The 46,898-nt window shown below is 68.6% G+C and carries 44 protein-coding genes and 2 tRNA genes; 8 read left to right on the top strand and 38 right to left on the bottom strand.

Annotation, left to right across the window (positions count from 1 at the left end):
- Positions 1-232 precede the first annotated feature (232 nt).
- The 17 genes from murA to ON31_RS07175 all read right to left on the bottom strand — a co-directional run bounded on the left by murA (position 233) and on the right by ON31_RS07175 (position 14,782).
- Positions 233-1,495: a UDP-N-acetylglucosamine 1-carboxyvinyltransferase gene (gene murA, locus ON31_RS07255; RefSeq protein ID WP_039810681.1), complete on the bottom strand. Its 1,263-nt coding sequence runs from the start codon at positions 1,493-1,495 to the stop codon at positions 233-235.
- A gap of 123 nt (positions 1,496-1,618) precedes the next feature.
- Positions 1,619-2,194, bottom strand: a complete 576-nt coding sequence (locus ON31_RS07250; RefSeq protein ID WP_039810679.1) for a cob(I)yrinic acid a,c-diamide adenosyltransferase — start codon at positions 2,192-2,194, stop codon at positions 1,619-1,621.
- Positions 2,195-2,229: 35 nt separating this feature from the next.
- Positions 2,230-2,655 carry a DUF2550 domain-containing protein gene (locus ON31_RS07245; protein ID WP_039810677.1) on the bottom strand — a complete coding sequence of 142 codons (426 nt, stop codon included), beginning with the start codon at positions 2,653-2,655 and terminating at the stop codon, positions 2,230-2,232.
- 149 nt (positions 2,656-2,804) lie between these two features.
- The gene (locus tag ON31_RS07240) at positions 2,805-3,488 is read right to left on the bottom strand and encodes an MspA family porin (protein WP_039810700.1); all 684 of its coding nucleotides are present in this window, start codon (positions 3,486-3,488) and stop codon (positions 2,805-2,807) included.
- Positions 3,489-3,526: 38 nt separating this feature from the next.
- On the bottom strand, positions 3,527-4,159 hold the full coding sequence (locus ON31_RS07235; RefSeq protein WP_039810675.1) for an MspA family porin: 633 nt from the start codon (positions 4,157-4,159) through the stop codon (positions 3,527-3,529).
- Between the two features lie 203 nt (positions 4,160-4,362).
- The gene (locus tag ON31_RS07230; RefSeq protein WP_039810673.1) at positions 4,363-4,737 is read right to left on the bottom strand and encodes a F0F1 ATP synthase subunit epsilon; all 375 of its coding nucleotides are present in this window, start codon (positions 4,735-4,737) and stop codon (positions 4,363-4,365) included.
- A gap of 6 nt (positions 4,738-4,743) precedes the next feature.
- Positions 4,744-6,186, bottom strand: coding sequence for a F0F1 ATP synthase subunit beta (gene atpD, locus ON31_RS07225; RefSeq protein WP_039810672.1), 1,443 nt, complete (start codon positions 6,184-6,186; stop codon positions 4,744-4,746).
- A gap of 18 nt (positions 6,187-6,204) precedes the next feature.
- A complete protein-coding gene (locus ON31_RS07220; protein ID WP_039810670.1) occupies positions 6,205-7,173 on the bottom strand; it encodes a F0F1 ATP synthase subunit gamma in 969 nt (322 codons plus the stop codon).
- A 51-nt stretch (positions 7,174-7,224) separates the two neighbouring features.
- Positions 7,225-8,865, bottom strand: coding sequence for a F0F1 ATP synthase subunit alpha (atpA, locus tag ON31_RS07215; RefSeq protein WP_039810666.1), 1,641 nt, complete (start codon positions 8,863-8,865; stop codon positions 7,225-7,227).
- A 58-nt stretch (positions 8,866-8,923) separates the two neighbouring features.
- On the bottom strand, positions 8,924-9,736 hold the full coding sequence (locus ON31_RS07210) for a F0F1 ATP synthase subunit delta (protein ID WP_039810665.1): 813 nt from the start codon (positions 9,734-9,736) through the stop codon (positions 8,924-8,926).
- Between the two features lie 19 nt (positions 9,737-9,755).
- Complete coding sequence (locus tag ON31_RS07205; protein ID WP_039810663.1) at positions 9,756-10,313, bottom strand: F0F1 ATP synthase subunit B; 558 nt, start codon at positions 10,311-10,313, stop codon at positions 9,756-9,758.
- A gap of 16 nt (positions 10,314-10,329) precedes the next feature.
- The gene (locus ON31_RS07200; RefSeq protein ID WP_029925821.1) at positions 10,330-10,572 is read right to left on the bottom strand and encodes an ATP synthase F0 subunit C; all 243 of its coding nucleotides are present in this window, start codon (positions 10,570-10,572) and stop codon (positions 10,330-10,332) included.
- A 71-nt stretch (positions 10,573-10,643) separates the two neighbouring features.
- A complete protein-coding gene (atpB, locus tag ON31_RS07195; protein WP_483406958.1) occupies positions 10,644-11,423 on the bottom strand; it encodes a F0F1 ATP synthase subunit A in 780 nt (259 codons plus the stop codon).
- Positions 11,424-11,772: 349 nt separating this feature from the next.
- Positions 11,773-12,198, bottom strand: coding sequence for a Cg1360 family ATP-synthase-associated protein (locus ON31_RS07190; RefSeq protein ID WP_039810661.1), 426 nt, complete (start codon positions 12,196-12,198; stop codon positions 11,773-11,775).
- Between the two features lie 11 nt (positions 12,199-12,209).
- Positions 12,210-13,418: an MraY family glycosyltransferase gene (locus tag ON31_RS07185; protein WP_051036956.1), complete on the bottom strand. Its 1,209-nt coding sequence runs from the start codon at positions 13,416-13,418 to the stop codon at positions 12,210-12,212.
- Positions 13,419-13,429: 11 nt separating this feature from the next.
- A complete protein-coding gene (locus ON31_RS07180) occupies positions 13,430-14,095 on the bottom strand; it encodes an L-threonylcarbamoyladenylate synthase (RefSeq protein ID WP_039810696.1) in 666 nt (221 codons plus the stop codon).
- 90 nt (positions 14,096-14,185) lie between these two features.
- A complete protein-coding gene (locus ON31_RS07175; RefSeq protein WP_039810694.1) occupies positions 14,186-14,782 on the bottom strand; it encodes a TetR/AcrR family transcriptional regulator in 597 nt (198 codons plus the stop codon).
- A gap of 92 nt (positions 14,783-14,874) precedes the next feature.
- Between ON31_RS07175 and ON31_RS07170 the strand changes: the two genes are divergently transcribed.
- Positions 14,875-15,843 carry an alpha/beta hydrolase gene (locus ON31_RS07170; RefSeq protein WP_039810659.1) on the top strand — a complete coding sequence of 323 codons (969 nt, stop codon included), beginning with the start codon at positions 14,875-14,877 and terminating at the stop codon, positions 15,841-15,843.
- 197 nt (positions 15,844-16,040) lie between these two features.
- Here ON31_RS07170 and prmC read toward each other — a convergent pair whose 3' ends face one another.
- From prmC to argS, 9 genes are all read right to left on the bottom strand, one after another.
- The gene (gene prmC, locus ON31_RS07165; protein ID WP_039810692.1) at positions 16,041-16,901 is read right to left on the bottom strand and encodes a peptide chain release factor N(5)-glutamine methyltransferase; all 861 of its coding nucleotides are present in this window, start codon (positions 16,899-16,901) and stop codon (positions 16,041-16,043) included.
- 181 nt (positions 16,902-17,082) lie between these two features.
- Positions 17,083-18,165 carry a peptide chain release factor 1 gene (gene prfA, locus ON31_RS07160; protein ID WP_039810657.1) on the bottom strand — a complete coding sequence of 361 codons (1,083 nt, stop codon included), beginning with the start codon at positions 18,163-18,165 and terminating at the stop codon, positions 17,083-17,085.
- A gap of 89 nt (positions 18,166-18,254) precedes the next feature.
- On the bottom strand, positions 18,255-18,476 hold the full coding sequence (gene rpmE / locus ON31_RS07155; protein WP_029925807.1) for a 50S ribosomal protein L31: 222 nt from the start codon (positions 18,474-18,476) through the stop codon (positions 18,255-18,257).
- A 770-nt stretch (positions 18,477-19,246) separates the two neighbouring features.
- Positions 19,247-21,319 carry a transcription termination factor Rho gene (gene rho, locus ON31_RS07150; RefSeq protein ID WP_039810656.1) on the bottom strand — a complete coding sequence of 691 codons (2,073 nt, stop codon included), beginning with the start codon at positions 21,317-21,319 and terminating at the stop codon, positions 19,247-19,249.
- 385 nt (positions 21,320-21,704) lie between these two features.
- Entirely contained in the window at positions 21,705-22,664 is a 960-nt protein-coding gene (gene thrB / locus ON31_RS07145) for a homoserine kinase (protein WP_039810653.1), read from the bottom strand.
- Between the two features lie 25 nt (positions 22,665-22,689).
- Positions 22,690-23,775, bottom strand: coding sequence for a threonine synthase (thrC, locus tag ON31_RS07140; protein WP_039810651.1), 1,086 nt, complete (start codon positions 23,773-23,775; stop codon positions 22,690-22,692).
- A complete protein-coding gene (locus ON31_RS07135; RefSeq protein ID WP_051036954.1) occupies positions 23,772-25,124 on the bottom strand; it encodes a homoserine dehydrogenase in 1,353 nt (450 codons plus the stop codon). The genes thrC and ON31_RS07135 overlap by 4 nt, the downstream gene beginning before the upstream one ends.
- A complete protein-coding gene (lysA, locus tag ON31_RS07130) occupies positions 25,121-26,542 on the bottom strand; it encodes a diaminopimelate decarboxylase (RefSeq protein WP_039810648.1) in 1,422 nt (473 codons plus the stop codon). The genes ON31_RS07135 and lysA overlap by 4 nt, the downstream gene beginning before the upstream one ends.
- The gene (gene argS / locus ON31_RS07125) at positions 26,543-28,201 is read right to left on the bottom strand and encodes an arginine--tRNA ligase (RefSeq protein ID WP_039810645.1); all 1,659 of its coding nucleotides are present in this window, start codon (positions 28,199-28,201) and stop codon (positions 26,543-26,545) included.
- Positions 28,202-28,333: 132 nt separating this feature from the next.
- On the opposite strand from argS, the gene ON31_RS07120 reads away from it, so the two are divergent.
- From ON31_RS07120 to ON31_RS07110, 3 genes are all read left to right on the top strand, one after another.
- Positions 28,334-29,284 carry a thioredoxin-like domain-containing protein gene (locus ON31_RS07120; RefSeq protein WP_051036953.1) on the top strand — a complete coding sequence of 317 codons (951 nt, stop codon included), beginning with the start codon at positions 28,334-28,336 and terminating at the stop codon, positions 29,282-29,284.
- Entirely contained in the window at positions 29,284-30,024 is a 741-nt protein-coding gene (locus ON31_RS07115) for a DUF305 domain-containing protein (protein ID WP_051036952.1), read from the top strand. Before ON31_RS07120 ends, ON31_RS07115 begins: the two co-directional genes overlap by 1 nt.
- Positions 30,025-30,143: 119 nt before the next feature.
- A tRNA-Arg gene (locus tag ON31_RS07110) sits at positions 30,144-30,216 on the top strand.
- A 192-nt stretch (positions 30,217-30,408) separates the two neighbouring features.
- Here the strand turns inward: ON31_RS07110 and ON31_RS07105 are convergent.
- Positions 30,409-30,801, bottom strand: a complete 393-nt coding sequence (locus tag ON31_RS07105; RefSeq protein WP_039810644.1) for a hypothetical protein — start codon at positions 30,799-30,801, stop codon at positions 30,409-30,411.
- A gap of 373 nt (positions 30,802-31,174) precedes the next feature.
- Here ON31_RS07105 and ON31_RS07100 point away from each other — a divergent pair, with 373 nt between their 5' ends.
- Positions 31,175-32,383: an alpha/beta hydrolase family protein gene (locus ON31_RS07100; RefSeq protein WP_039810642.1), complete on the top strand. Its 1,209-nt coding sequence runs from the start codon at positions 31,175-31,177 to the stop codon at positions 32,381-32,383.
- A gap of 20 nt (positions 32,384-32,403) precedes the next feature.
- Here ON31_RS07100 and ON31_RS07095 read toward each other — a convergent pair whose 3' ends face one another.
- The 6 genes from ON31_RS07095 to ON31_RS07070 form a co-directional block, all read right to left on the bottom strand.
- A complete protein-coding gene (locus tag ON31_RS07095; protein ID WP_039810640.1) occupies positions 32,404-33,717 on the bottom strand; it encodes a hypothetical protein in 1,314 nt (437 codons plus the stop codon).
- 528 nt (positions 33,718-34,245) lie between these two features.
- Positions 34,246-34,599, bottom strand: coding sequence for a prealbumin-like fold domain-containing protein (locus ON31_RS07090; protein ID WP_039810639.1), 354 nt, complete (start codon positions 34,597-34,599; stop codon positions 34,246-34,248).
- Positions 34,600-34,708: 109 nt separating this feature from the next.
- Complete coding sequence (locus ON31_RS07085; protein ID WP_051036951.1) at positions 34,709-35,800, bottom strand: ABC transporter ATP-binding protein; 1,092 nt, start codon at positions 35,798-35,800, stop codon at positions 34,709-34,711.
- On the bottom strand, positions 35,797-37,356 hold the full coding sequence (locus ON31_RS07080; RefSeq protein ID WP_039810637.1) for an ABC transporter permease: 1,560 nt from the start codon (positions 37,354-37,356) through the stop codon (positions 35,797-35,799). Before ON31_RS07080 ends, ON31_RS07085 begins: the two co-directional genes overlap by 4 nt.
- 2 nt (positions 37,357-37,358) lie before the next feature.
- Positions 37,359-38,378, bottom strand: a complete 1,020-nt coding sequence (locus tag ON31_RS07075; RefSeq protein ID WP_039810635.1) for an iron ABC transporter substrate-binding protein — start codon at positions 38,376-38,378, stop codon at positions 37,359-37,361.
- A gap of 143 nt (positions 38,379-38,521) precedes the next feature.
- A tRNA-Cys gene (locus tag ON31_RS07070) sits at positions 38,522-38,592 on the bottom strand.
- A gap of 139 nt (positions 38,593-38,731) precedes the next feature.
- Between ON31_RS07070 and ON31_RS07065 the strand changes: the two genes are divergently transcribed.
- The gene (locus ON31_RS07065; RefSeq protein WP_029925780.1) at positions 38,732-39,274 is read left to right on the top strand and encodes a MarR family winged helix-turn-helix transcriptional regulator; all 543 of its coding nucleotides are present in this window, start codon (positions 38,732-38,734) and stop codon (positions 39,272-39,274) included.
- Between the two features lie 75 nt (positions 39,275-39,349).
- Positions 39,350-40,399 carry an acetate and sugar kinases/Hsc70/actin family protein gene (locus ON31_RS07060; protein ID WP_039810632.1) on the top strand — a complete coding sequence of 350 codons (1,050 nt, stop codon included), beginning with the start codon at positions 39,350-39,352 and terminating at the stop codon, positions 40,397-40,399.
- A 160-nt stretch (positions 40,400-40,559) separates the two neighbouring features.
- Here the strand turns inward: ON31_RS07060 and ON31_RS07055 are convergent, their stop codons facing one another.
- The 5 genes from ON31_RS07055 to ON31_RS07035 are packed head-to-tail and all read right to left on the bottom strand — an operon-like array spanning position 40,560 to position 45,976.
- Positions 40,560-41,336, bottom strand: coding sequence for an enoyl-CoA hydratase (locus ON31_RS07055; RefSeq protein WP_039810630.1), 777 nt, complete (start codon positions 41,334-41,336; stop codon positions 40,560-40,562).
- Positions 41,329-42,231 (bottom strand): 3-hydroxyisobutyrate dehydrogenase, encoded by a 903-nt coding sequence (mmsB, locus tag ON31_RS07050; RefSeq protein ID WP_039810629.1) that lies wholly within the window; start codon positions 42,229-42,231, stop codon positions 41,329-41,331. Before mmsB ends, ON31_RS07055 begins: the two co-directional genes overlap by 8 nt.
- Positions 42,228-43,322: an enoyl-CoA hydratase/isomerase family protein gene (locus ON31_RS07045; protein WP_039810683.1), complete on the bottom strand. Its 1,095-nt coding sequence runs from the start codon at positions 43,320-43,322 to the stop codon at positions 42,228-42,230. The genes mmsB and ON31_RS07045 overlap by 4 nt, the downstream gene beginning before the upstream one ends.
- An 11-nt stretch (positions 43,323-43,333) precedes the next feature.
- Positions 43,334-44,473, bottom strand: a complete 1,140-nt coding sequence (locus tag ON31_RS07040; protein WP_039810627.1) for an acyl-CoA dehydrogenase family protein — start codon at positions 44,471-44,473, stop codon at positions 43,334-43,336.
- Between the two features lie 3 nt (positions 44,474-44,476).
- On the bottom strand, positions 44,477-45,976 hold the full coding sequence (locus tag ON31_RS07035) for a CoA-acylating methylmalonate-semialdehyde dehydrogenase (protein ID WP_039810624.1): 1,500 nt from the start codon (positions 45,974-45,976) through the stop codon (positions 44,477-44,479).
- A gap of 184 nt (positions 45,977-46,160) precedes the next feature.
- Here ON31_RS07035 and ON31_RS07030 point away from each other — a divergent pair.
- Positions 46,161-46,898: cobalamin-dependent protein (locus tag ON31_RS07030; RefSeq protein ID WP_039810622.1), on the top strand; the 738-nt coding region annotated here is incomplete at its 3' end.

The raw sequence follows: 46,898 nt of genomic DNA, 5'->3' as shown, positions 1-46,898 counted from the left end.
GGTGAGGCAACTTTTACAGCTTAGCTCAGCCAGCTCAACGGAACCAAATCCGCTGTTAGGTGGAGCTAGTGTGATCGTCAGGCGCTCCTCGTCCAACCTCGTTTCCCAGGCCCTCGGGGCTCCGGGTCGGTGTCCGTGTCGCTCTGACCTGGAATAAGTTACGTGGTGCTGATTCGCATGTCAAATCGCCTGGTAAACGGGTGTTTTCGCGATCATCGCAGCGACCGCCCCGTCACTCCGGAGCGCCGACCCGCTCGATCTCGGCACCCAGCGACCGCAGGTTCTCCACGAAATCCGGGTAACCGCGGTCGATGTGGAAGACGTCGTGCACCTCGGTCATGCCGTCCGCGACCAGACCGGCCAGCACCAGGCCCGCGCCCGCGCGAATGTCCGACGACCACACCGGCGCACTGGACAGGCGCGGAATCCCGCGCACCACAGCGTGATGACCGTCGGTGCGGGCGTCGGCGCCCAGGCGGATCATCTCCTCCACGAAACGGAAGCGCGCCTCGAAGATGTTCTCGGTGATCATCGAGGTGCCGTCGGCGATCGCGGCCAGACCGATGGCCATCGGCTGGAGGTCGGTCGGGAAACCCGGGAACGGCAGGGTCGAGAAGTTCACCGCGCGCGGACGTTCGGACTGCAGCACCCGGAACCCGTCCGGCTCGAACGAGATCCGCGCGCCCGCGGAGCGCAGCTTGTCCAGCACCAGGGACAGATGCTTGGGGTTGATCCCGGAGACGCGCACGTCGCCCTGGGTCATGGCGGCGGCGATACCCCAGGTGGCGGCGACGATGCGGTCGCCGATCACCCGATGGGTGACCGGTGACAGCTTGCGCACGCCGTCGATGGTGAGCACCGAGGTGCCCGCACCGTCCACCTTCGCGCCCATGCGGATGAGCATGTTGCACAGATCGACGATCTCCGGTTCCCGCGCGGCGTTGTCGATGATGGTCTGCCCCTCGGCGAGCACCGCCGCCATCAGGATGTTCTCGGTCGCGCCCACCGACGGGAAGTCCAGGCGAATGCGCGCGCCCTGCAGCTCGTCGGCGCGCGCCACCAGGCAGCCGTGCTCGATCTCGCTGGTCGCGCCGAGCAGCCGCAGTCCGGCCTGGTGCATGTCGAGCGGACGGGAACCGATTGCGTCACCGCCCGGCAGCGCCACCACGGCCCGCTTGCACCGCGCCATGAGCGGACCCAGGACGCATACCGAGGCGCGGAACTGGGTCACGGCGGGAAAGTCCGCGTGGTACTTGGGTTCCGGCGGCGTCGTGATGGACACCGTGCCGGCGTCGATCGTGACATCGCAGCCGAGACCGCGCAGCACCTCGGCCATGAGCGGCACATCGAGAATGTCCGGGCAGTTCGTGATCGTGGACGTCCCCTCGGCCAGGAGGGCAGCCGCCATCAGTTTGAGGACGCTGTTCTTGGCGCCCCCGACCGCAACCTCACCGACAAGACGCTTGCCCCCGGTCACCAGAAACCGTTCACTCACAGGGGTAGCTTATCCATCGCGAGCGGCGGGGCGCGCGTGTATGCGCCGCTGTGCCCCGGTGTGCCGCGATATCGGCCTGTCGGCGACGGATTTTCGTTTCGGCTCGGGAGTTCGGCGGGCGAATCAGTCGGTTCCGCCGCCCGGCTGCCACAGCACGTCGCCCTCGGGATTGGTGACGCGGCTGAGGATGAACAGCAGATCCGACAGGCGGTTGAGGTATTTCGCGGGCAGCACGCCGGTGTCGTCGGGATGCGCCGACACCGCCGCCCACGCCGAGCGCTCCGCCCGCCGCGCCACCGTGCGCGCGGTGTGCAGGAGTGCGGCCAAGGGGGTGCCGCCGGGGAGAATGAACGAATTCAGCGGGGCCAGGCCCTCGTTGAACTCGTCGCACCACCGCTCCAGGCGGTCGATATAGGTCTGGGTGATCCGCAGCGGCGGGTACTTCGGATCCTCGACCACGGGAGTGGACAGATCCGCGCCCGCGTCGAACAGGTCGTTCTGAATCTGGCGCAGGACCTTCAGGATTCGCTCGTCCGGCTGCCCCAGCGCGACGGCGACGCCGATGGCGGCGTTGGTCTCGTCACAGTCGGCGTAGGCGGTCAGCCGGGGGTCGTTCTTGGACACCCGCGAGAAGTCGCTGAGTCCGGTGGTCCCGTCGTCTCCGGTCCGCGTGTAGATCCGGGTCAGGTGCACACTCACACGACCACCGTAGCGCTGATCACAGCGCGACGACCCTAGAGACCGGGGCGGCGGCGGATGCGGTCGGAGGGTCGCGACTCCACCCAGGACAGGAAGGCGGCCCGCGCACCGCGGTCCAGGGCCAGTTCGTAGGTGCCCACGCCATCGGTGACCTCGACGATGCCGATCTCATCGGTCATGATGTCGAATTCGTCGCCGTCGGGATTGCGGCGGCCGCTCACCTCGATGCCGAGGCGGCGCATGGCGAAGTCCGGTCCCAGTTTCAGGCTGGAGAGCTTGTAGAAGACCAGGGTGTCCTCGTCGTAGCGGATCAGCCCGTGCCGCCACCCGCCGCCGTGGCCGCGGGCGGGCAGTGCGCGCACGATCGCGGCCGTCCCGCCGCGGCGCAGCATGACCAGCCGGTACGTGGAGGCCAGTGCCAGGCCGACGAGCAGCAGCACCAGAATGATCAGGAGAACCATCCCGGTCTGCAATGTCGCTCCGTCCCTTCACGTTCACGTCGCCGTCGAGCACGCGCCCGACCGTTGGCCGGACTCCGCTCGTGTGGTCGATAGTAGCGACCGCGCGAACGGTGAGCCCGGCCATCCGCCGAATGTGACGTATGCGCTGTTCAGCCCATGCTGAACGGTTGGCCCCAGAGCACCACGTTCCCGATGAAATTCGTGGTGTCGATCTCGGCGGCGACGAACGAGCGCGCCTGCGCGTAGCCGCCGCAGCCGTCCACCGAGAAGGTCTCGTCGATCCAGCTGACGCTGGCATGCGGACCCGGCACCTTGTTGTAGCGCTTGTGCGATTCCTGGCCGTAGTCGTCGGGCTTCTCGATATCGAGCAGCAGCCGGGACACCGCCTGGCCGGGCGCCACCGTGATGCCGCCGCCCACTGCCGCGCTCGGCGATATCGACCAGGCCCCCTGCGCGTCCTGCTCGGCGGTCGCGCCGCCGCTGTTGTTCCCGGTGACCGAGCCGATATCCACCTGGCAGGCCACCACGTAGCCGGGCGAGATCTTGATGGTGGCCGTCGCGGCGCTCGGCCCCGACAGGTCGACGATGCCGCGACCGGTCGCCCACACGTTCCGGTGGATCGGCGTGGCACCCATCGACGGGCTGATCTTCACCGATTCGCCGTCGATCCGGACGGTCACCGTGGTGCCGTCCGGCAGCTGCCGGGAGATCTCACCGCCCGGCAACGGAATGAAGGTGTCGGCCCGCGCCGTCCCGGCGGGCAGGAGCCCGAGCACCACCGCCGCCGCGACCGCCGTCCCGACCAACCTGCCGCCCCCGCGTACTGTCCCCATGCCGAACATGCGATCCCTTCGCGTCGTCAGTGGTGCGGTCAGCCGATGCTGAACGGCTGGCCGTAGAGGGTGACCTTGGCGTAATCCGTGCCGATGATCTCCACCACGGAGACCTGCCGGGCCTGCGCGTAACCGCCACAGCCCTGAATCTCCATCGGAACGTCCTGGTACTGAATGTCGTAGGTGCCGCTCTTGATGAGTTCGATGTTGTTGATGGCGACCCATTTCACCTCACCCGGCGACAGCGGAAAGCTGAATCCGACCGAGAGACTCGGGGTCGTGCTGATACCGACCGACGTACTGCCGCTGAACGAACCCAGCGCGACCTGGCAGCCGACGATATAGCCCACCGTCAGATTGGACGAGCCGTGTGTCCCGGAATTATTGGTACCCGGGAAATTTCGTGGTCCGTTGTTCGGTCCGACCTCCCCGTCCGGGGTCTGTACCTCGGCCGTCACGTTGCCGGAAACCCAGGTCGAACGCCCGGCTCCGTTGACCGCGAGCGATGGCGAAACAATCGCGCGCTCACCGCGACTGGTGATTTTCACCCCGGGGCCCTCGATATATCCGTCCGGCATCGGCACGACCACATCCGCAGCGGCCGACCCGGGTGCGAAGAATCCGATACCGGCGACGATCGCGGACGCCGCGATGGAAACAAACCTGCTCATTCACCCCTCGCGCATCGTGGCGAGGCCGCACCTACCCGAGGGCGACCGCGCTGCGCCAACTCATTGAGGTAATGCTGGAAAAGCAAGGCTGAAGAACCGGAATTGCCGAGACTCGGCGGCATGATTCTAACCACACCCGGAAAAAAGTCAGCGCGGCGGCCCCGGGAATTCCCGGAACCGCCGCGCCGCGAAGAGAACTCGGATCAGGCCTTGGCCTTCTCCAGGGCACGCACCCGGCCCTGTGCGACCAGCTTGGCGGCGTCGCCGGCCTCGCTGTCGGCGAGCACGGCACGCGCGGCCGCCTCGTCGATATCCGCCGCGAGCTCAGCGGATTCCGCCAGCACGCGCACCGAGGTGGCGGTGACGGAGAAGAATCCGCCGTGCACCGCCGCGATGATCTTCTCGCCATCGGTGGAGTGGATGGACACGGTGCCACCGTCGACCAGCTGGCCGAGCAGCGGCTCGTGGTTCGGCATGATGCCGATTTCGCCCTCCGTGGTCTGGGCACTCACGAAAGACGCGGTGCCCGACCACAGTCGCCGTTCGACGGCGACCAGATCGACCGACATTTCAGCCATGTGCGACTACTTTCCGGCGATCTTCTTCGCGGCCTTCTCGACGTCGTCGAGACCACCGCAGGAGTTGAACGCCTGCTCCGGGAAGTGATCGAACTCGCCCTTGCAGACGCGATCGAAGTCGTCGATGGTCTGCTCCAGCGGCACGACCGAACCCGGCTGACCGGTGAACTTCTCGGCCACGATGAAGTTCTGGCCGAGGAACTTCTCCAGACGACGGGCGCGGCCGACGAGGACCTTGTCCTCTTCGGAGAGCTCGTCCATGCCGAGGATGGCGATGATGTCCTGCAGTTCCTTGTACTTCTGCAGGATGCGCTTGACCTCGTTGGCCACCCGGAAGTGCCGCTCGCCCACGATCGACGCCTCGAGGATACGAGAGGTCGAGGTCAGCGGGTCGACGGCCGGGTAGATGCCCTTCTGCGAAATCGGACGCGAGAGCTCGGTGGTGGCGTCCAGGTGCGCGAAGGTGGTCGCCGGGGCCGGGTCGGTGTAGTCGTCGGCGGGCACGTAGATGGCCTGCATGGACGTGATCGAACGGCCACGGGTCGAGGTGATGCGCTCCTGCAGCTGCCCCATCTCGTCGGCCAGGGTGGGCTGGTAACCCACGGCCGAGGGCATGCGACCCAGCAGGGTCGAGACCTCGGAACCGGCCTGGGTGAACCGGAAGATGTTGTCGATGAAGAGCAGCACGTCCTGGTTCTGCACGTCACGGAAGTACTCGGCCATGGTCAGGGCCGAGAGGGCGACGCGCATACGGGTGCCCGGCGGCTCGTCCATCTGGCCGAAGACGAGGGCGGTGTCCTGGAGGACGCCCATCTCTTCCATTTCCAGGTGCAGGTCGGTGCCCTCACGGGTGCGCTCACCGACGCCCGCGAACACGGACGTGCCGGAGAACTCACGCGCGATACGGGTGATCATCTCCTGGATCAGCACGGTCTTGCCGACGCCGGCGCCACCGAACAGACCGATCTTGCCACCCTTCACGTACGGGGTGAGCAGGTCGATGACCTTGATGCCCGTCTCCAGGATCTCGGTCTTGCCCTCGAGCTGGTCGAAGGCGGGCGGCTGGCGGTGGATGCCCCACTGCTCGCCGTCGCGGCCCAGGCCCGGGGAGTCCAGGCAGTCGCCGAGGGCGTTGAACACGTGGCCCTTGACGACGTCACCGACGGGCACCGAGATCGGCTTGCCGGTGTCGCGCACCTCGACGCCGCGGACCAGACCGTCGGTCGGCTGCATGGAAATCGTGCGAACGATGTTGTCGCCCAGGTGCTGCGCGACCTCGAGGGTCAGCGTCTTGGCCACCGCGGACAGCGCGATGTCCGCGTGCAGGGCGTTGTACAGGTCGGGGATGGAGCCCCGCGGGAACTCGACGTCCACGACGGGACCGATGACGCGGGAGACGCGGCCGGTGCCGGCGCCAACCCGGTTCTCTTTGGTGACAGCTGCGGTCATTGGGTTCTCTTCCTGGGCTTAGTCGCTCGAGCTCGATGCCAGCGCGTTGGCGCCGCCGACGATTTCGGTGATTTCCTGCGTAATTCCGGCCTGACGCAACGAGTTCGCGGTCCGAGTCAGCGAATTCACCAGCTCGGTGGCGTTGTCCGTCGCGGCCTTCATTGCGGTGCGGCGCGCAGCCGACTCCGATGCCGCCGCATCGAGCAGCGACGCGTAGATCCGCGTATTGATGTACTTCGGCAGCAGCGCACCCAGCAGGGTGCTCGCATCCGGCTCGAACTCGTACTGGGCCGTGGGCTCCGCCGACGCCGAGTCGGTGAAGCTGTCGGGCCCCAGGTCGAAGCTCTCGTCCACGAAGCTCACCTGGATCGGGGCCAGGCGGCGGACCTCGGGGGTCTGCGTCAGCATCGACACGAAGCGGGTGTACACGATGTGCAGCTCGTCGACGCCCGCCATGGTGCCCACCCCGTTGGGGGTTTCGACCTCGCCGTCGGCGCCCGCCATGAACGCCTCGACCAGGTGGTTGCACGCGGCGGAGGCGTCGGCGTAGTTGGGCGACTGGGAGAAGCCCACCCACGAACCGGTCACATCGCGATCGCGGAAGGTGTAGTAGGTCAGGCCCTTCGCGCCCATGACATACAGCACCGGCTCCTTGCCCTCGGAGCGCAGCGTGGTCACCAGCTCCTCGGCGCGCTTGAGCACATTGGAGTTGTAACCACCGCACATACCGCGGTCACTGGTGATCACCAGGACCGCGGCGCGCCGCGGGTTGGGCCGCTCGGACAGCAGCGGATGGCTGAGATTGCCGCTCGCGCCCGCCAATTCGGCGAGCACCTTGGTGATCTCCTCCGCGTACGGCTTGGCGGCGGCCACCCGGGCCTGCGCCTTGCTGATTCGCGAGGTGGCGATCAGCTCTTGCGCCTTCGTGATCTTCTTGATCGAGCTCACACTACGAATACGGGAGCGCAGTTCGCGCACGCTTGGCATCTACTCACTCCCTTCATTCGTCAGTTCCGACAGTCGCATCGCTGGTCTCGATTACTTCTCGACGCGCTTGCGAGTGACCGACAGCGACTCGACCTCTTCGTGGTCGAGCTGACCGGCCTCGGGCTCGTTGACGACGCGCGAGCCGTCGGAGGCGAGGAAGCCCTGCTTGAACTTCTCGGTCGCGGACTTGATGGCGTCGGCGGGCTCGCCGTCGAGCGGCTTGGCGCCGCCCTCCAACGCGTCGAAGGACGCCTGGGTGTTGGCGTGCAGGAACTCCAGCAGCTCGGTGTTGAAGCGGCGCACATCGGCGACCGGCACCGAGTCGTAGTAGCCCGCGTCCACCAGGTACAGCGAGACGACCTGGTCCTCGACCGACACCGGGGCGTACTGGTCCTGCTTGAGCAGCTCGACCCAGCGCGCGCCACGCTCCAGCTGAGCCAGCGAGGCAGCGTCCAGGTCGGAGGCGAAGGCGGAGAACGCCTCCAGCTCGCGGTAGGAGGCCAGCTCCAGACGCAGCGAACCGGACACCTTCTTCATGGCCTTGGTCTGCGCGGCGCCACCGACTCGGGAGACGGAGATACCGACGTTGATGGCCGGGCGGACACCCTTGTTGAAGAGGTCCGACTCCAGGAAGACCTGGCCGTCGGTGATGGAGATGACGTTGGTGGGAATGAACGCCGAGACGTCGTTGGCCTTGGTCTCGATGATCGGCAGACCGGTCATGGAGCCCGCGCCCATCTCGTCGGACAGCTTGGCGCAACGCTCCAGCAGCCGCGAGTGCAGGTAGAAGACGTCACCCGGGTACGCCTCGCGGCCCGGCGGGCGGCGCAGCAGCAGCGAGATGGCGCGGTAGGCCTCGGCCTGCTTGGACAGGTCGTCGAACACGATCAGGACGTGCTTGCCCTGGTACATCCAGTGCTGGCCCAGCGCCGAACCGGTGTAGGGGGCCAGCCACTTGAAGCCGGCGGAGTCCGACGCGGGGGCCGCGACGATGGTGGTGTACTCCATCGCGCCGTGCGCCTCGAGGGCGGCCTTCACACCGGCGATGGTGGAGCCCTTCTGGCCGATGGCGACGTAGATGCAGCGCACCTGCTTGGTCGGGTCACCGGTGGCCCAGTTGGCCTTCTGGTTGATGATGGCGTCGATGCAGACCGCGGTCTTGCCGGTCTTGCGGTCACCGATGACGAGCTGACGCTGGCCGCGGCCGATGGCGGTCAGGGCGTCGATCGCGGTGATGCCGGTGGCCATGGGCTCACCGACCGGCTGGCGCTCCAGCACGGTGGCGGCCTGCAGCTCGAGCACGCGACGCTCGGTGGACTCGATCTCGCCGAGGCCGTCGATCGGCGCGCCGAGCGGGTCGATGACGCGGCCGAGGAAGTTGTCGCCCACCGGGACCGAGAGCACGTCGCCGGTACGGCGGACCTGCTGGCCCTCCTCGATGGTGTTGAACTCACCCAGGATGACCGCACCGATCTCGGTGGCGTCGAGGTTCAGCGCGACGCCCTGGACGCCGCCCGGGAACTCGAGCAGCTCGTTGGCCATCGCCGACGGCAGGCCGCTGACGTGGGCGATACCGTCGCCGGTGTCGGTGACGACACCGACTTCCTCGATGGAGGTCTCGGGGGTGTAGCTCTGGGTGTAGCTCTCGATCGCGCTACGGATCTCATCGGGGGAGATCGTCAGCTCCGCCATGTTCTTCCTGCTCTCGCTGTCTGGTCTCGAATGTCGGTGTGTTGGGGTGACTGCGCGCTCAGGCCAGGCTCTGGCGGAGTCGCCGCAGTCGTCCGACGGCGCTGCCGTCGATCAGGTCATCGCCCACGCGCACGACGACACCGGCCAGCAGGCTGGGGTCGACCTGCACGTGCACCGTGACGGGCTTGTCGTAGAGGCGCTGCAGTGAAGCAGCCAGGTGCTCCCGCTGCTGCGGTGTCATCTCGACCGCGGCGCGCACGTGCGCCACGATCTGGTCCCGCAGGGACGCCGCCAGATCGGACAGGTGGTCGAAGGCCGCGCCGACGCCATTGCCGCGCAGGCGGGCGACCGCCTGTTCGGCGAGCTTCGCCGTGGTGTCCTCGACCTTGCCGGTGAGCAGGCGGGCCAGCAGTTCCCGGCGCGCCGAGGCGGGCTTGCCGTGATCCGACAGCGCCTGCTCCAGCTCCGGGTTGTCCTCGACGATCCGGCCCAGCCGGAACAGCTCGTCCTCGACGGCGTCGATACGGCCGCGGTCGGCCGCGGAGCGCAGCAGCGCCTCCTGTCCGAGCAGCACGAGGGTGTCGACGAAATCGCGGGTCCGCGACCAGTCCTGGGCGACGGCGGTGGTGAGCACCGCCTGGGTGGCCGCGCTGACCTTGCCACCGAATACCCGTTCGGCGAGCTCGGCGCGCACCGAGCTCGACACCGACTTATCCGCGAGCGCCACACGCAGCGAACGCTGGTCGTCGAGTACGGCGACAACGGCGAACAGTTCGGAGCCGGTCGTTTCCGCGACAGTGTCGCTCCCGGTCAGAGCGGACCGAAGAGCTTCCCGCGCACGGGAACTCGCCTCGCGGCTCGCTGCGTACATGCTTCCCACTTTCGCGTCGTTACCTTCCGACCCCGATGCCGCTCTTCTCGTCCAGTTCCGCGAGGAACCGGTCGATGGAGGCGGCCTGCTTGGCCTGATCGGACACCGACTGCCCGATGATCTTCTCGGCCAGGTCGATCGCGGTCGCGCCCAGCTCCGTGCGGAGCTCGGTCACGATCTGCTGGCGCTGCGCCTCGAGCTGAGTCTGGCCGGAGGCCACGATGCGGTCGGCCTCGGCCTGGGCGTCCGCGCGCATCTGCGCGAGGATCTGCTGGCCCTGGGTGCGCGCTTCCTCACGGATGCGGGCGGCCTCGAGCCGGGCCTCGGCCAGCTGCTCCTGGTACTGCTGGAGGGTGGCCTGCGCCTCTGCCTGGGCCGCTTCCGCCTTGGCGATACCGCCCTCGATCTTCTCCGAACGCTCGTCGAGCACCTTGGTCAGGCGCGGGACGACGTACTTGTAGAAGACGAACGCGATGACCGCGAAGACGACCAACGACCAGACGATGTCGTATGTCGCCGGGATGAGGGGGTTCTGGTCTTCGGCCCCCTCAGCCGCGAGCAAGTGAATGCTGCTCATAAGTTGACTTCCGCAATCAGAAGATGAAGCCGGCCACGAGGCCGATCAGCGCCAGGGCCTCGGTGAAGGCGATACCCAGGAACATGTTGGTCCGGATGGTGCCCTGCAGCTCCGGCTGACGGGCGATGCCCTCGATGGCCTTACCGACGACGATGCCGACGCCGATGCCGGGGCCGATGGCGGCGAGGCCGTAGCCGATGGCGCCGTAGCCCTTGGAGGTGGTTTCGATGGTTTCCTGGGCCAGGTACGCGAGGCTCATGAGTCTTTCATTCCCTTTCTGTCGCCCACCCGCCGACGGCGGTGTGTAGCAGGTTTAGGTTGTCCGGTCGGTCAGTGAGAGTCGGCGTGCTGCGCGAGGCCGATGTACACGGCCGTGAGCAGCGCGAAGACGTAGGCCTGCAGGAAGACCACCAGGAGTTCGAAGAGGGTGAACGCGAACCCGCCGAGCAGCGAGAACGGCGAGAGCACCTTCATCCAGGCGGCGCCATCGAACAGGAAGAACTGGGTGGCGCTGAAGAACAGCACCAGCATGATGTGGCCGGCCAGCATGTTCGCCATGAGTCGAACGGTCAGGGTGAACGGGCGCAGCAGGAAGGTCGAGATGAACTCGATCGGGATCAGCAGTACGTGCATCGCGGGCGGCACGTTCGGCACCACGATGCTGGAACGCATGTAGTGGAAGAAGCCGTACTTCTTGATACCCACGTAGTTGAACGCGACATACGCGACCAGGGCGAGCACCAGCGGGAAGCCGATGCGGGCGTTCGAGGAGATGTTCAGGAACGGAATGACGCCGGAGATATTCAGGAACAGCACCGCGAAGAAGATCGACGCGATGAGCGGGAAGAACTTCTTTCCGGTTTCCTTACCCAGCACCTCGTCGCAGATCTGCTCCTTGACGAAGATCAGACCGGTTTCCGCGATGTTCTGCAGGCCACGCGGAACGAGTTTGGGGCTGCGGAATGCCAGCAGCATGAATCCCACCAGTACGGCAGCCATCAGGATACGAACGAGCATCAGACGGTCGAGCTCGAACGGCGTCCCCTCGAACAGCAGAGCTGGAGGGAAGAAGTCGTTAAGCGACGGCGCGTGGAACTCGCCCGCCGCCAAAGTGATGACGCTCAGCGTTCTCTCCCGTGTTCGGGCCGCGGGCCATAGTTTTCACCCGCGGTTCGATCGGACATTGACGATCTGGTGGGTCGACTCAGGTCGGCTCGAAGTTCGTCAGCAGCTGTTCGGGCATTTACCCGGGCGTCTGAGCGCGCGTCGGCGACATCGTCGACGGTGCAGAACCGGAACCCCGCAGGGCCCGGCACGGCTGTAAGCATAACCTGCCCCACCTGGGTCCACGAGGGACCCCCCTGTTGGTTCGGTTGCCTACAGGTAAAGAGTTTATCAAGTTATCTACGACAACGTGTAGGGGGTGGCCGGAAACAGCGAGTGAACTATCCCCTACCCCCTACCGGTCTTCCAGGTCGATGACCGGAACCCGTTGGCGCAGAAGGCCGTACGTCTCCGCGCCGAGCACGACGAGCAGGGCGCCGACCACGGTCAGGAACAGCGTCGGGCGACTGTAGAAGTCGAAATTCTGCAGCACCGCGACCACCACCAGGGCCACCAGGATCTTGCCGACCCAGCTGCCCAGCAGCACCAGGCCCTGAATACCGGAGTCGAAGCGGGCACTCAGCAGCACCGAGGCCGCCGTGGTGAGAATGAACCCGCCGCCGATCCCCGCGCCGAGCAGGGCGCCCCACAGGCCCGGCAGCCCGGCGAAGATCACGCCGAGGATGGCTGAAATCACCACGAGCACAATCAATCCGAAAATGCCGTAGCGCAGCGCGGCCCGGAGCGGAGCGTCCTGACCGGGATTGGATGCCGTAGTCACGCCGACCCACTTTACCCGCGAGCCGCGTCGGGGCCGCGCGGCGGTTTGCGACCGGCCTTCAGGGTCAGTTCACCCATGGACGGAACGGCGGTGATCACGAGGGCGAAAACCAGGCCGCCGGCGAACAGCAGCACCACCAGGCGGCGATCCATGAGCGACGAACCGACCGCTCCGAATGCGAGCACACTCACCCACAGGTAGATCAACAACACCACCCGGCGATGCGAATGCCCGATCTGGAGCAATCGGTGGTGCAGGTGCATTTTGTCCGGGGTGGAGAAACTCACACCCGCGCGCACGCGCCGCACGATGGCCAGAACAAGATCGAGTACCGGAATGAACATGACCGCGCCCACCAGCAACAGCGGCGACAACAGACCGACGATGTCGCGGGTGCCGTAACCCTGGAGCGGAATACGGCCGGACGCGCCGGTGGAGACCGCGGCGAGCATCAAACCGATGAGCATCGAGCCGGAATCGCCCATGAAAATCCGAGCAGGCTGGAAATTATGCGCCAGAAATCCCAGACAGCCGCCCGCGAGCGCCGCGGCCAGCAGCGCCGGCGGATAGGTGTCGGTGGAACCGCCCTGCTCGTAGAGCAAGCCCACGGTGAACACGAATACCGCCGCGGCGGCGATCAATCCCAGCCCAGCGGCCAGGCCGTCCAGACCGTCCACGAAATTCATGGCGTTGATCATGGTGACGGTGATGCCGACCGTGACCAGGCCGCCCTGGAGCTGATCGAGCACCACGGTGGTATTGGTGAACGGGTTGTAGATGGCGACCCAGCTCAGGCCCATCACGGCCATGACTCCGGCGGCGGTGACCTGGCCGACGAGTTTGGTGAGCCAGTCCAGCCCCCAGCGGTCGTCGATGATGCCGACCAGCACGATGAGCGTGCCCGCGACCACCACGGCCGGAATATCGGCGGGATAGTCGAAGCCGCGGCGCAGTGCGGGCAGCTGGTGGGCGAACAGCACGGCGGCCAGCACACCCAGATAGATGCCGACGCCGCCCATGCGGGGAATAGGCTTCACGTGCACGTCGCGCTCGCGGGGCACCGCCACCGCGCCGAACGCGATGGCCCCCACTCGGACTCCGCCGGTGGACAGATAGGTCACCACCGTGGCGACCAGCAGTACCAGCAGCAGCTCCCGCAGGGGGACCACCGCCGCCGTACTGAAAACACCTTGGCTCAGCAGGTCGCTACTCGACACCATCTACCGGGCCGTCACCGCGTTGCCTGCGAGACGAGCTCCTCCGGCGAGACGCCGAGCACCTCGGCGACCGCTGCGGTCGGCACCGCGCCCTCGCGCAGGATGCGCGGGGTGTCGGCGGTCAGGTCCACGATGGTGGAGGCCAGCGCGTGCTCGGCCTTGCCGCCGTCGAGGTAGACGCCGACGAGTTCACCCAGCTGGTCGCGCGCCTCGCCGACGGTGGTGGCGGGCGGCTGGCCCGACACGTTGGCGCTGGACACCGCCAGCGGCCCGACCTCGCGCAGCAGTTCCAGCGCGACCGGGTGCAGCGGCATCCGCAGCATGACGGTCCCGCGCGCGTCGCCCAGGTCCCAGGCCAGCGAAGGCGCCTGCTGCACAACCAGACTCAGCGCACCCGGCCAGAACGCCCGGATCAGATCGCGCGCCTGCGGGCGCACCGAGAACACCAGTCCGTCGATGGTGTTCCAGGAACCCACCAGCACCGGCACCGGCATATCCCGCCCGCGCCGCTTGGCCGCCAGCAGCGCGGCGACGGCCGAGCTGTCGAACGCGTCGGCGGCGATTCCGTAGAGCGTGTCGGTCGGAATGACGGCCAACCGCCCGGACTTCAGAGCGCTGCGCGCGGCAGTCAGTCCCGCGGCGCGCGAATCGGGATCGGCGCAGTCGTAGACGGTACTCACGCGCAACATCTTGGCACGGATGCGCTCTCGGCAAGTGTCAGGGGCTCGAGGCCATGGTCGCGGCCCCCGGCGCGCCACTGCGCGCGCTGCTCAGACGCGCAGCTCGGCGAGGTGCCGCCGCAGCGTTGCGCGCACCGATTCCGGGGTGCGGCGACGGGTGAGGACCTGGATCGTCAAACCGTCGGCCAGCGCGATCAGGTCCTCGCCCACCTGCTCGGGGTCGACCTCGGATCGGATCAGGCCGCCGTCGACGCCGAGCCGCAGCAGGAGGACGAGCAGTTCGGCCAGGCCCCGATAGTGGTCACGCTGGGCGGCGGCGACCACCGGATCCACTGCCGCCTGTGCACTGAAGGCCAGCCAGACACTCGCCTCGACCAGATCGGGGTCGTCGACGACGAGCATGGCGTCGAGCGTCTGCTCCACCAGGGTGAGCACCGATTCCGGCTCGGCCGACGCCGCGATGCGAGTCCGGGCCCGCTCGGCGACCCGCTGGTTCACGTGCTCCTGCGCGAATATCAGCATCTGTTGGCGGGTTTCGAAGCAGCGCTGCACCGCGCCCATGGACACCCCGGCCGCGGCGGCCACCTCGCGCAGGGTGGCCGCCTCCAGACCGCGTCGGCCGATGAGATCGCAGACGGCGTCGGCGATGAGCCGCCGACGGCTCTCGTGGTCCACGTGGCGAGGCATGCGGACATCGTAGCGATGCAGGCGCATCGGAAAAATGTTAGGTTCCGATGCAAACGCATCGAAACCTTCGACCGACAGGTGAGGAGAACGGGATGACGAGACGGGCGACCACCGGACTGTCGCGCCGAGGACTGCTGGGAGTGGGCGCGATGGGAATCGGCGCGCTCGCGGCCGGATGTGCGCGCAACGAGGGCACCGCCGGGGCGCGCGCACGTCCGACCATCGTGATCGTGCACGGGGCCAACGGCAATGGCGCGTCCTACGCCCCCTTGCTGGCGGAGTTGACGCTGGCCGGACACCGCGCGCTGGCGGTCGACCTGCCCGGACACGGGGCGGCGGCGCACTTCCCGCCGTCCTATCAGGCCCCGCAGGATCTCGCGGCCCTGGCCAGCGAGCCGTCGCCGCTGGCTGAGTTGCGACTGGCCGACAATGTGGCGCATGTGGTCGCGGTAGTGCGGGCGGCCGCCGCGCGGGGACCGGTGATTCTGATGGGTCACAGCATGGGCGGGGCGACGATCACGCGGGTCGGCAACGAGGTACCCGACAGCATCGCTCGGCTGGTCTATCTCACCGCCTTCTGCTGCGTCGAACTGCGCAGCGTGCTGGAGTGCTACCTGACGCCCGAGGCTGCCACCTCCCTGGCCACCACCATGCCCAGCGTCGGCGGCGATCCCCAGCGGACCGGCTTCACCCGAACCAATTGGCGCTCGGCGGATCCCGAATTCCTGGCTGCCGCCCACAGCTCGCTGGCCGAGGGCTACGACGATGCCGCGTTCCGGGCGGCGCTCAATGCCATGGAACCCGACGAGGCGTGGGCGGTCACCACCGACGATGCCCGCGGCGAGCCCGCGACCTGGGGCCGTATCCCCCGCACCTATATCCGCTGCACCCGCGACCGCACCCTGCCCCTCGCCCTCCAGGACCGCATGATCCGCGAGGCCGACACCGCCACCCCGGACAACCCCTTCGAGGTGTTCGACCTCGACGCACCGCACCTCGGCCCCCGCGATCCCGGCCCGCTCGCCGATATCCTCGTCCGGCTGGCCGACCGGCTGACCTGAGTTGAGCGGTGCACGGACCGGCGGCGGGCGGCCACCAGCGCGCCACCGGACACCGCGGCGACGGGTTACAGCCGCCGTGCGGGGCGGACGATCGCCGAGTCGGCCGTGCGGATCAGCGCGCCGGTACGACCGGGCAAACACCGGCGCGGTGACCGGATGCCGGCGCGCGCGGGCGAGACGTCGGAGGTGGGGGCGGGTCAGCCGGTGCGGCGGGCGGCGACGAAGCGAGGTTTTCCGGCCAGATCGGGGTGTTCGACGATGGCGTCGAAGCCGCCGTGGGAGTGGAAGAGGGCGGCGGTGTCGGAGCCGTTGGTGTCGTCGTGTTCCACAGCCGTGACGCCGTCGACCCGGAGCAGGCGGGCGATGGTGCCGATCATGGGGCGGATGACGGAGAGGCCGTCGGGGCCGCCGAAGAGGGCGCGGCGGGGGTCGTGGTCGGCGACCTCGGGGTCCAGTCGGGCCGATTCGGGGATGTAGGGCGGGTTGGCGACCACCACGTCGACCGTGCCGTTCAGGTGGGACAGCAGGTCGGGGGCGGTGACGTCGCCCGCGTGCAGGTCGATCGGGGTGTCGCCCTGATCGGCCCGGTGCAGGGCGTTGCGGCGGGCCCAGTCCAGGGCCGCCGGGTCCAGTTCCACGGCGTGTACCTGGGCGTCGGGGCGGGCGTGGGCGATGGCGAGGGCCAGCGCGCCGGAGCCGGTGCACAGGTCCACGACGACGGGCCGGTGTTCGTGGCCGACGGCCTCCAGCTGGGCCAGCGCCCAGGCGAAGAGCAGTTCGGTCTCGGGGCGCGGGATGAATACGCCGGGGCCGACCGCGAGGTCGATCTCGCCCATCGCGGCGGTGCCCGTGAGATGTTGCAGCGGAACACGTTCCGCGCGGCGGGCCACCAGCGCCCGGAAGTCCGCCAGCTGTTCGGGGGTGAGCAGCGGGACCATCATGAGGCGCATGCGGTCCACCCCCAGCACATGGGCGGCGAGCAGCTCCGCGTCCGTGTGCGGACTGTGCACCCCGGCGTCGGCGAGGGTCTCGACGGCCTCGCGGATCACGGCCCGCAGCCCGACACGTGGCTCCCCCGCCTCCCCGCGACTTCTGCCGATCAGTGGGTGCCTCGATTCTTCCGTCGCGGACCGGCGGCCGAGTGCCGCCCGCCTGCTGGGCGTACCCGGCGAGTTATCCATGATCTCACCGAATCCGTTGTCCCGACTCGAACTCGGGTAACCCGCGGACGGGAATGCGTCATTCCGCCGTGAGCCGGGCCGTGCGGTCGGCTTCGGCCAGCGCGTCGAGCAGGTCGTCGAGGTTGCCGTCCAGGACCGAGTCCAGATTGTGCGCCTTGAAGCCGATGCGGTGATCGGCGATGCGGTTCTCCGGGAAGTTGTAGGTGCGGATGCGTTCGGAGCGGTCCACGGTGCGGATCTGCGAGGCACGGCCCGCGGCGGCCTCCTGCTCGGCCTGCTCCTCGGCGAGGGCTTGCAGACGCGCGGCCAGTACCTGCATGGCGCGGATCTTGTTCTGCAGCTGCGAGCGCTCGTTCTGGCAGGTCACCACGATGCCGGTGGGCAGGTGGGTGAGGCGCACGGCGGAATCGGTGGTGTTGACGCCCTGGCCGCCCTTGCCGGAGGAGCGGTAGACGTCGACGCGCAGATCCTTCTCGTCGATCTGCACCTGCTCGACCTCGTCGGGTTCGGGGTAGACGAGCACACCGGCCGCGGAGGTGTGGATGCGCCCCTGCGATTCGGTGACCGGCACGCGCTGCACGCGGTGCACGCCGCCCTCCCATTTGAGCCGGGACCACACGCCGTCGCGGCTGGGCTCCTTGCTCCGGATGGAGAAGGTGGCCTCCTTGTACCCGTCCAGATCCGAGTAGGTGACGCCCAGCACCTCGACCTTCCACCCGTGCCGTTCGGCGTAGCGGATGTACATGCGCGCCAGATCGGAGGCGAACAGCGCCGATTCCTCGCCGCCCTCACCGGATTTCACCTCGAGCACCACATCGTCGGCGTCGTGTGGATCGCGCGGGGCGAGCAGATCGGTGAGCGTCTTCTCCAGGTCCTCGACCTGTTCGCGCAGGGCGGGCACCTCGGCGGCGAAGGACGCGTCATCGGCGGCCAGTTCCTCGGCCGCGGCCAGATCGTCACGCGCGGAGGTCAGCCTGTTGTAGGTGGACATGACCGGCCCCAGCTCCGCGAACCGCTTGCCGACGCGCCGCGCCGCGCCCGGATCGTTGTGCAGCGCCGGATCCGCCAGCTGCGTCTCCAGACCGGCGTACTCGGCCAGGATGTCGTCGATCGCGGACGGGGCCGCGGACTTGTCGGCCATGACATGTGCTCCTCGAGGGTGGTGTTATCGAAGCTCTGCAAACACAGCGACGCCCGACCTGCAGTGCAGGACGGGCGTCGGCGGGGTAGCTACTTGGCAGCCTTCGCGCGCTTGCCGTAGCGAGCCTCGAAGCGAGCCACGCGGCCACCGGTGTCCAGGATCTTCTGCTTGCCCGTGTAGAACGGGTGGCACTGGGAGCAGACCTCGACGGTGATGTGGCCCGACTCCTTGGTGCTGCGAGTCTGGAAGGTGTTGCCGCAGCCGCACACGACCGTGGTGTCCACGTACGTGGGGTGAATTCCTGCCTTCATGGATGTCCTTTCGATGGTCGCCGGGTCGCCCTCGACGACCGAGGACGTGAACCGGAACCGACTAGGCATGGTTGCCGACGGACCAGTATAAACGCCGCCTCGCGGGGCCTTGTTCCCGGTCCCTCCGGTCGTGCGCGCCAGGGTGGCAGCACCCGGACGAACCCTGAACTTCTCCCCCGTCCGGAGTAGTTCTCGCGGGCGATGTGCGCGACGACCGTAACCGAGAACATGGGGATGGTCGGATTTGTTCCGAATCCACCCCCAAGGAATTGCGGGCACGCATCTTTCGAGGGCTCGAGTCACCCCTGAAAGTCGAGTAGCCGTCTACTCAAGAATGCGAACACCGTTGTTCATAGTGTCGTGTCAGGTGGGAGGAACCCCCTACGAACAGAAAGGACAGCTGTGAACCGGACACACGAACGCCGAGCCGAGATCGTCGCGGGCGGTGTCTTCGCAGTACTGCTCCTGGGGGCGGTCGTGGGATGGTGCGCCAGGCCCGAACCCAACCCGACGGTGCATTCCCGCGCACCGCGGCCGGGCACCGGCGACCTCACCTATACGGCGGTCACGGCGTCCGGCGCACAGGTCGCCGTGACCGCCACCATCATCGGCTTCCTGATCATCGGCGCGGCCCTGATCGGCTTGTTCTTCTTCAGCCCGCGCCCAACCCCGAATACACCTCGGCGGCCCCGCCGTAGCGGAGCCGCCGAACTGGTTCGAACCGCGAGCGAAAGGGCGACAGGATATTTCGCGCCCTTCCGGCTCATGTCCTACTCGTCGAGTGCGCCCGGAGCGGTCTTCGAGACCTGCATGAGGAACTCGATATTGCTCTTGGACTTCTTCAACCGGTCGATCAGCAGGTCGATCGCCTGATGCGAGTCCAGGCCGGAGAGCACGCGCCGCAGCTTGTGGATGACCGCGGCCTCGTCGGGCGACATCAGTAGATCGTCGCGGCGGGTGCCGGACGGGTTGACGTCCACCGCCGGGAACACGCGGCGCTCGGCGATCTTGCGATCGAGCTTGAGCTCGGCGTTGCCGGTGCCCTTGAACTCCTCGAAGATGACCGTGTCACCGGTGGAGCCGGTCTCCACCATCGCGGTGGCGATGATGGTGAGCGAGCCGCCGTTCTCGATATTGCGGGCCGCGCCGAGGAACCGCTTGGGCGGGTACAGCGCGGTCGAGTCCACACCACCGGAGAGGATGCGGCCCGAGGCGGGCGAGGAGTTGTTGTACGCACGACCCAGCCGGGTGATGGAGTCGAGCAGCACCACCACGTCCTGACCCATTTCCACCAGGCGCTTGGCCCGCTCGATGGCGAGTTCGGCGACCGAGGTGTGATCGCTCGGCGGCCGGTCGAACGTGGAGGCGATGACCTCGCCGCGCACGGAGCGCTGCATATCGGTCACTTCCTCGGGACGCTCGTCCACCAGCACCACCATGAGGTAGCACTCGGGGTTGTTGGTCGCGATGGCGTTCGCGATGTCCTGCATGATCGTGGTCTTACCGGCCTTGGGCGGCGACACGATCAGGGCGCGCTGGCCCTTGCCGATCGGCATGATCAGGTCGATCACGCGGGTGGTCAGCTTGTTGGGCTGGGTCTCCAGCCGCAGGCGCTGATTCGGGTACAGCGGGGTCAGCTTGCTGAATTCCGGACGGCGCTTGGCGGATTCGATATCCGAGCCGTTGACGGTGTCCAGGCGCACCAGCGGGTCGAACTTCTGGCGCTGGTTGCTCTGATCGCCCTCGCGGGGGGCGCGCACCGCACCGGTGATGGCGTCACCGCGACGCAGGCCGTTCTTGCGGACCAGGTTCATCGACACGTACACGTCGTTCGGACCGGCCAGGTAGCCGGAGGTGCGCACGAACGCGTAGTTGTCGAGCACGTCGAGAATGCCGGCCACCGGCTGCAGGACGTCGTCCTCGCGGATCTCCATCTCGCGGGACTCACCGCTGCCGCCGTCGCGGTCCCGGCCCCGGCGGCGCTCGCGGAAGCGACGGCCGCGGCGGCCGCGGCCGCCTTCCTCGTCGTCTCCGCCGCGGTCGTCGCGGCGCGCGGTGCCGTTCTGGTTCTGCTGGCCGCCGTTCTGCTGGCGGTCGTTCTGCTGATTGCGATCGCGGCGGCGCTCGCCCTCCGACTCGGACTTGCCCTCGCCGCCGGACGCCTCGGTCGAAGTCCCTTCGGCGGCAGCGTTGTTCGCCGCGGCGGCACGCTGTTCGCGGCCCCGACGCTGGCGACCCCGACCACGCTGGCCTTCCCGGCCACCGTCCTCGCCATCGCCCGCGTCGCGCTTGGATTCCTGCGCGGGAGCGGCATCGGCGGCCTCGCCCTTGGGCGCGCCGCGCTTCGACGCGTCGTTCTTGGCGGTGTCGCTCTTGCCGGCGTCGCTCTTGCCGGCGTCGCTCTTGGACGGCTCGTTCTTGGCCGACTCGCCCTTGGACGGCTCGTTCTTGGTCTCGGCGGGGGCGTCGGCCTTGGCCGATCCGGACTCCCCGCTGGTCGGCGCGGTATCCGCGCCCTTGGTGGCCTCGGCATCGGCCTTGGCCTTCTCACCCCGGCCACCCTTCGCGGGCTTGCCCGCGGCGGCGGCTTTGGCGCCACCGGACTGATTTTCCTTGATGGCGGCGATGAGATCACCCTTACGCATCCCGGAAGTGCCTCGGATACCGAGCTCTCCCGCAAGCGCACGCAACTGCGGCAACAACATTCCAGTCAGCCCCGATCGTGCGACGTCGGTTTGTTCACTCATCTTGCTCGAACTTTGTCCGGAGTCACTTTCGCGGTCGCCCGAGGAATCGGAATTGGTATCCACCCCGGGTGTCGCGAGCAGGTCCGTATCTGTCACGGAAATCCTTTCCTTCCCTCGATTGCCGTGTGCCTTGTCGAGGGTTTCTCCTGCAATCCGGTCGTGTGCCGGACTCGGATGCCGCATCGCCTGCCCCGCCGGACCGGTGGTTTCGCCACGTGGTGGTGTGGTGCCACTGCGTGGTTTTCGCCACCGACTGCTGGGCTTCGCCACCGACTGCAAAAGGTGGGAGAGATCATTCCAGTTGACTGGCTACCCCCAAGTTTCGAGCTCGAGCCTCGAGCCTGAGCAAGGAGCCTCTGGAGCGATTGCCCTGATGAAGCACCGGCGTCTGACGCGCACGATGTACGGACCGCCCCAGGATAGCTCTCACCAGTTGCATCGGCAAGGCAGGCACGCTGTCAATCCGGCAATACGTCGGCGATCAGTCCACCAGCACGCCGTCGGCGATACCGGGTTCGACCACGCGCATGCCGTCGGCGGCGGCGAGTTCCCGCAGCTCCGCCGGGAATTCACCGGTACCCAGGGCCAATACCGTGGGTCCGGCGCCCGAGACGGTGGCCGCGATTCCGGCCGCGCGCAGCGTGTCGATCCATTTGGTGGTCAGCGGCAGCGCCGCGGCCCGGTAACCCTGATGTAGCCGGTCGGCGGTGGCGGGCAGCAGCAGGTCGGGACGCTGCGTCAAGGCCACTACCGCCAGCGCGGAACGGCTGGCGTTGAAGGCCGCGTCGGCGTGCGGCACGGTGTCGGGCAGCAAACCGCGGGTGTGCGCCGTGGAGGAGCGCTCGGTGGGGATGAGCACGAACGGCCGCAGCGACGGATGCGGATCCAGCCGAACGGCCCGGTAGGAGCGGGTGTGATGGTCCCCCACCCCATTGGCCTCGGCGTCGGCGGGAGGGCCGGTTTCGGTCCAGGACACCACGATTCCGCCCAGTACGCTGGCCGCGGCGTTGTCGGGATGCCCCTCGAACTCCGAGGACAGCTGCACCAGCGCGTCATCGCCGAACCCCAGTGCCGGATCGAACTTGGTGGCCAGGCCGCGCCCCGCGGCCAGTCCGCCCACCACCGCCGAGGCCGAGGAACCCAGCCCCCGCGAGTGGGGAATCACGTTGCGGCACACCACATCCAGCCCGTCGGCCCAGACGCCCGCGGATTCCAGTCCGCGCTCGATGGCGCGTACCACCAGATGTGAAGGGCCCCAGGGCACGTCGTCGGCGCCCTCACCCTCCACCTTGATGGTGAGACCGGATTCGGTGGTGCGCACCGTGATCTCGTCGTACAGACCGAGGGCGATGCCCAGGGAGTCGAAACCCGGCCCCAGATTGGCGCTGGACGCCGGAACCCGCACCGTGACGGTGAGATCCGCGGGCAGGGTCCGGGTCATCACTTGACCTTCGCGCGAACTCAACTCAGGCCAGCTCGAGCTCGTGGGCCACCGCAACCGGGTCGACCGCGATCGGTGTGACCTCCGGCATGCCCTTGAGGGCATTGTCGGGGTCCTTGAGGCCGTTGCCGGTCACCGTGCACACCACGGTCAGTCCGGCGTCCAGCCAGCCCTCCTTGCGGGCGGCGAGCAGACCCGCCACGGAGGCGGCGGAGGCGGGCTCCACGAACACCCCCTCGGTGGCGGCGACCAGGCGGTACGCCGCCAGGATCTCCTCGTCGGTGGCCGCGCGGAACGCGCCGCCGGACTCCTCCTTGGCGTTCATCGCACCGTTCCAGGAGGCGGGCGCACCGATCCGGATAGCGGTGGCGACGGTCTCCGGATCACGCACCGGAGCCCCGTTCACCAGCGGCGCCGCCCCGGCGGCCTGCACGCCCAGCATGCGCGGACGGGCAGCGATGATGCCGTCGGCGTGGTACTCGCTGTAGCCCTTCCAGTAGGCGGTGATATTGCCCGCGTTGCCCACCGGCAGCGCGTGCACATCGGGGGCCTTGCCCAGGGCGTCGACGATTTCGAAGGCGGCGGTCTTCTGGCCCTCGATGCGGGCCGGGTTGACCGAGTTCACCAGGCCGACCTCGGGGAAGTCCGAGGTGACCTTGCGGGCCAGCTCCAGGCAGTCGTCGAAGTTGCCCGCGATCTGGATGATGTCCGCGCCCAGCATGACCGCCTGGGCCAGCTTGCCCATGGCGATCTTGCCCTGCGGAATGAGCACCGCGCAGCGCAGGCCCGCCCGGGTGGCGTAGGCGGCGGCCGAGGCCGAGGTGTTGCCGGTGGAGGCGCAGAGCACGGCCTTCTTGCCGGAGTACTTGGCGTCGGTCATGGCCATGGTCATGCCGCGGTCCTTGAAGGAACCGGTCGGGTTGAGGCCCTCGACCTTGAGGTACACCTCGCAGCCGGTCAGCTGGGAGAGGTGATGCGCGGGCACCAGCGGGGTGCCGCCCTCGAACAGCGTGACCGCCTCCCAATCGGCGGGCACCGGGAGCCGATCCCGGTACGCGTCGATCAGACCGGGCCACGGAGTGTGCACGGGGACCCGCGCGGTCGTACTCATTCCTCGGTGCCTTCCAATCTCAGAACACTGGTCACGGACGTGACGGAGTCCAGTTCGGCCAACGCGGCAACGGTATCGGCCAGCGCGGACTCCTGCGCGTGGTGGGTCACCACGACCAGGCGCGCGCCCTCGTCGTGCCCCTCCTGGCGGACCGTCGAGATGCTGACGCCGTGTTTGGCGAATTCACCCGCCACCGCCTCGAGGACGCCGGTGCGATCGGCGACCTGCAGGTTCACGTGGTAGCGGGTGGGGGTGTCGCCGATCGGTGCGATCGGCAGCTCAGCATAAACCGATTCGCCCGGCGCGCGGCCACCGAAGAACTTGTTGCGCGCCGCCATCACCAGATCGCCCATGACCGCCGAGGCGGTGGGCGCGCCGCCCGCGCCCTGACCGTAGAACATCAGGCGGCCGGCGTTCTCGGCCTCCACCACCACGGCGTTGAACGCCTCGTTCACCGCTGCCAGGGGGTGCTTGCGCGGGATGAGGGCCGGGTAGACGCGCACCGAGACGCTCTCCTTGCCGCCCTCCTCCGGTCCCTCCACCACGCGCTCGCAGATGGCGAGCAGCTTCACGGTGCAGCCGACGGCGGCGGCGGTCTCCAGATCCTCGGCGGTGATCTTGGAGATGCCCTCGCGGTAGACGTCGGCGGAGGTCACCCGGGTGTGGAAGGCCACCGAGGCGAGGATGGCGGCCTTCGCGGCGGCGTCGTAGCCCTCCACGTCGGCGGTCGGATCGGCCTCGGCGTAGCCCAGGCGAGTGGCCTCGGCGAGCACGTCGTGGTAGTCCGCGCCGGTCTCGGCCATGGCGGAGAGGATGAAGTTGGTGGTGCCGTTGACGATGCCCACCACGCGGTTCACCCGGTCACCGGACAGCGACTGGATGAGCGGGCGCATCACCGGGATGGCACCGGCGACGGCGGCCTCGAAGTACAGGTCGGCGCGGCTGTTCTCGGCCGCGGCCGCGAGTTCGCCGGTGTAGTCGGCGAGCAGCGCCTTGTTGGCGGTGATCACCGATTTGCCCGCGTCCAGGGCCTGTTTGATCAGTGCGCGGGCCGGGTCGATGCCGCCCATGAGCTCGACCACGATATCGACGTCGTCGCGGGTGACCAGGGCCTCGGAATCGGTGGTCAGCAGTTCGGCGGGCAGGCCGCGGTCCTTGCCGAGGTCGCGCACCGACACCCCGCGCAGCACCACGGGGGCGCCGACGCGGTTGCAGATGTCGTCGGCGTGATCGCGCAGAATACGCACGACCTCGGTGCCGACCGTGCCCATGCCGAGCACCGCGACACCGATCGGGTGGTCCGTCCCCCACACGCCGTTTCTCGCAGCGTTGTTAGCCACCTCTGTCATGCGTTCACCTCCAAACTGAGTAGGTCCTCCACCGTCTCCCGGCGGAGAATCAAGCGCGCCTTGCCGTCCCGCACCGCCACCACGGCGGGCCGGGTGAGCATGTTGTAGCGACTCGACATCGAATAGCAGTACGCGCCCGTCGCGGCCACCGCGATGAGATCGCCCGGACCCACGTCGGCGGGCATCCAGGTATCGCGAATGACGATATCCCCACTCTCGCAATGCTTTCCGACCACACGAGCGACGACGGCGGTGGAATCGCTGGTGCGCGAGACCAACCGGCAGTCGTACTCGGCCTGATACAGCGCGGGACGGATGTTATCGCTCATGCCGCCGTCCACCGAGACGTAGCGGCGGCGGTTGCCACCGTCGAGGGTGACGTCCTTGATGGTGCCGACCTCGTAGAGGGTCACGGTGCCCGGTCCGGCGATGGCCCGGCCCGGCTCGACCGCGATGGTCGGCTTGGGCAGCCCGGCGTGCGCCGCCTCCTCGGTGACGATGTGATCCAGCTTGGCGGCGAACTCGTCCAGCGCGGGCGGATCGTCATGCGGCAGGTACGAGATACCCAGGCCGCCACCGAGATCCAGAATGCTGATCTGCGCGGCGCGTTCGGCCCCGAACTTGTCCACGGCCTCGCGCAGCACCCCGAGCATGCGCCGGGTAGAGATCTCGAAACCGTCGATATCGAAGATCTGCGAGCCGATGTGGCTGTGCAGGCCGACCATGCGCAGGTGCGACGACTCGAAGACCCGCGCGATGGCCTGCATGGCGTCGCCGCTGGCGACCGAGAAGCCGAACTTCTGATCCTCGTGCGCGGTCGAGATGTATTCGTGGGTATGGGCTTCCACACCCACGGTGAGGCGCACCAGCACGTCCTGCACCACGCCCGCGCTCTTGGCCACCGCTTCGAGCCGCTCGATCTCGATGAGCGAGTCCAGCACCACGTGGCCGACCCCGGCGCGCACCGCGGCCTCCAGTTCGGGAACGGACTTGTTGTTGCCGTGCAAGGCGATTCGCTCGGCCGGGAAGCCGGCACGCAGCGCCACCGCGAGTTCGCCGCCGGAGCACACGTCCAGCGACAGGCCCTCGTCACGAATCCAGCGCGCGATCTCACCGCACAGGAACGCCTTGGAGGCGTAGTGCACCTTGGCGTTGTCGCCGAAGGCGCGCACCATATCGCGGCAGCGGGACCGGAAGTCGTCCTCGTCGACGACGAACAGCGGGGTGCCGAATTCGGCGGCCAGCTCGTGCACGGGCACGCCCGCCAGCCGCACCACACCGTCGGCGTCGCGAGTGGCGTTGCGGGGCCACACATTCGCGGGCAGCTCGATCATCTGCCGGGCCGCGGTCGGGCGCTCGGGCAGATTCGGCGCGTGCGGGATGTCGGCGTGGCGGGGTCCGGCGGGGTGGGCACTCATCTACATACGCTCCGGGGCAGATACGCCTAGCAGGCCGAGGCCGTTGGCGAGAACTTGGTTGGCGGCTTTGACCAGCTCGAGGCGGGCGGCGTGGCGCGGCGAGACGGGCTCGTCGCCCTTGGGCAGCACGCGCATGTCGTCGTCGGACTGGAAGGGGTGGTAGGCCCCGGCGAGCTCCTCCAGGTAGCGCACCACCCGATGCGGTTCGCGCATCTCGGCGGCGGTGGCCACCACGCGCGGATACTCACCGAGGGTGCGGATCAGCTCGCCCTCGCGCTCGGCCGACATGAGGCCGAAATCCGGTGTCACCGAATCGAAGTCGAATGCCTTGGCATTGTCGATGATGCGGCAGGTGCGGGCGTGCGCGTACTGCACGTAGTACACCGGGTTGACGCTGTCCTGCTTGGTCCACAGGTTGATGTCGATATCGATGCTGGTGTTCACCGACGACCGCATGAGCGAGTAGCGGGCAGCGTCCACGCCGATGGCGTCGACCAGGTCCTCCAGCGTGACCACGGTGCCCGCCCGCTTCGACATCTTCACGGCCGCACCGTCTTTGAGCAGGTTCACCATCTGGCCGATGAGCACCTCGACCACGTCGGGGTTCTCGCCGAGGGTCGAGGCGACGGCCTTGAGACGGCCGATGTAGCCGTGATGGTCGGCCCCGAGCATGTAGATGCACAGGTCGAAGCCGCGCGACAGCTTGTTCTCCAGGTAGGCGATATCGCCGCCGATGTAGGCCGACTTGCCGTCGCTCTTGATGACGACGCGGTCCTTGTCGTCACCGAACTCGGTGGAGTTGATCCACCAGGCGCCGTCTTTCTCGTACAGGTTGCCCGAGGACTTCATCCGCTCCAGCGCCGCGTCCACCGCGCCGGACTCGAACAGCGAGCTCTCGTTGAAGTACACGTCGAAGTCGGTGCCGAAGTCGTGCAGCGACTGCTTGATCTGCGCGAACATCAGCTCGACGCCCTCGCGCCGGAACAGCTCGTGCCGCTGCTCGGCGGGCAGCTCGACGGCGGTGGGATGCGCGGCCACGATGGTCGCGGCGATCTCGCCGATGTAGGCCCCCGCGTAGCCGTCCTCGGGGGTGGGTTCGCCGAGCGCGGCGGCGACCAGCGACTTGGCGAAGCGGTCGATCTGCGCGCCGTGGTCGTTGAAGTAGTACTCGCGGGTGACCTGCGCGCCCTGCGCCGCCAGGATGCGCCCCAGGGCGTCGCCCACCGCCGCCCAGCGGGTGCCGCCGAGATGTACCGGTCCAGTGGGGTTGGCGGAGACGAATTCCAGGTTGATCTTGGTGCCCGCGAGGGTGTCGGCTGTGCCGAAGCTCTCACCCGCCGCCAGGATCCTGGTGATGATCGCGCCCTGGGCGGCCTTGGCCAGCCGGATGTTCAGGAAGCCGGGCCCGGCGACCTCCGCGGACTCGATACCCTCGGCCGCCGACAGCGCCTCGGCCAGCAGGTTCGCGAAATCCCGCGGATTCAAGCCCGCTTTCTTCCCTACCTGCATGGCCAGATTCGTGGCATAGTCACCGTGCTCAGGGTTACGCGGACGCTCCACCTTGACCTCGTCGGGCAGGACCGCAGGGTCGGATCCACGTTCGACAAGGACCTTCGCCGCGGTCGCACGAAGGAGATCTGCAAGGTCAGCTGGAGTCACGAGTCACTATCCTATGGTCTGAGCAGGTGAACGCCGTCAGCGGGCACCTCGCGGGCACGCGCCCGGCAAACGGGGCGGCGACGAGTCGCCACCCCGTCTGATTGTCCACACGTCGAAAAGAGCACAACAGCGATGCCGAGCAGGACCAGCGCCAAGTCGGCGAAAGCCATCAAGGCCGCGAGCAAATCCTCCACGTCGCCGCGGAAGGGAGGCAAGAGCGGGAAGTTGCCGACCAAGCGCAACATCCCGTGGCCGACCATCGGTGCCGCGGTGGTGATCATCGCACTCGTCGGCGCGCTCGCCGCGTACCTGGTGCCGAAGTATCACGCGCAGGAGGAGCTGAAGAATCCGTCCGCCTATATCGACGGCGTGGTCAAGAAGGACTATCCGGCGGGTCAGCACGTGTCGGCCGCCCAGCGGGTGGCCTACGACCAGACCCCGGCCTTCGGCGGCCCGCACGACAGTTCGTGGGCGGCGTGCACGGGCGTGGTGTACGACAAGGCCATTCGCACCGAGAGCGCGGTGCACTCGCTCGAACACGGTGCGGTGTGGATCACCTACAACCCGGACAGTGTGGACGCCGGGACCATCGACACCCTGAAGCAGAAGGTCGACGGTCAGCCGTACATGCTCATGTCGCCCTACCCCGGCCTGGACAAGCCGATCTCGCTGCAGGCGTGGGGGCACCAGCTGAAGGTGGACACCGTCGACGATGCCCGGGTGGACCGGTTCATCAAGGATCTGCGCCTCAACGAGAACACCTATCCGGAGGTGGGCGCCAGCTGCGCCAACCCGACCTTCGACACGGTGAATCCGCCCGCCTTCGATCCGACGCCGCCGGGCCCCGACGCGGTGGGCATGGACGGCAAGGGCGCGACCCAGGGATCCATGACCGATCCCACCGAGCTGGGCGGCGGACTGCAGGGCATCCCGGGGTTGGAGGGCCTGTCCGGTCTGGAGGGTCTGTCGGGTCTGCCGGAGGGTATTCCGAACATTCCCGCACCGACCGACGCGCCCGCGGGTGAGCAGCCCGCCGCGCCCGAGGACGCTCAGCAGCCCGAGCAGCCCGCGCCGGGACAGTGATGCCGCCCTTGTTGTCCCACAGCGATCCCCACGAGTCGGCCGACGACCAGCCCGCCGAATCCACCGCGACCGCCCGCCCGAGCCAACGCCCGGCGCTGGTCGTGCTGGGCGTGATCGGCGTGCTGCTCATCGGCTTCGCGCTGGGCGTGTTCGCGCGCATCCCCCTGGACGGCAGCTCCGAGCCGAATCCGAATGCCGTGGACATCGGCTTCAGCCAGGACATGTCGGTGCACCACGCCCAAGCGGTCGAGATGGCCGGTGTCGCACTGGCGGGTTCCGACGATCCGGCCATCAAGAGCCTGGCCTACGACATCCTCACCAGCCAGCAGAATCAGCTCGGGCGCATGCACGCCTGGTTGCAGCTGTGGGGCGAGCCGCTGCTGCCGACCGGCGGGTACATGGGCTGGATGGCCGACGCGGGCTCCTCGCACGGCCACGGCGGCGAGGCCGCCGCACCGGAACACACCGGCCCGGTGTCGACCATGCCGGGCATGGCGTCCCAGGAGGACCTGGTCGCCCTGCGCCAGGCCACCGGCACCGCCCAGGACATCCTGTTCCTCCAGCTCATGCTGCGCCACCACCTGGGCGGCGTGCCGATGACCGAATACGCCCTCGAACGCGCCGAGACCAGCGGAGTCCGCGATCTCGCCGAGAAAATGGCCCGCACCCAGGCGGGCGAGGTCACCCTCATGACCCGGATGCTCGACGCCCGCGGCGCCTCCCCCCTCCCCTACCCCTGACCCCGAACCGTCCACCGAGCACACGCGAAACGCCCGGTCCACACCTGTTTTTGGCCGAGACGCAACCCATGCGATACGCTTTCCCAGCCCGAGCGGAACACCCGCCCGGACATATCCCCGCCCTCGTAGCTCAGGGGATAGAGCGTTTGCCTCCGGAGCAAAAGGCCGCAGGTTCGATTCCTGCCGAGGGCACATCAGAATCAGGCCCCTGACCAGCACTTCGCCGGTCAGGGGCCTTTTCGTGCCCGAGCGCGATGAGTCGGAAGAGGACGTTCGACATGGTCGACGTAGCTGTCAGCCCGGCGCCGGTGTGCGGCCGGGTTGGTGCGGACGTTTCGAGCGATGGATTCGTCCTGCTGGATCGCCTGCACCGGGGCGCGCGGGTTACTGCAACAGCCACCACAGCAGGACGACGACCAGGGCGACCATCGCGACCATGACGAGTGCCCTGGCTGCCCTAGGTAACTTCGCCAGCCACCGTTGAAACCTGCCCAGCAGGGAGGCGGCCCAGAGCTGAGCCTTCAACGCCCAATCGAACTGTGGGGCAAGCATGCCGAACGCGACGATGAGCAGCGGAAGCCCGACCTCGGGTAGCACTATCAGCAAAGGCACTACACACACGGCGAGCAGCAGGCCCCCGACAATGATGGCGGCTCGCACCACGACCGGACGCCGTTGGAACGCCCGCCGCTGATCCATCGCCCGGGAGTAGAGCTCGTCTCGTTCCTTTTCGTCGTCGCTGGCCGACCGATTGTCCGAGCCCTGCTCGCTGCTCATCCACGCGCCTCCGGTCGAGTGTGGTGTCTCGGTGGCAATCGCTGCCAGCAGCATAGGCCGGGTGAACCGGCAGCGGCTGCACGACGTGCCGTACTGCCTGCGGGTTCGGTCGGTCGTTGGTATTGGCACACAGTCACCGAGTGACCGCGGTGATGTCGCGCCTCCGCTTCGACTGGAACTGAGTGCAGTCGATCCGCCACCGGATCATGGTGGGCTCCGCCGTGTGGCGGTACCTGTGGGTGGAAACACTCGACAGGGTCGCTGATGGGTACGGCTTGTCATCGCGGGAACGGACGTTCTGGACGGTATGTTCGCGGGCATGTCCGCTACCGCATTCGCTACGACGAGCCCGCGCAGGAGGCGCGGTGGGTGGATGGCGGTGTTGGTGGCGGCGGTCGCGGCGGCGTCCACGCTGTATGCGCCCCTCGCGGGCGGCAATGCGGTGGGCGAGAGTCCGGATCTGCTCGCGTTCTACACGCCGGCGGAGGATCGGGTGGCGGGGCCGCACGGGTCGGTGATTCAGATGCGGTCGATCGACGGTGATCCGGGGGTGCCGGGGGCGCGGAACTATCTGGTGCTGTATCGGTCCATTGATCTGGGCGGCAATCCGGTCGCCGTGTCGGGGACCGTCGCGGTGCCGCCCGGGGAAGCGCCGCCGGGTGGTTGGCCGCTCATCTCCTGGGCGCACGGCACCACCGGGGTGGCCGATGGTTGTGCGCCGTCGCGCGACACCTCGCCCGCCTATCCGGCGCACGACTACACCTCGCTGGTGCGGCAGGTGCAGGCGCGCTGGGTGGCGGCCGGGTACGCGGTGGCGCAGACCGACTATCAGGGGCTGGGCACACCCGGGCCGCACGGATATCTGATCGGTGCGGCCGAGCAGCGGGCGGTCACCGATATGGCGTTGGCCGCCAGGCAGATCGAGCCCGCCATCGGCACCCGGTGGGTAGCGGTCGGCCATTCACAGGGCGGTCAGGCCGCGGTGTTCGCGAACGCGCAAGCCGCCGCCTGGGCTCCCGAACTGGAGTTGCTGGGGGCGGTGGCGCTGGCCCCCGCCTCGCATCAGGGCATCGGCGTGCAGGCATCGCAGCTGGCCACCACGGTCGGTGCGGCGGCGGCGCTGGGACAGGCCGCGGCCGGGACGACGGCCTTCCTGCCCTTGGTGATTCGCGGTGCGCAGACGGCGGCGCCGATCGACCCGGCCCGGTTCCTCACCCCGCGCGCCGATGCCATGCTGCCGCTGGCCGATACCGGCTGCATCGGGCAGTTGCGCGGCGCGGACCAGTGGGGTGGGCTGCCCGCCGGCGCGGTGTTCGACCGCGACGGCGACGTGTCCGCCCTGGCCCGCGTGCTCGACGAGAACGACCCCAGCTCACTGACTTTCACCCGGCCGCTGCTGGTGCTCCAGGGCCGCGCGGACACGACGGTACCGGCGCTGGCCACCGACGCCATGGTGGCCCAGCAGCGTCTGACCGGGCTGCCGGTCGAGTACCGCACCTACCCGGGTGTCGACCATCGCGGGGTGCTGGACGCGTCCTACCCCACCGCATTGGCCTGGGTCGACGGACGCTTCGGCCGCTGAGCGACGGGCGCGGTTGCGTATCACCGCGACCGCAGCGCGTACACCGCCGACATTCCGACGGCGCAGCAGCCGACAATGGCCAGCGCGGTCCAGCCCGCGGCGGGCGACGCGATATCGGCCGGGTCGCGGAACCAGCGCGGCGAATACGCCACCCGGCCGAAACTGTTGCCGCGCAAGGCAAGTACCAGGCACGGCACCACCAGCACCGCCACCGCCAGCACCGCGCTCGGCGCGGCGCTCGGCGTGACCGCGCCGAAGCAGTAGCCGACGATCAGGGCGAGGACGGTGATGCCGAGGATCGGGATCACCGCCGCCGGGGTGGCGGTCCGCCCCGCGGTCAGGGCGGCGAAGACGGCGAGCGCCGCGGCGGCCAGCAGTCCGGCCCACGGCCGCGGCCAGCGGCGGCCCGCCCACAGTCCGGCGGCCACGCCGAGCAGCGGGATGGGCATACTCCAATCCGGGCGCGGCACAGCGGTAATCGCGCTCCCGACATTGGCGGCGGCCACCGCCAGCAACACCAGCACGCCGTCGCGAGCGGGCAGCAGCAGCACCGCGGCCCCGGTGACGATCATGGCGACAGCGACCGCCAGCACGTTGTCGGCGAACGAATCCGCCTGGCGTGCAATCCATTCGGCGGCCACCACGTGCGAGGTGAGGAGCAGCAGCGCCGCGACGATCGGGCCGAGTGGCAGATCACCGTAATCGGGCTTGCCCAATGGTGATTCGAGCCGGTTCAACAGCGTTCCCGCCGCCAGCGCGAGGACTGCGAGGGCGATGAGCCAGACCGGCGGCGTATCGGTGGCTGCCCACTCGGCCAACGACGACGCCGTACCTGCGGGCAGCGCGGTGAGATCACCGATGAGGACCGCCGACAGGATGCCGGTGAGGAAGGCGTACCCGGTGGCGGGACGCCGCAGCGCCGCCACCGCGAGCGCACCCAGCAGGATGCCGCCGAACAGCGAGTCGACGTAGTTCACGGTGGTCAGCGCGGCGGCCGCGGCGGGGTCGCGGAGGTGGTCGACCAGCAGTATCGTCGCGCTGCCGAGCGCCGCGACCCATGCGGCGCGCACGCCCAGCGAGACGGCCAGGGCGGCGGTCACCACCGCGAGCACCGCTCCGGCGGCCGCCGCACGGGGCACGTTCATGACCAGCAGATCGACCTGGAGCGACGGACCGGAGCTGGTCCACGCGAAATCGAGCGGAGCCATCAGCAGCAGCCCGGCGACCGTCGCGCCGAGGAAGGCGGCCGACACCTCGATCGTCCACTCGTACCGGCGCAGGTCCGGCAGCGGGACCGCTCCTACCGGATGTGCCAACGCGAACTTCACGCCCATCTCGTCACCTACCCGATCGATGGTGCGAACGCCTCTCGCGCGACGGAGAGCGGATGTCGCCGGGGCTGTCAGGAACCGCGTACCGGGCCTGTTGCCGTGATGTTGCCCATCGCCGAGTTTACCGGTGAGGTCAGCCACGATTCACGCACGCGTCGACCACACGTTGGTAACAAGACGGTGGTGCCGAGCGGTCTAGCCCATGGTCACGAACCGTGACCTGTACATCACGACAGAAAGGTCCGACACCATGATGGTTTCGCCGGTTTCCGTACCCAGCAATCCGCTCGAGGCGCTGCTGCGCGCCATCTCGACCATGCTGTGCACGCTGTCCTCCGGCGGCGGCTGCGCGGTCATCCAGTAGCGCAACCGGTCCGATCGAAGAGGCCGCGACGTGGGAGAGATCCCCGCGCGGACTGTGCCCGGGGGCAGACGGGCACAGCCGAGCACCGGACCGAATCCGGCCGGAACATTCCGGCCGAACCACCCAACCGAAATTCGAACGGCCGTAAGGTCAGGCCGTCGGGGGAATCAGGCGCAGCGGAAGCGGTAGTCCGCGGTCTGCACCATGCCCGGGATCACGGCGAGTTGCACGGCGGGCTCACCATCGAGCGTGCAGCCGGCGGGCGTCGAAGTGAGCTGCACCCGGTAGCAGCCGGAGGCGACACCGAAGCTCCCGGCGCCGTTCGCCCCGGTGGTCACGGTCGCGAGCACCGGACCGCCCATGCAGTCGCTCACGTCCGCGGTGACGCCCTCGATCGGGAACCGATCGGCGGCGTGCACGGCGCTTACCCGGAGTGTGTTGTCGCCGGGGCCTTCGGCGGCGGCCGATACCGGAACCATGGCCAGTGCGGCCGCGGCGGTGACGATCAGCGTGGTGCGCAATGGATCTCCCTCGTGCGAGCGCGAGACCGCATCGGCGGGTCCCGCTGTTCTCGCGTCAATATAGGGGGCGCGACGGCACCGGTCACAAATTTCGGTGCGGCCACCGCGGTTACGCGGCGGTAGCCGGCACCGACGCCACGGCGGTGTCCGACTCGGCGGCGAAAGCGACTGCCGTGCCGAGCACTTCGAGCCGCACCCGCTCCCCCACCACCGGAGCGCCGACACTGATCCGGCGCACCTGGATGGGCGCGGCCGCACCGTCCAGGGCAATGGTGAGCATGACGTCCGCGCCGCGGAATTCCACCGCGCGCACCGTTCCGGTGCCCGGTTCGCCGTCCGACACCACCTGCGCCACCAGCTGTTCCGGCCGCGTCATCACGGTGACCGCCCCGGTGGGCGCGTCCGACCGCACGGGTACGCGGCCGAGCGCGCACTCGGCGACACCGGATTCGACGGTGCCGTCGAGCAGGACGCAGTCGCCGAGGAAGCGGGCGGTGAACAGGTCGGCGGGGGCGGCGTACACCTGTTCCGGCGAGCCCACCTGGGTGAACCGCCCGGCGCACATGACCGCCACCTGGTCGGCGAACGACAGCGCCTCCTCTTGGTCGTGGGTGACCAGAACGCTGGTCATGCCCGCGGCCCGCAGGGTGTCGGCGACCGCCTGCCGGGTGGTGGCGCGCAATCCGGTGTCAAGGGCGCTGAACGGCTCGTCGAGCAGCATCACATCGGGTTTGCGGGCCAGTGCCCGCGCCAACGCCACCCGCTGTTGCTGACCGCCGGAGAGCTCGTGTGGGCGGCGGTCGGCGTAGGCGGAGCCCAGTGACACCATGTCGAGGAGTTCGACGACCCGGTCGCGATGGCGGCGACGGCGACCGGACAGCCCGCCGTTGAGACCGTAGGCAATGTTCTGGCCGACCGTCAGATGCGGGAACAGCGCGCCGTCCTGGGCCACATAGCCGATATTGCGACGATTGGGCGGAATCGAGAAGCCTTCACGCACAACGGTTTCGGATCCGACCGCAACGCTGCCCGCATCGGGCGACTCGAATCCGGCGATCACCCGCAGCAGGGTCGTCTTCCCGCAGCCGGAAGCACCGACCACCGCGGTGGCGCTGCCGTTCGCGACGTCGAGGGTGATGGCGTCGAGCACCCCGGTGTGGCCGAAGGTCTTCGACACCCCGGATACGACAAGACGACTCATACTCCGGCCGCCTTCCTTGATTGAGTGAACAGCAGATAGGTGACCGGCACCGACACCAGGATCATGATCAGCGCGTAGGGTGCGGCGGCGGCGTAGTCGAGTTCGCTCGACAGCGACCAGAACCGCATGGCCAATGTCCGGGTGCCGATGGGGGCCAGCAGCAGGGTGGCGGTCAGCTCGGTGGCGACGGCCACGAACACCAGCGCCGCCGAGGTCGCGGCCGCGGGGGCGGTGAGCCGCAGGGTGACGCGGAAGAAGGTGGCGGGGGCGGACTTGCCGAGCGCCCGCGACACCTCCTCCAGACCCACCGGCACCTGGGCGAGTCCGGCGCGCACGCTCACCAGGGCGCGCGGCAGGAACATGAGGGTGTAGGCGGCCAGCACCATGGCGGTGGTCTGGTAGACGCCCGGCAGCCAGCGAATGGTCACGGTCACCATGGCCAGCGCGATGACGATGCCCGGCAGCGAACTGGTGATGTAATTGGCCCCCTCGATCAGCCGCGCGAACACGGTGTCCGAGCGCACCGCGATCCAGGCCACCGGGAAGGCGCACAGCGTGGTGATCACGGCGGCGGCGACCGCCAAACCGAGCGTCTGCCCCAGAGATTCGCCGATATCGGCCCAATCCCACACGGCCGCACCGCCCTTGCCGAGCCAGCGCAGTATGGTCCACAGCGGCACCCCGAGCGCGGCGACCGCTGTCGCGGCCAGCACCGCGAGCACCGGAATCGCGGTGCCGCCCAACCGGACCCGCCGCACGGCTCGCGGTGCGCCGCTGCCGATGCGGGCGTAGCGGGCCTGCCCCCGCGCCGTCGCCTCACCCGCCAGCAGCACCAGGCAGCACAGCACCAGCACGCTGGCCAGGCCGCTCGCCGCGGGCCCGGCGAAACTGGACTGGTACTGCTCGAAGATGGCCGTGGTGAAGGTGGCGAACCGCACCATGGCGAACGCGCCGTATTCGGCGAGCAGGTGCAGGGCGATGAGTAGACCGCCGCCCAGAATGGCCAGGCGCAACTGCGGCAGCACGATGCGGACGAAGACCGCCACCGGCCCGGAGCCGAGCGCCCGCGCCGACTCCTCCACGGCCGGATCGAGTCGCCGCAGTGTGGCGGCGGCCGGGAGGTACACCAGCGGAAAGTACGACAGGGTGGCGATGAGCACGCCCGCCCCGAGCCCGTGCAGCGCGGGGAACACGCTCACCCAGCCGTAGCTGTTCACGAAGGCGGGCACCGCCAGCGGCGCGGCGAATACCGGCCCCCACCAAGCGGATCCGGGGACGTCGGTGCGCTCCAGGAGCCAGGCCAGGCCGACGCCCAGCACCACGCAGATCGGCACGGTGAGCACCACCAGGCTCACCGTGTTGCGCAGCAGTTCGCCGACCCGGGCGCGGAAGATGAGCTGGGCCGTCTCGTGCGGTCCGGTCTCGAGGAGGGTGTAGACGATGTAGCCGAGCGGCACGAACGTCGCCGCCACCAGCAGCAGCGCGACGCCCGTGACGAATGGGCCGGGGCGGGAGCCGCGCCCCGGCCGGTCGACTACAGCGGTCCGGACGGTCATGGTTAGAGCAGACCGGCCTCGGTCATCAACTCGGTGACCTTCTTCGCATTCAGTCGGCTCGGATCGATCGCCGGGGCCTGGAGCGAATCCAGCGGCGGCAGTGCGGGATTGGCGGCCACATCGCTGGCGACCGGATACTCCATGGAGGTGCCGTCGCGCAGCACCTCCTGGCCGGCGCGGGAGACGATGAATCGGATGAAGCGCTGCGCCTGCTCCTGCTTGTCGCTCGACTTCAGCACGCCACCGCCGGAAATGGAGACGAATGCGCCCGGATCCTGGTTCTTGAAGTAGTGCAGCGCGGTATTGCCGCTGTTCTCCTTGGTCTTGGCCTGGTCGCGATACCAGTAGTAGTGGTAGATGACGCCGCCGTCGAACTGCCCGGCATTGACGCCCTTCATGGTGACCACATTGTTCTGCGACGGAATCGCGTTCTCCTTCATGCCCCGCAGCCAGGCGCGGGTGGCGTCCTCGCCCTTCAGTTCCAGCAGGGCGGCCACGATGGCCTGGAAGTCCGCGCCGGATACGCCCGCGCTCCAGCGGCCCTTCCACTGCGGCTGCTGGAGATCCAGCAGGGAGGCGGGCAGCTGGTCGGCGGCAAACTTGCCGGTGTCGTAGACGAAGACGGTGGCGCGCGCGGCGACGCCGGTCCACTTGCCGGTGGAGGGTCGGTAGGACGCGGGGACGGCGTCGAGGGTCTCGGCATCCAGGTCGGCGAACAGCCCAGCGTTCTCGACCAGGGCCATGGCCGGGGAATTCTCGGTGAGGAAGACATCCGCGGGTGAGGCCGCGCCCTCGGCGACGAGCTGATTGCCCAGGTCGGTGTCACCGCCCTGACGCAGGGTCACCTTGATGCCGGTCTCCGCGGTGAACGCCTCGGCCCACTCCTTGGTGAGCGACTCGTGCTGGGCGTTGTACACCAGAATCTCGTTGTCGTCCTCGGACGAGTTCGAGCAACCCGTGGCCGCGAGCAGCGTGAGGGCCGCGAGAGCACCGGATAGCAGTTTCCATCGGCCTGCCGTCATGACTGTCCTTTCCCGCCTCTGACCTGAGGTTTGGCTAACCAACCTAGCGTCTCATGGGGGCGGGGGAACCGGCACCCCCGACTGAACGGCGAGTCCGGACAGCGTCGCGGCCCCCCGCGGTACACCGCAGGGGGCCGGAATCGAGCGAGCGGCGGGATTCGAACCCGCGTGAACGGCTTTGCAGGCCGGTACCTAACCACTCGGTCACACCCGCATCGCCGTCGATACTCCCCCGTCGGCCCGAGCTCCGCGAGGGTTGGAATCGCGCTGATCGCAATGCGACCCATCGCCCTCCGACACCCGGTGCCGTCGGCCGGTCCATCGAAAACGGTCGCTCGTGCGATGATCGGTGCATGTCTCGGCCACGTCCCCTGCCGCTCGATCCCATCGAGGAGGCGCATCGCCAGTGGACCGAGCACGGATGGGGTGACGTCGCGGACGGTATGGCGGCGGTGACGTCACTGGTGCGGGCACAGCAGATCGTCATGGCCCGGGTGGACGAGGCACTGAAACCCTCGGGGCTGACCTTCTCCCGCTACGAACTGCTGATGCTGCTGAGTTTCAGCAAGACGGGCGCGCTGCCCATGGCGGTGGCCAGCGCCCGGCTCCAGGTGCATCCGACGTCGGTGACCAATACCGTCGACCGGCTGGAAGCGGCCCACCTGGTGAAACGGGTGCCGCATCCCAGCGATCGGCGGGCGACCCTGATCGAGATCACCGATGCCGGAAGGCAACTGGTGGCCGAGGCGACCGCCGCGCTGAACCGGGAGGTGTTCTCCCGACCGGGCCTGTCACCGGAACGTTTGCGGCAACTGCTGGAGTTGCTGGCAGAATTCCGACGCGCCGCCGGAGACTTCGATGCGGGCGACACGCCGACACGATGGGCCAGCCGGTAACCCTCCAGCATCCGGATAGCCACTTTCCTGCGCCATTGTCTTGGAATCGGGCCGCAAAAGGTTCACCATTGAGCCATGGTGCTGGTCCTCGGGGTATCGGCGGGCGCTTCGGGCGCGCGGGCGATGCTGACCCATTCCGACCAGCCCCACCTGCCCCCGATCGACCGCGTGCACGTGCCGCGCCGGGTGGGCGGTGCGCTGGAGGAGGCGGTTTTCGAGGCGATCCGCCTGATGCGCCAGTCGGCCGCGCGCCGCGACGAGTTCATCACCGGCATCGCCGCCACCTGCCGCAGCGCCACGGCGGCGGAGGCGGTGCGCGCCACGGCCGGGCGCAATCGCCTCACCGTGATCGACGAACCGGTCGCCCAACTGCGGTATCTGCGGTTCACCGGCCGACTACCCGCCGAGGGCTCGGTGCTGCTCTACGACCTGGGCGCGTCCGGGCTGACGGTGACCCAGATCGACTGCCGCGCCGATGCCATCCTGGCGAGCAAGCGCAGCACGGTACTGGGCGGTGACGGGCACGACGCGCTGCTGCGCTGGCTGCTGGCCCGCAACGGGGTGGGGGTGGATCTGCCCTCCAGCCGCCGCTACAAGGAGGCACTGGACACCGAGCGGGTGGTGACGGTGTGCGACCCCATCTCCGGGCATCGGGCGGTGATCACCCGCAGTGATTTCGCCGACCTGGCGGAGGCCGGGATCCACCATTCGGCGTCGTTCGTCCGGCAGATGATCGCCGAGACCGGGGTGCACCCCACCGCCATCGCCCTGCTCGGCGGCTGCACCCGGACGCTGAGCATTCGCGACGAACTCCAGCAGCAGCTGGACATACCGCTCATCTACGACCCGGAGCCGGAGTTCGTCTCCGCTCGCGGCGCGGTCCTGCTCGCCGCCGAACGCCCCTCCGCCCGCCGGGTGCGCAGTGTCCGGTTCGCCCCGATGGCCGCCGCCATGCGCGGTACCGAGGAGCCGGTCTCCCGGCGCAAACTGCTCGCCGCCGTCGCGGTCACCGCCACCCTGGGCGGCACCATCGCGGGCGTGCTCATGATGGATCGCAGCCATCAGGAAGGCGGCACCCCGGCCAGTCCGGTCGAGATGATCGGACCGCCGAAACCCGGCGGCTGAGCGCACCACCCCGGAGCCGTCGGGGCCGCGCCGGATACGACGACCGGCCCCGCATCCGATCCGGTGACCGCGCCGCGAGTTTTCCGCCCGCCGAATACGCCTGTGTCCCGCCGTGATTCACGGCGGGACACATGTTGTCGAGGAGAGCCGGGGCGCTCCGCTACTTGTGCGAGAAGTTCGCGGCGCGCTTCTCGACGAAGGCCGCCATCCCCTCCTTCTGATCCTCGGTGGCGAACAGCGAGTGGAAGACCCGACGCTCGAAGCGCAGCCCCTCGCCGAGGGTGGTCTCGAAGGAGCGGTCCACGGCCTCCTTGGCGATCATGACCGACGGCAGCGACATCGAGGCGATGGTCGCGGCCACCTCGAGAGCGGTGGAGACCAGGTCGGCGGCGGGGACGATACGCGAGACCAGACCCGCCCGCTCGGCCTCCTCGGCATCCATGTTCCGGCCGGTCAGGATGAGGTCCATGGCCTTGGCCTTGCCCACGGCGCGGGTGAGGCGCTGCGAGCCGCCCATGCCGGGGATGACGCCGAGCTTGATCTCCGGCTGCCCGAACTTGGCGGTGTCGGCGGCGATCAGCAGGTCGCACATCATGGCCAGCTCACAGCCGCCGCCGAGGGCGTAGCCGGCGACCGCCGCGATGATCGGCTTGCGGAAGGCGGTGAGCCGATCCCAGCCCGCGAAGTGGTCGGCGAGGAACATGTCCATATAGGACTTGCTCTGCATCTCCTTGATATCCGCGCCCGCCGCGAAGGCCCGCTCCGACCCGGTGAGCACGACCGCACCGATCTCGTCATCGTGCTCGAGCTCGTCGAGGGCGGCGGAGATGTCGGCGAGGACCTGCGAGTTCAGCGCATTGAGGGCCTTCGGCCGGTTGAGCGTGATCAGCGCGACGCGCCCCTTGCGCTCCAGCAGAATGGTCTCGAATTCAGGCACGCGTGTTCTCTCCTCCGGATCGCTTGCGGATATCGGTGACGATAGCCGAGAAGTCCTTGCCCGCTTCGTCCTGGTTGAAGCGGTCGTAGATCGCGGCGGCGAGCAGGCCGATCTGTCCGTCGACGCCATTGGCCGCGAGCGCGTTGGCCGCCAGACCCAGATCCTTGTTCATCAGCGCCGTGGCGAATCCGGGCCGGTAGTCGTTGTTGGCCGGGCTGGTCGGCACCGGGCCGGGCACCGGACAGTACGAGGTGAGCGCCCACGACTGCCCCGACGCCGTGGACACCACGTCGAAGAACTTCTCGTGCGTGAGGCCCAGCTTCTCACCGAGCACGATGGCCTCGGACAGCCCGATCATGGAGATGCCCAGCAGCATGTTGTTGCAGATCTTGGCGGCCTGGCCGACGCCCGCGCCGCCGCAGTGCACCACCTTGCCGCCCATGACCTCCAGCAGCGGCAGCCCGTCGGCGAAATCCGCCGCCTCGCCGCCCACCATGAAGGTGAGCGTGCCCGCCGCCGCACCGGCGACGCCGCCGGAGACCGGGGCGTCCAGCGCCCGATGCCCCGCCGCGACCGCTCGCTCCGAGGCGGTCTTGGCGTCGGCGACATCGATGGTCGAGCAGTCGATGAACAGCGTGCCCGGCTTGGCGGCGGGCAGGACCTCGTCGTACACATCCAGCACGACGCGGCCGTTGGGCAGCATGGTGATGACGCAATCGGCCTCGGCGGCGGCCTGTTTCGCGGTGTCGACCACCCGCGCGCCGTCGGTGCGCGCCTGCTCCTGTGCGGCGGGCACCGGATCGTAGGCCAGCACCTCGTATCCGGCCCGCACCAGATTCGCGGCCATCGGGCCACCCATGTGGCCCAGCCCCAGGAATGCGACTCGCTTGCTCATTTTCCCTCCGGTGCGGTCAATCCCAGTTCCTTGTCGCCCAATTCGGCGAAATACGTGTCCACCTCGGCCGCGCTGACATCGGCGAGGGTGGCCGGGTTCCACCGCGGGTTGCGGTCCTTGTCCACGACCTGCGCGCGGATGCCCTCCACCAGGTCGTGGGTGCTCAGCGAGGCCACCGACACCCGGTACTCCTCGTTCAGCACCTCCTCGAGGTGCGTCGCGGCGCGCGCGTTGCGCAGCGAGCGCAGCGTGACCTTCAGCGCCACCGGTGATTTGGTCAGCACGTCCGCGGCTGCCTTGGCGGCCTCGGGGGCGTCGTGGGTGCGCAGCCGCGCCACGATCTCCTCCACCGAGTCGGCGCTGTAGCAGGCGTCGATCCAGTCGCGCTGCGCCATCAGTTCGGATTCCGGTGCGGTCTGCGCGAATTTGGCGATGGCGGTATCGGCGTCGTTGTCGCGCAGCGCTTCCAGCAGTGCCGGAAGCTGCTCCGCGGGCACGAAGTAGTCGGCGAAGCCCGCCGCGATGGCATCACCGGCACTCATCCGCGCGGTGGTGAGGGCGACGTGGGTGCCGATCTCGCCGGGCGCGTGCGACAGCAGGTAGGTGCCGCCCACGTCGGGGATGAAGCCGATGCCGGTCTCCGGCATGCCGATCTTGGATCGTTCGGTCACGATGCGGTGGCTGGCGTGCCCGGACAGGCCGACACCGCCGCCCATGACGATGCCGTCCATGACGGCGACGTACGGCTTCGGGTAGCGGCCGATGAGCGCGTTGAGCATGTACTCGTCACGCCAGAACCGGCCGCTCGGCGAGTCGGCGGCGGCCGTATCGCCCTGCGCCACCGCGTTCTTGGCGTCATTGTGGATGGCGACGATATCGCCGCCCGCACACAGTCCGCGCTCGCCCGCGCCGGTGAGCACGACGGTGCGCACCTCGTCGTCGGCGGCCCACTCGCGCAGCGCGTCCAGAATGGCCAGCGCCATCGGATGATTCAGCGCGTTGATGGCCTTGGGCCGGTTGAGCGTGATCAGGCCGAGCCCGTCGCGCCGCTCGATCAGGACTTCCGGTTCGGCCGTATCGGTTCCTCGCACGCTGTTTCCTTTCACGCCGCCCCCACTACCGAGCGGGCGACGACCACCCGCATGATTTCGTTCGTACCTTCGAGAATCTGGTGCACCCGCAGATCGCGGACGATCTTCTCGACCCCGTACTCGGCCAGATAGCCGTAGCCGCCGTGCAATTGCAGCGCCTTGTTGGCCACCTCGAATCCGGCGTCGGTGGTGAATCGCTTCGCCATGGCGCACAGCTCCACCTTGTCGGGTGCGTCGGCGTCCAGCGCCGCCGCGGCCCGCCACAGCAGCGTGCGCGACGCCTCCAGTGCGGTCCGCATATCGGCGAGTTCGAATTGCAGTGCGGCATTGTCCAACAGCCGCGCCCCGAATGCCTTGCGCTGCGCCAGATAGGCCACGGTCTTGTCCATCGCCGCCTGCGCGCCGCCGAGTGAGCAGGCCGCGATGTTCAGCCGCCCGCCGTTGAGCCCGTTCATGGCGATCCGGAAGCCGCTGCCCTCGCCGCCGAGCAGGTTCGCGGCGGGCACCCGGGCATTGTCCAGAATGACCTGCCGGGTGGGCTGGGCGTTCCAGCCCATCTTCTTCTCGTTCGCGCCGAAGGACAGCCCGGGGGTGTCGGCGGGCACGATGAAGGCCGAGATCCCGCGTGCCCCTTCGGTTCCGGTGCGGGCCATGAGTACGTACACATCGGTGCTGCCCGCCCCGGAGATGAACTGCTTGACGCCGGTGAGCAGATAGTCGTCGCCGTCGCGCACGGCCTTGGTGCTCAGGGCCGCCGCGTCGGAGCCGACGCCGGGTTCGGTGAGGGCGTAGCTGGCCAGTGCGTCCATCGACGTCAGCCCCGGCAGCCAGCGGTGCCGCTGCTGCTCGGTGCCGAAGCTGTCGATCATCCAGGCCGCCATATTGTGAATGGAGATATAGGCGGCCACGGCCGGGCAGCCGGTGGCGAGCTGTTCGAAGATGCGCACGGCGTCCAGCCGCCGCAGCTGCGAACCGCCCACATCCTCGCGGACGTAGATGCCGCCCAGGCCGAGCGACCCGGCCTTGCGCAGCACGTCCACCGGGAAGTGTTTGCGCTCATCCCATTCCAGCGCGTTGGGGGCCAGGAGCTCGTCGGCAAAGGATCGGGCGGTCGCGGTGATCGCCTGCTCGTCGTCGTCGAGTAGGAACATGGGTCAGTCCATGGTCGGGATGACGAAGGCGTTGGACTCCTTGAGCCCGGCGGGCCAACGCTGCGTCACCGTCTTGGTCTTGGTATAGAAGCGGATCGAATCCGGGCCGTGCTGGTTGAGATCGCCGAAACCGGAACGCTTCCAGCCGCCGAAGGTGTGGTAGGCGATCGGCACCGGGATCGGCACGTTGATGCCGACCATGCCGACCTGCACGCGCGCGGCGAAGTCGCGGGCGGTGTCGCCGTCGCGGGTGAAGATGGCCACGCCATTGCCGTATTCGTGCTCGTTGGGCAGGCGCAGCGCCGCTTCGTAATCCTTGGCGCGCACAATCGACAGCACGGGTCCGAAGATCTCCTCCCGGTAGATCCGCATCTCCGGGGTGACCCGGTCGAACAGCGAGGCACCGGCGAAGAAGCCGTCCTCCGCGCCCTCGACCACCAGGCCGCGACCGTCGATGACGAGTTCCGCGCCCTCGTCCACGCCGATCTGCACGTAACTGTTCACCCGGTCCACGCCGTCGCGGCCGACCAGCGGGCCGAAGTCCGCGCCCGGATCGTCGGAGCGGCCCACATTGAGCTTGTTGACGCGCTCGATCAGCTTCTCGCGCAGGCGATCCGCGGTCTCCTCACCGACCGGCACGGCGACCGAGATGGCCATGCAGCGCTCACCCGCGGAGCCGTAGCCCGCGCCGATGAGCTGATCGGCCACATCGTCGAGGTCGGCGTCCGGCATGACGATGGCGTGGTTCTTGGCCCCGCCGAAGCACTGGGCGCGCTTGCCGTTGGCGGTGGCGGTCTCGTAGATGTACTGCGCGATCGGGGTGGAGCCCACGAACCCGACGGCGGAGATCCGCTCGTCGTGCAGCAGCGCGTCCACCGCCTCCTTGTCGCCGTTGACCACGTTGAACACCCCGGCCGGGAGCCCGGCTTCGACGAAGAGTTCGGCCAGCCGCAGCGGCACCGAGGGGTCCCGCTCGGAGGGCTTGAGCACGAAGGCGTTGCCGCACGCCAGTGCCGGTCCGGCCTTCCACAGCGGGATCATGGCCGGGAAGTTGAACGGGGTGATGCCCGCGACCACGCCGAGCGGCTGGCGCATGGAGTACACGTCGATGCCGGTGCCCGCGCTCTCGGTGTATTCGCCCTTGAGCAGATGCGGGATGCCGGTGGCGAATTCGATCACCTCGAGGCCGCGCTGGATGTCGCCCTTGGCGTCGGCGATGGTCTTGCCGTGTTCGGAGGACAGCAGCGCGGCGAGGGAGTCCATCTCGTCCTGCACCAGCGTCAGGAACCGCATGAGCACGCGGGCCCGCTTCTGCGGGTTGAACGCGGCCCACTCCCGCTGCGCCTCGGCGGCGTTCGCGATGACGGCTTCCACCTCGGCCGTGGTGGCGAGGGGCACCTTGGCCTGCACTTGACCGGTACTCGGGTCGTACACGTCCCCGAATTTGCCGGAGGTGCCGGGGACGTGCCGCCCGCCGATGAAGTGGGTGAGTTCGCGAACCATGCCAGTCCTGTTCGTCGTCGCCGTAGGTGTACGTGGCGATCCTATAGTTGGACATCCAAGTATTGACTGTGGGATAACTCACAAGATCATTCGCACGGCTCTGGCAATGTGCGGCAGATCACTCTAGAGTTGGTTTGACGTCCTACTATCTGGACACCAATGGAATCTTCCCGCGGAGGATGCGATGGTCGACCTGCACGTCCCGGTCCACCCGGTGCGGTTCGTGACCGCGGCGGCACTGTTCGACGGCCACGACGCGGCCATCAACATCATGCGCAGAATCCTGCAATCGCAGGGCGCGGAGGTGGTTCACCTCGGACACAACCGCGCGGTCAGCGAGGTCGTGGACGCAGTGCTCACCGAGGACGCGCAGGGCGTGGCCATCAGTTCGTACCAGGGCGGGCACGTCGAGTACTTCGAATACCTGGCCGCCGCGCTGCGCGAGGCCGGAGCCGACCACGTGCGCGTCTTCGGTGGGGGCGGCGGGGTGATCATCCCCGAGGAGATCGCGCGATTGGCGGCCTCCGGGGTGACCATCTTCTCGCCCGAGGACGGGCAGCGGCTCGGGCTGCCGGGAATGATCAACAAGCTCATCGAGACCTGCGATGTGGACCTGGCGCAGGCGCCGGTTCCGGTGGAGCAGGTGCTCGCCGGGGAGCGGGCCGCACTGGCGCGGGCGCTCACCTGCTTGCAGCAGGACGCCCTGCCGGAGGCCGACCGGGCCGCCCTGCGCGCCGCGGCGGCCGATCGGCGGGTGCCGGTACTCGGCATCACCGGCACCGGCGGCTCCGGAAAGTCCTCGCTCACCGACGAATTGATTCGCCGTCTGCGCAGCGACCAGCAGGACAAGCTGCGAGTGGCGGTGCTGGCGGTGGACCCGACCCGGCGGCGCGGCGGCGGCGCGCTGCTCGGCGACCGCATC

The organism is Nocardia otitidiscaviarum NBRC 14405 (assembly GCF_000308635.1).
Taxonomy (GTDB): domain Bacteria; phylum Actinomycetota; class Actinomycetes; order Mycobacteriales; family Mycobacteriaceae; genus Nocardia; species Nocardia otitidiscaviarum.
This window is presented reverse-complemented; position numbering and strand designations above follow the sequence as displayed.

Excerpts from the sequence above, each read along its gene's own strand:
- ON31_RS07245 (WP_039810677.1), bottom strand. The coding sequence starts at position 2,655 with ATGGTTCTCCTGATCATTCTGGTGCTGCTGCTCGTCGGCCTGGCACTG.
- ON31_RS07240 (WP_039810700.1), bottom strand. The coding sequence starts at position 3,488 with ATGGGGACAGTACGCGGGGGCGGCAGGTTGGTCGGGACGGCGGTCGCG.
- ON31_RS07235 (WP_039810675.1), bottom strand. The coding sequence starts at position 4,159 with ATGAGCAGGTTTGTTTCCATCGCGGCGTCCGCGATCGTCGCCGGTATC.
- ON31_RS07230 (WP_039810673.1), bottom strand. The coding sequence starts at position 4,737 with ATGGCTGAAATGTCGGTCGATCTGGTCGCCGTCGAACGGCGACTGTGG.
- atpD (WP_039810672.1), bottom strand. The coding sequence starts at position 6,186 with ATGACCGCAGCTGTCACCAAAGAGAACCGGGTTGGCGCCGGCACCGGC.
- ON31_RS07220 (WP_039810670.1), bottom strand. The coding sequence starts at position 7,173 with ATGCCAAGCGTGCGCGAACTGCGCTCCCGTATTCGTAGTGTGAGCTCG.
- atpA (WP_039810666.1), bottom strand. The coding sequence starts at position 8,865 with ATGGCGGAGCTGACGATCTCCCCCGATGAGATCCGTAGCGCGATCGAG.
- ON31_RS07210 (WP_039810665.1), bottom strand. The coding sequence starts at position 9,736 with ATGTACGCAGCGAGCCGCGAGGCGAGTTCCCGTGCGCGGGAAGCTCTT.
- ON31_RS07205 (WP_039810663.1), bottom strand. The coding sequence starts at position 10,313 with ATGAGCAGCATTCACTTGCTCGCGGCTGAGGGGGCCGAAGACCAGAAC.
- ON31_RS07200 (WP_029925821.1), bottom strand. The coding sequence starts at position 10,572 with ATGAGCCTCGCGTACCTGGCCCAGGAAACCATCGAAACCACCTCCAAG.
- ON31_RS07185 (WP_051036956.1), bottom strand. The coding sequence starts at position 13,418 with ATGGTGTCGAGTAGCGACCTGCTGAGCCAAGGTGTTTTCAGTACGGCG.
- ON31_RS07175 (WP_039810694.1), bottom strand. The coding sequence starts at position 14,782 with ATGCCTCGCCACGTGGACCACGAGAGCCGTCGGCGGCTCATCGCCGAC.
- ON31_RS07170 (WP_039810659.1), top strand. The coding sequence starts at position 14,875 with ATGACGAGACGGGCGACCACCGGACTGTCGCGCCGAGGACTGCTGGGA.
- prfA (WP_039810657.1), bottom strand. The coding sequence starts at position 18,165 with ATGGCCGACAAGTCCGCGGCCCCGTCCGCGATCGACGACATCCTGGCC.
- rpmE (WP_029925807.1), bottom strand. The coding sequence starts at position 18,476 with ATGAAGGCAGGAATTCACCCCACGTACGTGGACACCACGGTCGTGTGC.
- thrB (WP_039810653.1), bottom strand. The coding sequence starts at position 22,664 with ATGACCCGGACCCTGCCCGCGGATCTCACCGTCACGGTGCGGGTTCCG.
- thrC (WP_039810651.1), bottom strand. The coding sequence starts at position 23,775 with ATGAGTACGACCGCGCGGGTCCCCGTGCACACTCCGTGGCCCGGTCTG.
- ON31_RS07135 (WP_051036954.1), bottom strand. The coding sequence starts at position 25,124 with ATGACAGAGGTGGCTAACAACGCTGCGAGAAACGGCGTGTGGGGGACG.
- lysA (WP_039810648.1), bottom strand. The coding sequence starts at position 26,542 with ATGAGTGCCCACCCCGCCGGACCCCGCCACGCCGACATCCCGCACGCG.
- ON31_RS07120 (WP_051036953.1), top strand. The coding sequence starts at position 28,334 with ATGCCGAGCAGGACCAGCGCCAAGTCGGCGAAAGCCATCAAGGCCGCG.
- ON31_RS07115 (WP_051036952.1), top strand. The coding sequence starts at position 29,284 with ATGCCGCCCTTGTTGTCCCACAGCGATCCCCACGAGTCGGCCGACGAC.
- ON31_RS07105 (WP_039810644.1), bottom strand. The coding sequence starts at position 30,801 with ATGAGCAGCGAGCAGGGCTCGGACAATCGGTCGGCCAGCGACGACGAA.
- ON31_RS07100 (WP_039810642.1), top strand. The coding sequence starts at position 31,175 with ATGGCGGTGTTGGTGGCGGCGGTCGCGGCGGCGTCCACGCTGTATGCG.
- ON31_RS07095 (WP_039810640.1), bottom strand. The coding sequence starts at position 33,717 with ATGGGCGTGAAGTTCGCGTTGGCACATCCGGTAGGAGCGGTCCCGCTG.
- ON31_RS07085 (WP_051036951.1), bottom strand. The coding sequence starts at position 35,800 with ATGAGTCGTCTTGTCGTATCCGGGGTGTCGAAGACCTTCGGCCACACC.
- ON31_RS07080 (WP_039810637.1), bottom strand. The coding sequence starts at position 37,356 with ATGACCGTCCGGACCGCTGTAGTCGACCGGCCGGGGCGCGGCTCCCGC.
- ON31_RS07075 (WP_039810635.1), bottom strand. The coding sequence starts at position 38,378 with ATGACGGCAGGCCGATGGAAACTGCTATCCGGTGCTCTCGCGGCCCTC.
- ON31_RS07065 (WP_029925780.1), top strand. The coding sequence starts at position 38,732 with ATGTCTCGGCCACGTCCCCTGCCGCTCGATCCCATCGAGGAGGCGCAT.
- ON31_RS07060 (WP_039810632.1), top strand. The coding sequence starts at position 39,350 with ATGGTGCTGGTCCTCGGGGTATCGGCGGGCGCTTCGGGCGCGCGGGCG.
- mmsB (WP_039810629.1), bottom strand. The coding sequence starts at position 42,231 with ATGAGCAAGCGAGTCGCATTCCTGGGGCTGGGCCACATGGGTGGCCCG.
- ON31_RS07040 (WP_039810627.1), bottom strand. The coding sequence starts at position 44,473 with ATGTTCCTACTCGACGACGACGAGCAGGCGATCACCGCGACCGCCCGA.
- ON31_RS07035 (WP_039810624.1), bottom strand. The coding sequence starts at position 45,976 with ATGGTTCGCGAACTCACCCACTTCATCGGCGGGCGGCACGTCCCCGGC.